The following is a 56,061-nucleotide window of genomic DNA, read 5'->3' as shown; positions in this document are numbered from 1 at the left end:
GGATATTGGCCATTGACATGGTCTGGTGGGAGACTGCCAAGTTGGGTCCTTCCAGCACCTCACGCGGGCCCCGTGGAATCCGTGTGGTTCCGCGGGGTTTCCGCTGGATAAGTTAGCATTCGGTCAGCTGTGGAAGGCCAGTCCCCAGAATGCACAAAGTCGCCTTGTCAAGTCCCGTTTTCGCGAAACGAGGTGCAAGGCTCGTAAGGTAGGCCGGAGACGGCTTCCAGCGCGACGGCTAACCTTATACCACCCAACTACGTTTGTAAAGCGCTACCGCGCCGCCGTCCGGGGGTAGCCTACCACCCTTGTCGCCCGGGCTGGAACTAGCGCGCTCGCTGCCCCCGCAGAGCCCCGAAAAGCCCCAGCGCAACGAGCAGCACGCCGAGCGCGATGACCGCGTAGGTCACCGCCCGAGACTGCGCGGCGGAAAGCACCGTCGAGAGCTGACCGGCCATCTCCTCCGAGCGCCGCTCGTCCATCTTCCCCTCATAGCGCAGCACGTCTTCAACGCGACGCCCACCGTCGTCGGCGTAGTAGGTATCCACGTCCTCGTTGATCCCCACGACGAGGCCCGTGGCCTGGTCGACGGTGAGCTCGCGGCGGGCGGAGTAGAAGAGGAACGACCGGGTTTGGTTCCCCTCCGCGTCCACCTGCGTCTTAGTGTTGCGCGGGTCGGCGTACGCGCGCGCGAGGTTCGTCGGCTCGACGACCTGCTCGAAGCGGTAGACGGTGCGCCCGGCGATCTCGCCCTCCCCCACAAACTCCGCGGGGGCGGCCGCCCTGAGCGTGGGATCGAACACGTCGTAGGTTGTGTTGTGCACGTCGGCCGGGAACTTGAGCCACGGCGCATCCGATTGCACGCGCGTCGGCGGCATCACCATCACGGAGGAAAACTCCATGGGCTGGGTCGGGGCGCCGCTTTTACGGTCCATCGGGTACGTCCACGTTCCCGCGCTGACGAGGTTGTCGAAGTCGTTGGGGGAAGAACCGGCAAGGATAGACTCGCCGACGCGCACGCTGGCGATATCCGGGCCCGAGGGGTCCTGGATTTCCATGTGCAGCTGCCGGGTCACCGGTTTTGTCTCACCGCGGGCCTGACCGGCGGGGTCCTCGATCGTCCACGTCGTGTGCTCGAGGTCCAGCGGAAGTCGGGCGTCGCCAAGCAAAAAGCGCGGAGCGATGAGCCCGCCGACGATGAGGGCAACGCCGAGTCCGGTGACGAGCGAGGCCAAAATGCGGAACTTCGAGAGCATGATCGCCGATTGTACCTAGCGGCACCTAGCGCAAGATGTCGCGGCCGATGCGCAAGGTTGTGGGCAAGAGGTCGGCCCAGACCTCGCTGCGCACGCGGTTGTTCACCACATTCATCACGCGGGTCTGGGTGACGTTGCGCGACTCGGTGTATTTGGTCAACCCGCCGTCGCCGTGGCGGCGGCCCACGCCCGAGGTTTTAAAGCCACCCATCGGCGCGTCCATCGACGACCACGCGGGCGCGTAGCCCTCGTTGATATTGACCGTGCCGGTCTGCAGCTGGGAGGCGATCTTCTTGCCCGTCGACGGCTTCGCCCACACCGAGGAATTCAACCCGTAATCGGTGTCGTTCGCGCGGCGGATGGCCTCGTCGTTCGAGTCGACGATTTCGATGTAGACAACGGGCCCGAAGACCTCGCCGCGGTAGAGGTCGGCGGATTCGGGGACGCCCGTGAGCACCGTTGGCGCGTAGAACGCCTCGCCCAGCTCGCGCAGCCGCCGACCGCCAGCGAGCACGGTCGCGCCCTTTGCGACGGCATCATCAACGAACGCCTCGACCTTATCCGCGTGCTCAACGGAGATGAGGGAGCCCATATCCGCGTCCCACCCGTGCCCGCCGGCGACCTTGAGGCCCTTGACCTTGTCCACGAACGCCGGGATGAACTCATCCGCAACGGCGCGGTGGACGTACATCCTCTCAATCGAGATGCAGAGCTGGCCAGAGTTGCTGAAGCACGCCGGCCAGATCTCGGAGACCGCACGGTCAATATCCGCGTCATCGGCGATGATCAGTGCGTTCTTGCCGCCGAGCTCCATGGAGTAATCAATGAGGCGGGGTGCAACCTGCTCCGCCAGTAAGCGACCGGTCTCCGTCGACCCCGTGAACATGAGGTAGTCACATTCCTCCACGATGGCCTGGCCCACCTCGGAGCCACGGCCCGTGACCACGTTGTAGACACCCTCCGGCAACCCCGCCTCCGCGAGGAGCTCCGCGGCAAGCAGCGCCGAGAGCGGCGTTTGGGAATCCGGCTTTACGACGACCGAGTTACCCGCCAGGATCGCGGGAATGGCATCGGAGACGGCAAGGGAGAGCGGGTAGTTAAAGGGGGCGATCGCCCCGACCACGCCCTTCGGCGCGCGCTCCTCCTTAGTAGAGGTCCACAGCGGCACCACCGAGCGCCGTGACACCGGTTTGAGCAGCTTCTCCGCCCGGTACGCGTAGTGCCGGGCCGTCATCGCCACATCAAGGATTTCCTCGAGCGCGCTGAGCCTGTTCTTGCCGTTTTCGTCTTGGATCGTGTCCATCAACCGCTCACGGTGATCAATCACGAGGTTGTGGAACGTGAGGAAGATCTTGCGGCGCTGCCTGAAGCTCGTCTTCACCCAACGCCGCTGGGCGCGGCGGGCCCGCACGAAGGCCTCGGCCGTCTCCTCCCGCGTGTGGGCGGGCACCGTTGCGATAACCTCTCCCGTCGCGGGGTTGATGATCTCTTGCATGGAGCGCTCGGGCGCAACCGTCTGGGTCATGTGGATGCCACTTCCTGTCGAATTGGGGCAAATGTCACCCCCATTCTATACATGTGACGGCAATTACATCTATGCTAAGCGCATGACCTCCTCACTTTCTCGCAAAAAATCCATCTTCATCAGCGGCGGCGCCTCCGGCATCGGCATGGAAACCGCCAAGCGGATGCTTGATCGCGGCTGGGTCGTCGGCTGCTACGACATCGTCCCCGTCGAATGGCACACCGACCCGAATCTTGGCCTCGACCTCGACGAGGGCCAACTCATCACCGGCCACCTCGACGTGCGCAACTGGGAAGACTGGGTCGCGGCTGTCGAGGACTTCACCTCCCACACGGGCGGCAGGCTCGACGGATTCTTCAACAACGCGGGCGTTATTATCGACGGCCCCTTGAGCGAGCAGGATCCCGAGCGCATCCAGTGGATCCTGGACATCAACTGCGTTGGCGTGACCTACGGCGCGAAGGCCTGCCACCCCTACCTGAAGCGCACGAAGGACTCCGTCATGGTCTCCATGTGCTCCGCCTCTGCCATCTTTGGCCAGCCGGACATCTCCACCTACTCCGCCTCCAAGTTCTATGTCAAGGGTCTCACAGAGGCACTGAGCCTGGAATGGCGGAAGGACAACATCCGCGTCACTGACCTCGCCCCGCTGTGGGCAAAGACCAAGATCGCCGACGTCAACGCCCGCTCTGTGCGCACCCTGGGCGTGCGTCTCGAGCCGGGTGATGTCGCCGACGTGGCCGAAAAGGTCTTCGCCGAACCGTCTTTCATCCAGAAGTTCCGGCTGCACCACGGTGTCAGCGTGCCGGACAAGGTGCTCAAGGCACTCTCCGACTTCGCGCCGGACACCCTTCGCCGCGCCGCGACGAAGGTCCTCGTGGGCTAGTACCCTCGCTGCCACGAGAAGGCGCCGGACTCTGCCGCTACGAGTCGGCAGTGGGATGGTCACTCTGCCGCTGCAGAGTCAAGAGCACTCTGCAAGCACCCACCCGTCACACCAGTCACATGAACTAGCCTGCCCACTCTGCAGCTGCGGAGTCAGCGGCGGGATGGTCACTCTGCCGCTGCGGAGTCGGCAGTGGGATGGTCACTCTGCCGCTGCAGAGTCAAGAGTACTCTGCAAGCACCCACCCGTCACACCAGTCACATGAACTAGCCAACCCACTCCGCGGCTGCAGAGTCGGCAAATCCCCAATATGCCCCCTCCCCTACCGCCACCCCGTCGATACGCAAAAAGCTCCCCGCCGGAGAAACCCGGGTCGGGGAGCTTCCATGCGCCTTTCGAAGGCGGCGTGATTACTTGAGGGTAACCTTCGCGCCGGCCTCTTCGAGCTTGGCCTTGGCAGCCTCGGCGTCGTCCTTGTTGGCGCCCTCGAGGATGGCCTTCGGAGCGCTCTCGACGAGCTCCTTGGCATCCTTCAGGCCCAGGCCGGAGACGATCTCGCGGACAGCCTTGATCACGCCGATCTTCTTGTCGCCGGCGTCCTCGAGGACGACGTCGAACTCGTCCTTCTCCTCCTCAGCGGCGGCCTCGCCACCGGCCGGAGCGCCTGCGGCTGCAACGGCAACCGGGGCAGCGGCGGTGACGTCGAAGACCTCCTCGAATTCCTTGAGGAACTCGGAGAGCTCGATGAGGGTCATTTCCTTGAACTGCTCAATGAGCTCGTCCTTAGACAGCTTAGCCATTGTGGCTTCCTTTCTTTTTGCGGCCCGCTTGCGCGGCCCGGGGTGTTAGGTGTGTAGCAACTGGTGCGTTTTACGCAGCTTCGCTCTGCTTGTCCTGCAGCGCAGCGACAAGTCGAGCGGTCTTGGACGCCGGAGCCTGGAACAGGCCGGCAGCCTTGGCCAAGGAACCCTGGAACGCGCCTGCGATCTTGGCAAGGGTGGTCTCGCGGTTGTCCATCTCAGCGATGGCGTCAACCTGGGCTGCGGTGAGGACGTTGCCGTCCATGTAGCCGCCCTTGATCACGAACGCGTCGTGATCCTTGTTGAACTTCTTCATCACCTTCGCGGCATCGACAGCCTCGCCCTTGATAAAGGCGACGGCGGTCGGGCCGGTCAGAAGCTCATCGAGACCCTCGATGCCATTCTCGCGCGCGGCGATCTTGACAAGGGTGTTCTTGGCGACGTGGTACTCGACATCGAAGCCGAGCTCACCGCGCAGCTCCTGGAGCTGGCCTACGGTAAGGCCGCGGTATTCGGTAAGAACAACGGAGCTTGCCTGTTCGAACTTGTCCTTCAGCACAGCCAGCTCGGCCGTATTCTTCGCATTTGCCATGACACACGCCTCCTTCCAATGATTTACGTCCTTCAATCCGCCCGGGGCACGATCGCTTGAGAACGACAAGTGCCCCGTGCAGAAGCACGGGGCACCATGAATCAGGCCTCGTTTCTCCTGCGTGGGCCGGCCCCTGGAGGGGGGCACCTTCGACTCCGCAGCTGCGGAGCGACCGACGGTCTTCGGTGAAACTTGAGGGCGGGGAGGTGACTCCCCGTTCAAACTTCGGGCCTGATGTTATCCGATTGCCTGCTGCGGAGCCAAATCGTCCTCGCCGCTGCGCACCTGCTTGAGCGCACGCCAGGCTGCGACGAACAGCACGATGCCGCCGATGAGCGCCATCGCCCCAAGGCCGAAAGCGAGCCCTGCCCAGAACCCGCCGGCGGTCACTGCGGACGCCGCGTCGTAGGCCTTCGACTTCTCGGGCGAGTTGCCGTCGATGGAGGAGACGATGCCGCCGCCCCCGCCGAGGGCAAGGGAGTCTTCCGGAGCAGCCTGGTCGACCGTGCCGAGGTCGTCGACAACCTCGCCGCCCTCGACAACCTCGCCACCCTCAACTGCGTCACCGCCGCCGACGCTCGTCTCGGTTCCGCCGGTGGCCACGGCTGCGGGCTGGGAGAGCGCCGGAGCAGACCCGCTGGCGCCGCCAGTGGCGGTCTGGGCGGGCTGCTGTGTAGCGGGTTGCTGTGCCGGGGCCTGCCCACCGGACGGCGCGGCCGGCTGCTCAGCGGGCTGCACGGCACCGCTCTGGTCCTCGACCATGACCACTGCACCCTCAGGGCTGTCTTCCCCTTGATCCGCCTCCGCTCCGTCACGCGCGACAAGCTGCCGGAACAGCGGGCCGGCGTCATTGTCCAAGGCAATAAACGAGTTCTCGAGCTCGCGCAGGCCATCGATGATCGCCTGCTGCACAGAACCCTCGTCAGACGTTGTGGTGACCGTGTCGATGGGCGCGCTCGGACTGACAGGCGGCTGCGGCTGTGTTGGTTCCTTACCGTCGCCGAGGATGCCTCCGAGTGCGAGGACCGCTCCGGCGAGCTTTTCAATCGCCTTAGCCAGTTTGTCCCATACGCCAGCGCCCGGCGTCGCAGGCTCATCGTCGGGGCCGTCGCCCGTCTCATCGCCCGGCGCGGAGGCGCAGTCCTCACCCGCGGCCGGTAGTGAACTATAGCCCTCTTTCTTGTACTGACGCGCCTGCCCGATTGCCTCGTCACCGACGGCAAACGTGGCCCGCAGTTCCTTTGTAAACTCTCCTCCATCACGAGCGGTGCCGGTGTAGAGGAAGGTCGCCGCGTAGAGGCCCGGTTCGCTAAACCCGAACGCCTGGTGATCGTGATCATTAAAACCGTAGGTCAGGTGCGATGCCGGATCAGCGGAGTCAAGTTCTTTGTCCAACCGTCCCACGTTCTCGTGCCAGGTGACAATCCTGCCCGGTCCGGTGACGTCGCTCAGCGAGACCTTTATGTTAGTTCCTTCCGCAAGCGTGTCGGATTTCAGAGCCGTGGTGGAGAAACCAAGCCAGGGAAGGTCAGAGACCTGCGCCTGCGGCAGCATCCACACCTGTTTGAAATCACCAAGGAAAGAGTCCTTGAGGTGCTCAGGAATCTTCTGCTTTGCGGTGTCGGGGACCTCGAAGAGGAACGTTCCGCTCTCACGGACAGCGGGGCGGTGCACATCACTGTCGTCGTGAAGCCGTGCCTGGACCTCGCCGTCATCCTCAGCGAGCGCGAGATCCATGTGACCCGAGGTGATAAATGCATCGGGCTTCGTCGATAGCGCCTGTGCCGCGTAGCAGAGCTGGGCGTTCCCGCCGTCCGGCGCCGGCACGGGTGCCTCAGATTCCGGTGCCGTCGTCTCAGGTGCCGTCGTCTCAGGCGCCGTCGTCTCAGGCGCCTTGCCATCAACGTAGGTCTTTACCTCGTTGAGGTTAGTGGTCGTTCCTTTAGGTAAGCCTACATCCGAGTCCTCACCCACGAGCCAGTACTGGGTGACCGGCTCGGTCTTCTCCGTCGTGCCGTCTTTGTGTTCTGCGCGCCCTTGCCATGTGATCTCGTAGATTCCCGGTTCGGTAAACGTCCAGTTGAAGTGGCCATGGGCGCCCACCTTGTACGGAACGCTGTGCAAATTCTCATCCGCGCTACTAAAATAACGGTCATTCGAGTTCTTCGATGCCCGGTGAAAAAAGATCTGCATCTCGCCTGGCCCCTTGTAATCAACAAGGTCGAAAAACATCAAGTCATCCTTGAAATTCTTCGGGATGGCCTCCTCATTTGGCTCGTGCGCCCTGTCAAACGCACCGAGGCCCGACCACAATGGACGCCACTTATCCATAAAGCTTGTGGCCTGGGGCGCAAGCCATACTGCCTGGCCTGGCTTGCCCAAAAAGGCAGTGTCCTCAGTGATAACTGTCCGTGAGACTTCCCGGCCTTTGCTATCCGCATCACGGGGGAGGCGGAAGCAAAGGGAATCCATTGGCACAACCTGCTGACCATCCACCGCCATGACGGTGAGCTTGTCGCCGTTCATTCGGGTGCCATAGAGCGCGTCGTTGTGGGACTGGTAGACCAACTTGCGGCCCGCGCACACGTGCGGTTGAGACCCGCCCTCGGCCTTCTGGTCCGCAGGTAGGTTGACGCCGAAGCCTGTGTTGCCGGGCTTATGCCCGGATGCGGTGAGCTTCTTCTCGCCCTCGGGCTCGCTGGGTTCAGCCGGAACGGCGGTCTCGCTGGGCTTCGCGCTAGTCGACACCTGCGTCGCCGTCGTCGTGGGCTTTGCCGTCGTGGTTGCCGAGGCAGCCGGCGACTGCGGCGCGGCCTTCACCTCGTTGAGGTTCTTGGTGGTTCCCTTCGGTAGGCCGACGCTCGGGTCGTCGCCGACGAGCCAGTATTGCGTGACCTTGTCGGATGCGGTCTCTGAGCCGTCGTCAAGCGTCGCCCGAGCTTGCCACTGGATGGCGTAGATGCCTGGCTTAGTAAAGGCCCAGCTGAACTGGTTTGTCCTACCCACGTTGTAGGCGAAGCTCAGAGGCTTCTCATCAGTGGTCGAGAGGACCCGTTCGACCGGGGAGACCTTGTTTTTGAAGTAGATGTGCACATCACCGCCTTCCGGGCCCTGGAAGTCGGTCATCTCAAATCTCACCTTGTTGTCTCGGAAGTTGGTGGGCACCGCATCGTCGCCTGTCATCCGCCTCGAGTCAAAAGCACCAATCCCAGTAGACATGGGCCGTGGCGGGATCGTCTTATCGGCGGTGGCAGGTGCCACCCTCACGGTGTCACCGGGCGTGCCCAGGAAGGACAAATCCTCAGGAATGACCATCCGTGTAAGGTCCTGTCCCTTATCATCGGCGTCCGGCGCGAGGCGGAAACAAAGATCATCCTGGTTCGTCACCTCGGTGCCGTCGAGTGCCATCACGGCAAGCTTTCCCGCTGTGTCGTTCGCGGCGTAGAGGGGAACCTCACGCGACTGGTAAGCCAGCTTGCGCCCCGCGCAAGGGTGGGTCACGGTCTTGCCGTCGGCGGTCTTCATCTTCACATCATCAGGCAGGTCCACGCCAAAACCGGGGGTGCCGGCCTTGTGGTCTGCGGCGATCGGCGCCGACGAGTCGGCCGCCAGAGCGACGACGGGCGCCTGCCCCGCCGCGAGGGCCGCGGCGAGGGGTACTGCGAGATATGACTTTCTCACTAAAATCATCTCCTTATACGGGTTCGACCCGGCTGAGGCGGATCTTCTCCGCCACCACGCCTTGACGCGGGGCGAAGAGCCAGCTGAGGGCAAAGATGGCGGTGACGGCCAGCACGATCGTCGCGCCAGTCGGAGAATCGTAGGACCAGGACAACCACACCCCGATGACGCTGGCGAAGGCCCCGATTCCGGCGGCCAGCCACATCATCGTGCCGAGGTTGTCGGTATAGAGGCGCGCGGCCGCCGCGGGCGTGACCAACAGCGCGAGGACCAAGATGTTGCCAATGGTCTGCACCGAGATCACCACCGCGGCAGTCACGCTGAGGTAGAGGGCAAGGTCGAGCGCGTAGACCGGCAGGTTCATCGCGCGCGCGGTCTCACGGTCGAAGGCGACGGCGCTGAGCCACGGGCCCAGCACCACCATGAGCGCGATGATGACTGTCCCGGCGACGGCGCACACCCAGATCGCCCCGGTGTCCACGCCGGTCAAGGAGCCGAAGAGGAACGAGCTTAGCGACGCCGTGTAGCCCTCCACCCGGGAGATCACCACCAGGCCGAGCGCGAAGGCGGCGGCGAAGACGATGCCGATGACGGAGTCCTCCTTGATCCGGCGCCGCTGGGTGAGCGTGGATATGGCCACGGCCACCACGACCCCGGCGACCGCGCCGCCGAGCAAGACAGAGACCTCGAGCGCGAAGGCTAGGGCAATGCCTGGGAAGACGGCGTGGGCGACGGCGTCGCCAATGAACGACATCCCGCGCAGCACCACGTAGCACCCCACCACCGCGCAGACCACGGAGGAGATCAACGCGACGGCCAGGGCCCGCGGTAAGAACGCAAGCTGCGGGTTCGCCACATCGGCGAGGAATTGGAAAAACCCGATCTCAGGCACGTGCTACCTCCCCCACTCCGGCGGCGGTGTGCGTGCGCAGCGAGCGCAACCACGGCGAATCCGGGCCGACCCCGAAGGTGTCCATCCAGCAGCCCGCCTCGGTCAGTGCGCCGGGGGCGCCGTCGGCGACGATCCCTCCCCGGAACAGGACGAGCCGGTCGCAGGAATCCACCGCCTCGACGATGTTGTGGGTTGACATCACAATCGAGATTCCCGTGCCCACGAGCTGTCGGAAGAGCCCCAACAGAGATTCCGTTGAGGGGATGTCGAGGCCGGTGAAGGGTTCGTCGAGAAGCAGCACGCGCGGGCGGCGCACAAGCGCGCGGGCGAGAAGCACCCTTTGGCGCTGCCCGCCCGAGAGCTCGCCGACCGGGCGGGCGCGCAGGTCGAGGAGGTTGACCTCCTCGAGGGCGGCTTCTGCAGCCGCGGCGTCCCCGCGCCCCGGCCGTGCGTACCAGCGCCCCTTACCCAGCGCACCCGAGAGCACCGCGGAGTAGACATCGAGCGGGAAATCCCAGGCCACGTCGTGGCGCTGCGGGACATACCCGATGGCCTCGCGCACGGCGGTACCGGTGAGTTCACCGACCTCGACGGTGCCGCTAGCCACCGGCACGAGCCCCAGCAACGCACGCATCAGCGTGGTCTTCCCCGCTCCGTTCGGGCCGATCAGGCCGACGAACTCGCCGGCAGAGACGGAGAAGTCCACATCGCGGAAGACGACCCGGTTGCCGTAAGTGACCGAGACCGAGCGGGCCTTGAGCAACGGCTTACTCATGACCGCCTCCCAGAACGAGAACGAGAGCGCAGCGCCGCCACGGCGGCGAGCACCGCGACAATGACTACGACAGCCACCGCGGTGATAATCGCGATGAGCTTTGAGTCGACGCCTCCCGCCGAGGGATCCGCAGGGGCGAAATCCCGCTCGAACGCGGCGTTGACGTCGGTGCCCTCGCCCACGGCGAGGCGGACGACCTGCTCCGCCGTGTGCACCTGACCTGCATTGTCCTTGACCACCGCGCGCACGCCGACGAGGTGGACGCCGGGGTCGGTAAAGACCCAGTTGGCGTGGGTGTGGGTGTTCGGCTCCACCCACATCGGCTGCGCACCCTCGAGCTGGGAGTTCCACAGCTGCTGGGGCTGGTGGAAGCCGCCGGGCTGGATAAACAGGGTGAAATCCCCCTCGCCGTCGTGGCCGCCGAACTCCATGCTCACCCCGGCGGAGGCGCGGTCCAGCAGCGCGGGGGCCTGGGTATTCCACCCCAGCCACGGCACCCCGGCGATCTCCGTCTGCGGGATCACCCAGACTTCTTCGCCCGGCCCGGCGCCGGTGAAGTCGAAATCACCGGTCTCCGGCAGCGTCTGGATGGCTTCATCGCCGACGTCAAAGACGACGTCGTCAAGGTGCCGCCACACGGGCGGGACCTGGGAGTCATCGCGGACGAGGAACTCGAGCTTCTCGCCCACAAACATCGCCCCCAAATCGGCGTGGCCCTGGGAGATCACGGTGCGCTCCCCGGCCGGGGCGATGTTCTCATCCGCGCTGACCTGCTGCTGCAGCGCAGGGTCCTTATCGGCAACCTGGGCCACAGCCGCGGGCGCGTGGAGCCCCATCGCGGCAACCACGGCGAATGCCGCAAGAGTGCGTTTCATCTTCTATTCCCTTCCTTTCAGGCATTCGCTAAGCGACGCCCCATTGGCCCTCATAAATTCCACGTACGACCTCGCCTCACCCGAGCCCTCGGGATCGAGCGAGTCGCCCCGGATGGGGCACACGCGCACCCCGAGGGTCTTCGCCGTCTCCGTCAGCTCGTTCGACTTGCCCGCCAGCTCCGGTTCCAAGAACACGGCGGGGACGTCGAGGTTCTCCAGCGTCCTCGTCAGCGCCATGAGGTCTCGCGGGCTCGCCTGCACGCTGGGGTTGGGGGTGACAAACCCCGCGATCTTCATCCCGTAGGCCCTCCCGAGGTACGAATACCCGTGGTGGGTGGTGACCAGGTTGCGGTTTTCCTCCGGGATAGATTGGATCGCTGCGCTCATGAACTCATCGACCTCGTCGAGCTGCGCGAGGTATCCCCTCGCGTTGCCGGCGTAGGCGTCCGCGTTCGCCGGGTCAGCGGCGCTAAGCTCGTCGCGCACAACTTGTACCACTGCCTTCATCGCGGAGACGTCGTGCCACAGGTGGGGATCGAGCTCGCCGTGGACGTGCCTGCCCAGCACCGCCTGCGGCAAGAGGTAGGTCTCCTGCCCAGGCTGGCCGAGGAAGCGGAACTCGCGCTGCGGCGGGATCGGCTGCAGCGTGGTGTTCGGCACCGCGATGACCGCCTCGTCGGTCCCCAGGTCCGGCGGGGCGTCCCCGCGCAGGACGATATCGCTGCTCTCCCCATCGACGACGGTGGCGATGTCGACGTGCCCGTGGTCAATCACCTGCTTGCCGGGCGCGGCCTGCGCAGGGTCGTTTCCCACCACCACGGTCACGGTGCGCTCGACGCTCTCGCGCACCTCCGTGGCATCGACGGAGGGGCGCACATCGGCCCGGAAATCCAGCTCGTAGACCCCGGGTTCCGAAAACGCCCAGCTCACGTGCGTGTGGGCGTCGGTAGGCAGCGTCGTGACGTCCTTGTGGTCCACTCGGTCCCGGGTGTTGAACAACACCTCGGGCGTGCCGAAGGTCCCCAGCACGAACGCCGCCGCCTCACCCGGCCCGCGCGCACCGGTGAGCCGGAAGTCCGCCACCGCCGTGGGCGGGAGGTCGCCCTTGGTGGCCACCTTCAGCCCGAGCCACACCGTATCCAGGCTGGCGTCTTCGACCAGCGGAATCGGGCTAAACCCGTAGCGCTGCGCCTGCTCGGCCAGCTCCACCACGGCCGCGCCGGGGCGCGCCGTGGTCTCCACCGTGCGCGTGAGCGACTGCGGCTCGAGGAGGAGCCCGTTGGTAAACACGACGTCCGCATAGGCGATATCCCGGGTGGCGTGCAGCCTCGGCTCGTAAGTGTGCGGATCCACGCCGGGGGGCATGAGCCCGGTCACCGTCGCGGCGTCCCCGGCGACGTTCTTCACGACGTCGCTAAGAATCGACGTGGAGGCGACGACGCGGAGGCGACCATCCTCGCTCCCGCCCCCGGGCGTCGCGGCGCTCCCGGGGGCACAGGCGGTCAAGAACGCAACCGCCCCCGCTGCAAGGATTGCTGCGTACTTGCTCACCGCCGCGCGCCTACCGCCGTCAGCAGCTTGCTACGCAGGCGAGCGTCGAGGAAGACCAGCCCCGCGCCGAAGACCAGGATGCCCAGTCCGAGCACGGCAAACGGCAGGGTCATCACCGTGGTTCCGGTCTCCGCGAGGCTGCCCTCGCGCACGGCTTCCGCCCCGCCCTCGGCCGCCTCACCGCCGCCGGTAGCGCCGCCGGCCGCCCCCGCGCCGCCGCTGGAGCAGCTGCCCTTGGGGTCGAAGACGGTGCCGAAGTCGAAGTGGCCCTCGTTGGCGTTGCCCGACCCGCCGACGTTAAACGTCAAGGTGGCCTGCCCGGTGAGCTTCTCCCCGCCCTTCGCGGTCGTGGTCTGGCGGACGGTGACCTTATAGGCCCCCGGCTTGCTAAAGACCCACGAGGGGTGCACGTGGGAGTTCGCCGGGATCGTGTGGCTGCCCTGCGCCTTGCCATCGGCGGCGGTGAACCACTGCTCGCCGACGACCTGGCCGAGACCGCCCTGGGTGAACACCGCCATGGCGCCCGGGCCCTCAAAGCCCGCAATGTCCCAGGTGACGTCTCCCTTGGTGTTCTCCAGCAGCGACGGGTGCTGCGTGTTCCCGCCCAGCCAGGGCACGCCGGCCTGCTGGGTCGAACCAATCATCCACACCGGGCCGGCCGGGACGGGGCCGATCGCCTGCGGCAGGTTCGCCTTCGCCGCATCGCCAAGGCCGAAGACCAGCGAGGCGGGATCCTTCCACTGTGCAGGGACCGTGCGATCGTCCTTGACGCGGGGAACGATACCGGCGGTGCAGGTCTGCTCCCCGCCGCCGGCGGTGGAGTTGCTCGCCGGCTTGGCCGCAACGGAGGTCGCCTTGCCGGCCGACTTGCTGCTCGAGCCGCTGCTTAAGTTCTGGGCCTGTGCCTGCTGCCCCTGCTGCCCAGCGGCCTGCTTCTGGCCGCCCTGGGAGCCGCCTGCGGAACCCCCTTTGGAGCAGGGCGCGCTACCGAAGTCGAAGTGGCCCTCGTTGGCGTTGCCCGACCCGCCGACGTTAAACGTCAAGGTGGCCTGCCCGGTGAGCTTCTCCCCGCCCTTCGACGTGGTGGTTTGCCGGATCGTGACCTTATAGGTCCCCGGCTTGCTAAAGACCCACGAGGGGTGCACGTGGGAGTTCGCCGGGATCGTGTGCCTGCCCTGCATGGCCCCGTTGCCGGCGGTGAACCACTGCTCGCCGACGACCTGGCCGAGACCGCCCTGGGTGAACACCGCCATGGCGCCCGGGCCCTCAAAGCCCGCGAGCTCCCAGGTGACCTGGCCGGAGGTCTTGCTCAGCAGGTCCGGGTGTTGGGTGTTCGCGCCCAGCCACGGCACGCCGGCCTGCTGGGTCGAACCAATCATCCACACCGGGCCGGCCGGGACGGGGCCGATCGCCTGCGGCAGGTTCGCCTTCGCCGCATCGCCAAGGCCGAAGACCAGCGAGGCGGGATCCTTCCACTGTGCAGGGACCGTGCGATCGTCCTTGACCAGCGGTTGCAGGCCTTGGGCGCACGCGCCCTGCGCGACGTGCGCGACTGTATCTGCATTGGCTGTCGGCAACGCCGCAGTTCCAACATTAAGAGTTCCTGCGGCAGCGACGGTGGCGAGCAAAAGCGCAGGAGAGAGCCTACCCATGCGTAGAGCCATGGCCTTTGATATCCCTTCTCGTAGAAAACGATAGGAATCTTAGCGGTAATGGATACCGTTTGGCGAACCGGGGCGCCAATTACCCCCAAAAGGGATGACCACATGAGAAAAGCCCCGCTCAGAGCGGGGCTTTTCTTTTCGCGCTTCAGGGCCGTTAGGCCTTGGTGGCGTAGTTCTTCTGCACAGAAGGATCGACCTGGATGCCGGGGCCCTGGGTAGCAGAGACCGAGATCTTCTTCAGGTAGATGCCCTTCGCGGAGGACGGCTTGAGGCGCACGACCTCATCGAGGAGCGCGCCGTAGTTCTCGGCGAGCTGCTCGGCGCTAAAGGACGCCTTGCCGATGAGCGCGTGCAGGTTCGCGGCCTTGTCCACGCGGAAGGCGATCTTGCCGCCCTTGACGTCGGCGATCGCCTTGGCCACGTCCGGGGTCACCGTGCCCGTCTTCGGGTTCGGCATGAGGCCGCGCGGGCCGAGCACGCGGGCGACGCGGCCGACCTTGGCCATCTGGTCCGGGGTGGCGATAGCCACGTCGAAATCGAGCTGGCCGGCGTTGATCTGCTCGATGAGCGCGTCGGTGCCGACGATGTCCGCGCCGGCCTCCTCAGCCTTGGTCGCGTTCTCACCCTCGGCGAAGACGGCGACGCGCACGGTCTTACCCGTGCCGTTCGGCAGGGAGACGGTGCCGCGGACGAGCTGGTCGGCCTTGCGTGGGTCGACCGAGAGGCGGATGGCCACGTCGATCGTCGCGTCGTAGTTGTCGGAGGAGGTCTCCTTCGCCAGCGCGACCGCATCGAGCGGGTGGTAGAGGGTATCGCGATCCACCTTGGCGAGCATCTCGGTGTAGCGCTTGGACTTCTTTGCCATGTTGAGTTCCTTGTTCCTTGAAAGTGGGTAGGGAGTCGTGGTCCACGGGCCTGGCCGGCCCTGCCACACGCCTGCCCCGGGGCGAGCCGGGGGGAGGGCTTACTTCTCGACGGTGATGCCCATCGAGCGCGCGGTGCCGGCGATGATCGCCGCGCCCGCCTCGATGTCACGAGCGTTGAGGTCTTCCTTCTTCTGCTCGGCGATCTCCTTGCACTGCTCCCAGGTCACGGAGCCGACCTTCTGGGTGTGCGGGACGCCGGAGCCCTTCTGCAGGCCAGCGGCCTTGAGCAGGAGCTTCGCCGCCGGCGGGGATTTGAGCACGAAGGTGAAGGAGCGGTCTTCGTAGACCGTGATCTCAACCGGGATGATATTGCCGCGCATCGACTCGGTGGCGGCGTTGTAGGCCTTGGTGAACTCGACGATGTTGACGCCGTGCGCACCGAGGGCCGGGCCGACCGGCGGTGCCGGGTTAGCCATGCCCGCCTCGATCTGCAGCTTGATCAGGCCTGTGACCTTCTTCTTTGCCATCGGATTACCTCGATTCCTTGGTACGGGGCCGCGCCACGATGAATAACGCGCCCTGCCGGATGCCCCACACAAGCTGGAGCCACCGGGGATGAATGAACGAAAACGCCGCGCCGCCGACCTCGGTGAGGACGGAACGCGCGACGTCTGACTCTACGCCACTTTGGCGTCGCCAAGCAAAAAAGCTCCTACATAATCCGCTCGATCTGGTCCGCGGTGAGCTCCACCGGCGTCTCGCGGCCGAAGATGGAGACCAGCGCCTGGATCTTGCCCGTCTCCTCGTCGATTTCGGAGATGGTCGCAGACACCGTCGCCAGCGCGCCGGAGAGGATGGTCACGGCCTCCCCGACCTTGTAGTCGTGCGCCAGCTTCGGGGCGACCTCTTCCTGCGGCATCGCAATGACGGTCTCGCCGTCGGCATTGGCGGCGGACTTCTGCGCCGAATCATCCACGACGGCGGGCTCTTTCGGCATGAGGAACTTCGCCACGTCTCGGTGCCTAACCGGGGTGGCGTTGCCCTCGTTGCCCACGAACGACGTCACGCCAGGGGTCTCGCGCACCACGGACCACGCTGCGTCGTTCATCTCCATGCGCACGAGCACGTAGCCGGGCAGCAGCTTGCGCTTGACCAGCTTGCGCTTGCCATCCTTCAGCTCGATGGCCTGCTCGATGGGTACGACGACGTCGAAGATGGAGTCTTCCACCTCGAGCGTTTGGATGCGCATGTCGAGGTTGGTCTTCACCTTGTTCTCGTAGCCCGAGTAGGACTGGATGATGTACCAGTCGCCGGGGAGCTTCTTGAGCTCCTTGGTGTACTCGCGAAGCCGACGGCGGTACTCCGCGTCGCCGGACTCCTCGGCCCCAAGTGCGTCCGCGGCGCCGGCAGCCGCGTCGGGGCCAGTACTATCAGACTCCTCGTCGGAGTCAGGGTCCGCATCAGACTCGCCCACCTCGCCGGTGGACTCGTTCTCCGTGGCCTCGGGATCCGTCTCCGGGGTCACGGGGGCGCCCTCGCCGATCATTTCCTGCTCGTTGTTCTCGATTGCTCCGGTGGTGTCTTCAGCCATGAGTTTCTCCTAACGTTTCGCGATCGCGCCCCAGCCTACCGACGGACGGACGAGCGGGGGGCAGGGGCGGGAAATAAAGTGTCCCGCCACCCTCGCATGTAGCGAGGCAGCGGGACGTCGTTGCGGTAAGCAAGTATAGCTAGCGCACGAGGATTTTCTCAACCGCCCAGCCAGCGACCCAATCGACGCTCCACACCAGGGCGGTGAGGACGATGAGGAACGCGAAGACGATGAGGGTGTAGTTGAACATCTGGCGGCCGGTGGGCCAGATGACCTTCCGCATCTCGGAGACGACCTCGCCCGGGAAAGCCGCGGGGCCGCCGCCGACCTTATCGCCGGTCCCCTCCGCCTTGTCGGCCTTATCGGCAGCGCGCTTGCCCTCGACCGAGCCCGAAGACACGGGAGAAGCCCCGCGCAGCTGTCGCTTTCCGGTCGGCTGCGCGGGGTTGAGACCTTGCGGGTTCGTCACAAAAACTCCTCCAAGTTGAAGCTTTGGCAGGGGCGACAGGACTCGAACCTGCAACCTACGGTTTTGGAGACCGTTGCGCTACCAATTGCGCCACGCCCCTAGGGCACTGCGGTGAAATACAGTACGCCTACCCTACCACGGGCGCTTACGCGCCCCGAGTCAAGGTGAGTAGCGATGGAGAGAATTGAACTCTCGACACAGCGATTATGAGTCGCTTGCTCTACCACTGAGCTACACCGCCATGCGTTTGCCAGGGCCACACCCTCGCAAACAACAGAGCCCCCTAGCAGAATCGAACTGCTGACCTTCTCCTTACCATGGAGACGCTCTGCCGACTGAGCTAAGGGGGCACAGCCTCGTGTTGTGGGCGTTTCATGCCCGCTCCTCTGAAGCCTTGAAAAGATTAACCTGCCACACACCACATTAACAAATCGACAGGTAAGGGGCTGTTTTTCGAGAGTTTTTAGGCGGCCTCCCGCGCCACCTTTCCCCCGTTTGCCACGCGGCAAGAAGACGAAAAGACCCGCACCCTTCCGCGAAGGAAGGATACGGGTTTTCGCCTGCTACAGCGTGGTGCCAGGTAGAAGATTCGAACTTCTGTAGGCAATGCCGACGGATTTACAGTCCGCTCCCTTTGGCCGCTCGGGCAACCTGGCGTGCACTCCAACGAGTGCGTGAATAACCTTACAACAACGAGTGGGATCTAGAGCAAATCCGCAGGTTGAAGGCGCCCTTCGGCTAGCCCACGCGGTCTACCGAATGGGCAGAGAGGTGGCGCAGGGCGCGGTTCGCGGGGACGTCGGGCAGAGCGTCGAGCTGCTCCTCGACGACCTCGATATACGAGCGCACCACCCTCAGCGCCGCCTCGACCCCGCCCGTCTGCCGGATCAGCTCGATGGCGTAGGCGACGTCCTCGTCCCGCTCGAGGGGGCCGGTGAGCATGTCTCGGAGCTGCTCGCCTGCGGGGGAGTCCTCGCGCATGGCGTAGAGCACGGGGAGCGTCAACACGCCCTCGCGCAGATCCGTGCCCGGAATCTTGCCCGATTGCTCTGGGTCGGAGAAGAGGTCGATGATGTCGTCGACAATCTGGAAGATCATCCCTATCGCCCGCCCGACCGTGACGCAGCGCTCCACAACCTCGGGGCTCGCCCCCGCATGGTAGGAGCCGAGGTAGGCCGCCGAGGAGATGAGCACGGCGGTCTTTTCCTCGATCACCTTGAGGTAGTGCGCGACCGGATCCTCGCCGCGGGCGCCGATGGTCTCCCGCATCTGCCCCGTGACCAGCGTGGAGAAGGTCTCGGAGAAGTGCTTGACCGTCGCGGTGTCAATCTCGCTCATCATCTCCGAGGCGTGGGCGAACAAGATGTCGCCGGCGAGGATGGCGACGGTGTTGTTCCAGCGCGTGTTCGCGGAGGCGACGCCGCGTCGCATCTCTGCCTCGTCCATGACGTCATCGTGGTAGAGGGTGGCGAGGTGGACCATCTCGGTAATGACCGCACCCTTGATCGTGTTCTCACTGTGGGGCTGCGCCCCGAACTCGCTGCACAGCAGGGCCACGAGGGGCCGGAAGCGCTTGCCCCCGGCGGTGGCCAGGTGGGTGACCTTGTCCACCACGAAGTCTTCCCCGACCGACAACCTCGCTATGAGGAGGTCTTCGACTCGCCGCATCCCCTCGCTCACCCGCGCCGACAGCTCCGCATCGCCTAGGTCCATGGAGAAGTCGTGGCGGGGCGCCGGTGGGATCCCGTGGGTCATCGGTGTCATCCTTGGGGTGTGTCGTGTGGGTCTATCGCGGCCTTCATACGCGGTGAAGGTGCCGTATCTACGCTAGTCCACCGCCCGCCTCCACGCTGTATACGGGTCGCGTGTGCGGCGCGCCGGATGTGCGACAATGGTGCACCGTGACTAGCAGCATGGAGTTCGATGTCGCCGTCGTCGGCGCGGGCCCGGCGGGGGCCGCGGCGGCGATCTGGGCGCAGCGCGCGGGCCTTGCCACAATTCTTATCGACGCCAAACCCGCCGGCCGCGACAAGACCTGCGGCGACGGGCTCACCCCGCGCGCGGTGTCCGCCCTGCGCGAGCTCGGGATCGAGGCGCCCGCCTACCGCACCCGCGGACTGAAACTGCACGGCTTCGGCGGCTCGGTCACCGCCCCCTGGCCGGACGGCCCGTTCGGCGCGCAGGGCTCCGCCAGCCCGCGCGCGCTTTTCGACGCCTCCTTGGTCGCCGCCGCGAGAAGCGCCGGCACTCAGGTCCGCCACGACTGCCCCGCCACCGCCGTGGACGTACGCGGCGGCGCGATCGCGCGCATCGACACACCTCAGGGGGAGATCAGGCCGAAGTGGGTCATCGTCGCCGACGGGGTGCGCTCGCCGCTGGGCAAAATGCTCGGCCGAGCCTGGCACCGCGGCGAGGTCTACGGCATCGCCGCGCGATCGTACTGCACCTCTCCGCGTGCCGATGAACCATGGCTGCACTCCCACCTCGAGATGCGCGACGGCGCCGGCGCCGTGCAACCCGGCTACGGGTGGATCTTCCCGCTCGGGGGGAGCGCCGGGGCCGTCAACCTCGGCTGCGGCGCGCTGAGCACCGACGCCCGCCCGGCGAAGGTGAACACGAAGGCCCTGCTCCGCGCCTACGCCGCCGAGCGGCGCGAGGAATGGGGGCTCGGCCCGGTCACCGGCCTGACCAGCGCGCTGCTGCCGATGGGCGGGGCTGTCACGAACGTGGCGGGCCGCAACTGGGCGCTCATCGGCGACGCGGCGGCCTGCGTCAACCCGCTCAACGGTGAGGGCATCGACTACGGGCTGGAGACCGCCCGCCTGGCGGTGGACATGATCGCCGCGGCCCCCGGCGGCTTCGACCTCACGCTTGCCTGGCCCGAGATGCTGCGCCACACCTACGGGGACGCCTTCGCCCTCGCGCGCACGGCGGCCCGGCTGCTGACCTACCCCCGGTTCCTCCCCGCGGTCGGCCCCCTCGCGCTGCGCGGCCCGCTCGGTGCGAAGCTCATGCCGGCCGCCGCCCGGCTCATGGGCAACGTGGTCACGGAGTCAGACCGCGACCTCGTCTCGTGGGCGTGGCGCAAGGCCGGTCGCCTCACCCCGAAGCGCGAAACGCTCTGGGGCGTGTCGTAGGCAGCGGCGAGTGCGGCTAGCCCGGCTTGACCGCGCTGTGCAGCGCCACGATGCCGCCGCTGAGGTCTTGCCACCCGGCGTCTTCCCACCCGTTGCGGTTGATCTCGCGGGCGAGCTCCGCCTGGTGGGGCCAGGCGCGGATCGACTCAGCGAGGTAGTCGTACGCCTCGGGGTTGGAGGAGAACACCTTCGCCAGCGCCGGCAGGGCGAGCGGCAGGTAGTTTTTGTAGAGTGCGCGAAAGCCCGGCAGGTTCGGGGTGGAGAACTCGTTGACCACGAGACGCCCGCCCGGCTTGGTCACCCGCGCCATCTCTCGCAGCCCGGCGCGGAAGTCGTAGACGTTGCGCAGGCCGTAGGAGATGGTCACGGCGTCGAAGGTCTCGTCGGCGAACGGCAGGGCCATGGCGTCCCCGGCGACCTTGGGCACCGCGCGCCTCCTGCCCGCGGCGAGCATGCCTTGGGAGAAATCGCACGCCACCACCCACGCGCCGGACTTGGCCAGCTCCTCGGTGGACACGGCCGTGCCTGCCGCGAGGTCGAGCACGAGCTCGCCGGGTTTCAGCCCCAAGCGCTCCCTGGTGCGCCGACGCCAGTACTTGTCCAAGCCGAAGGAGAGCACGGTGTTGGTGAGGTCGTAGTTCTCGCCGACGTCGTCGAACATCCCCGCCACGTCGAAGGGTTTTTTCTCCAGATCAGCCTTGGCCATAAGGCACAACTCTACGCAGTTCTCGCCCCGCGCTTCCGGCGGGCCCGGCGCACCCACCCCGGCAGCGCGATGGAGCGCCCGAAGATGTGGATCGAGGTGCGGTCGTAGCCTTCGATGGCCTCCGCGTAGTAGCCCATGAGCTGCTCGCAGAGGGCGCGCCAGGTCTTGTTCGCCACGGATTCGCGCGCGTTGGCCCGAAGCTCGGCGTGGCGGGTGTCGTCGATAAGGTAGCGCACCGCGTCCACGAGGTTGCGCTCAAAGGTATCGACATCGAGGAGGAGGCCGTTGTAGCCCTCCTCGATCAGGTCGATCGGCCCGCCGGCGCGGGGGCCGATCGTGGGCACGCCGGAGGCCTGTGCCTCCTGGATCGTCTGGCAGAACGTTTCAAACTCGCCCGTGTGGACGAACAGGTCCAGGCTGGCGTAGGCGCGCGCGAGGTCGTCGCCGTAGAGCGCGCCCGTGAATACGGCGTTGGGCAGCGCTTCTTGCAGGGCCTTGCGCTCGGGCCCGTCGCCCACAACAACGATCTGGACGCCCGGCTCGGTCACCAGCGGCGCGAGGCGGTGCACGCTCTTTTCGGAGGCGAGGCGGCCGACGAACCCGACGATCTTCTTGCGCCCCGTCGGGTCCCACGTCCGGCGCAGCGTATCGGAGCGCTTCAGCGGGTGGTAGAGCGTCGTATCGACGCCTCTCCCCCAGTGCCGCACGTTGTCAACGCCGTGGCTCTCGAGGTCCCGGATCGCCGCCGAGGAGGGCGCCAGGGTGAGCTCGCAGTTATTGTGGATGTTGCGGGTCCAATCCCACGCCACGCTCGCGAGCACCCCGGCGTGGTACTGGGTGGCAAACCCCGCGACGTCGGTTTGGAATAGCCCGACGGCCGGCACCCCGAGCTGGAGCGCGGCGAACATCCCGGCGCCGCCGAGGACGAAGGGGCTGGCGAGGTGGATGACGTCCGGCTCGAAGTCCGCCAGCGCGGCGGTCACGGTCGTGGTGGGCACGCCGATGGGCAGCGAATCGACCAGCGGGATCATCACCGTGGGCACACGGACGATGGTGAAGCCGAGGTAGTCCGGTACCTCCTCCTGGAAGTCTCGGGCCCCCGGCGCGATGACGATGGCCTCGTGGCCCTCTTCCTTGAGGTATTCGAGGACCCTCAGTACCGAGTTGACCACGCCGTTGACGTTGGGCAGGAAAGACTCCGCGACGATTCCGACACGCATGGGACCAGCATCGCACACCCCGGGAGACGGCGAATAAAATGCAGGTTAATTCTTGGTGACGCGCACCACCGCAGCGTAGGCGCCCGCGGCAAGCAGAGTCGCCACGGCGGCCACCGAAAGCGCCGGGATGACCGCCAGGCCCCAGCCGCGCCCCTCGACCTTGACCACGTCGGGGTCCGTCGTCGCGTACGTCACCCACACCCGCTGCCCCTCCCCAAGCCCCGTCGGGTAGAGCAGGCCGTCGCGCGGGGAATGGTACCGGCCCTGCTCGTCCTGGTAGTCGACCGACGTGCGCAGGAGGCCGACCTGGGTGACCGTGGCCATGCCGCGCCCGGGGGCCGCGGCGATCTTCGCGTCGTTGATCGCGGGGCCGGCCACCATGGCAACGGATCCGAGCAGGGCGCAGGCGTAGAGGGCGAGGATGAGCTGGATGAGGCGGCGGCGCCAGTTGATCCCGCTCACCTGGCCAATCTCTCTGCCAACGCGCGGCGGGTCGCCCGGGTGGTGCGGGCCTCGATGATCCGGACGGGCAGTGGGTCGTCCTGGGCGTCCAAGAGGGCGTCGATAAGCTCGCGCAGGCTTAGGGCCTGCGAGTAGTGCGCCCCGTAGCCGCGTGCGATGGATGCGATATCGGCGCCGTGCGGCGTGCCGAAGGCCTCCTCGAACACCCCGCGCACCGCCGGCGCGCCGACCTCGAGCGTTTCGAAGATTCCGCCACCGTCGTCGTTGGCAACAACGATGGTGAGGTTGCTCGGGGCGTCCTGGCCGGGGCCGATGAGCAGACCGCCTGCGTCGTGCAGGAACGTGACATCGCCCACCAGGGCCACCGTCCGCGGGGCGCGGACCTCGTCCGGGTGGAGCCGCTGGGTGGCCAGCGCGACGCCGATCGCCTGCGAGACCGTGCCGTCGATCCCCGCCGCCCCGCGCGCCGCCAGGGTGGTCACGCCGTCGAAGGGAAGGCCCACCAGGCTGGCGTCGCGCACCGGGTTCGACGCACCCAGCACCAGCGTGTCGCCCACCCCGAGCGTGTCCCCGACCGCCGCGGCGACGTGGAGTCCGGTGAACCCGAAGCCATCCTCGGCGAGCGCGCCTCGCACCGTTTCGGCGCCGACCTCGCCCGCGGCGTCGCAAATCTTCACCCACGTATCGCTCGGCTGCCCGGAGACCTTCACCCGGGTACCGCGGCGGCTCGGGGCGCCGGTAAACGTCTCCGTGCGAGAGAGGCCGATGACCTCGATGTCCGGGTCTGCCAGCAGGGCCATGACATCGCGGTGCAAGGTGGGGTGACCGACCACGATGATCTGCTCCGGCTTGGTGTTTGCGGCGAAGTCCCCGCCGTCGTGGCTCACCGCCACCGACCGCTGGGCGAAAAACCGCGCCGCCAGCGGGTGCACCTGGTGGAAGGGGGTCGGCGCGGTGGGCTCCGCGATCGTCGGCACGTGCTCGAGGCCCGGCACCTCCCAGGCCTCGTCGCCGGCGACGACGAGGGTATCGCGCCCGAGGTCGACCTCCACGACGCCGTGGTCGATGCTGGGGCTCGGCTGCAACCGCCCCGGACCCACGCGGCGCGGCGCACCCACCCGTGCCGGCAGCTCGTCCGGCACCAGCGGGGTGTCGAGGGCGACGTTGATGTGGACCTGGTCGGCCTCGAACGAGATCTCGGCGCCGGGGGCATCGACCTGCTGGGTGGCGGCGTAGCGCCCGAAGATTCCCTGCTGCCAGATCGTCTGGGACGCCCCCGTGCCCACGAGCCGCGCGGGGCGGTCGGCGCTGACCACCGCGAGCGGGGTGTGGGACATATAGGCCTCGATGAGGGCGGGGTAGGCGTTGGCCACCGCGGTGCCCGACGTCATCACCACTGCGACGTGGCGGCGCTGCACGCGAGCCATGCCCAGCGCGGTAAAGGCCGCGCTGCGTTCGTCGATACGCACGTGCACCCGGATATCCTCGCGGGCAAAGAGCGCATACGCCAGGGGCGATGTGCGCGAGCCCGGGCTAAGCACGACATCGGTGACGTGCGCAGCGAGCCGGTCAACCACGTGCGTGGCTACGTCCATGCTGTCCATCTGCGCCACCTTACTGGCCGCCGCGCAGGCTCTCCAGCAGGCCGTCGAGCTCATCGCGCACATCAGGCGGAATCACCTCGGAGACCTCGCTCGGCAGCTCGCTTGGTAACTCGCTCGGCAGCTCGGAGGGCAGCTCCCGCGGGAGCGCCGGCGCGCGGCTCGCCGTCGTCGTGGCCGTCGTGGTGCTGACCTCCGTCGAGGTCACGGTGACCGTCTGCGGCGGTTTGTTGGCTTCCTCGGCCGCCCCACGCCAGAGAAACATCATGAGCACCGCAGCCGCGGTCGCCAGCGCGGCGACGAGGCCCAGCGCAATGGCCGCCGTACTCGAGCGATCCTCGCGGACCGGGCCCGCAGCGGGCTCGGGTTGCGCATAGCTGTAGTCGTATTCGGGCGCAGGCTCACGCTCGGGCTCAGGATCTGGGAAGTACTGCTGTGGCCGACGCGGCGGCTCGGGCTGGCGCCCGAATTGGCGCGTCTCGTTGTTGGGGTCTGTCGGGTCCTGTGGGTGCATGCGCAATAGCGTAGCCTGCCGCGCCCGCTATAGCGCCAGGCCGAACACCGGGACGGCAAGGAAATACGTCGCCAGCGTGATGAGCACGAGCGCGATGAGGTTGAGCCAGATCCCGCCCTTGATCATCTCGCCCATTGTGACGTAGCCGGAGGAGTAGGCGATCGCGTTCGGCGGCGTTGCCACGGGGAGCATGAAGGCGCAGGTCGCCGCAAGCGCCACGGGGATGGCCAGCAGCAAGACGTTGGCCTCACCTTGGGCAGTGAGACCGATACCGACAGCCACGCCGCCCATGATGGGCAGGAAGGTTGCCGCCGTCGCCGTATTCGAAGTCAGCTCGGTGAGGCCGAGCACGAGGGCGGAGACGGCGAGGATGAGCAGGAAGATCGGCAGCACCGCGAGGTTCTTCGCGGCCTCGCCGATCCACAGAGAGAGCCCCGTGGAGGTGAACATGGCGGAGAGGGAGAGCCCACCGCCGAAGAGGATGAGCACGTCCCACGGCACCTCGCTGGCCGTCTCCCACGTGATGATGCGCTCGCCAGATGCGTTGACGGGCACGATGAACATGGCCAGTCCCGCGATGATGCCGACGACAGCGTCGTCGTAGGGAAACTCGAGGCCGAAGTAGTCTCGCACCAGGGGAACCACAATCCACGCGAGCGCGGCGAGCGCAAAGATCACGCCGACGGCGATCTGGGCAAAAGTCCACTTCCCCAGCTTGGCAATCTCGTCGCGGATGAGCTCGCGCCCGCCCGGGATGTCGTCGACCTCGGGCCTAAACACGGTGATGAGGACCAGCCAGGCGATAACGGTAAACGCGATCGCCACCGGCATGCCCACGAGCATCCACTGCCCGAACCCGATGTCGATGCCGTGGGCCTCCTTCATGTAACCGGCCAGCAGCGCATTCGGCGGCGTGCCGATGAGCGTGCCCAAAGAGCCGATCGAGGCCGAGTACGCGATGGCGAGCATCAAGGCTGTGGCGAAGCGCTTCTGATTGGACATCCCGCCGACAGATTGAGCTGTGAGCACGAGCACGGAGACTCCGATGGGGAGCATGACCACGGCGGTCGCTGTGTTGGAGACCCACATGGACATAAACCCCGTGGCGATCATGAACCCTAAAATGATGCGCTTCGGGCTCGTGCCTACGAAAGCGACGACAGCGAGCGCCAATCGACGGTGCAGGTCCCAGCGCTGCAGGCCAAGCGCCATGAGGAAGCCACCCAAGAACAAAAAGATTGTCGACGACGCATACGGCGAGGCCACCGCAGAAAACGACGCGACCCCGGCGAGCGGGAAGACCGCGATGGGGATCAAGGCCGTGGCCGCTAGCGGGATCGCCTCCGTCATCCACCACACAGCCATGAGCACCGTGGTGGCGGCAACGACCCGCATCGCCCCCGCCGAGTACACCGCGCCCTCTTTCGCGCCCGTGGATTGGGCGACTGTGTCGGCGGCCCCCGCCGGAAAGAGCGCGAAGACCGCCCCTGCAAGGACGACACCCGCGATGAGGCCTATTGCTTGGCGACGCCACTGCCCCGCCTCGGCCACCTCAGAACCTGCCAAAGAGCTATCCATAGGCTGGATTTTACCCCTCTAGGTAGGGGAAACACTCCCCCACCCGGCGCACCCACCAGTCGCGGCGCTCACGCCGGGCGCGCAGGGAGTGCAGGCGCTCGGGGTCGGGGGTTGCGGGGGCGACCTCCACGGCACCGCCCACGATGGGGCGCGGCGCACAGACGTCCTCGGAGAAGAGGCGCTGGGTGGCCAGCCCGGCGGCCCTCGACCCGGTGAGCTTAGCGGCAACGAGCCCCGCGCTGATCCCCACTGCCGTATCCAGCGCGCTGGCCACGGTGACGTCGAGCCCGAGCTCGTGGCTGATGCGCACGAGGCGGCGCACCCCACCGAGCGGGGCGACCTTTACCACGGCGACATCCGCCGCGCCGAGGGCGGCCACGCGGTACGGGTCGGCGGCGCGGCGGATGGATTCGTCGGCGGCGATCGGGGTGTCTACCCGCGCGCGCACCGCGGCGAGCTCCTCGGCCGTGGCGCAGGGCTGCTCGATGTATTCGAGCTCGCCCAGCGCGCGCGCAGCCTCCACGGCCTGATCGACGCTCCAGCCGCGGTTAGCATCCACGCGCAGACGGGCATCCGGGCGCAGGGCGCGTACGGCGGCGACGCGGGAGAGGTCGTCGTCAAGCGACTGCCCCTTCTGCGCAACCTTGATCTTGAACGTGCGCACCCCCGGGAAGCGCTCGAGCACCGCCTCCACCTCGCCCGCTTCCACGGCCGGGACGGTGCCGTTGACCTCGACGGACCCGGTGGCCTCAGGCAGGCCCTCGAAGGCGGCCTCGATCCCGGCGGCGAGCCAGTGGGCGGACTCGGCCGGGCCGTATTCGAGAAACGGCGAGAATTCGCCCCACCCGGCGGGGCCCTCGATGAGCAGCGCCTCGCGCTGCGTCACCCCGCGAAACGGGACCGCCATGGGCAGGCTGACTACATGGGAACGTTCCACAACGTCGTCGAGGGTGGGCTTCATACTCGCCCAGGCTAGACCGGGCGCCGGCCGAGCACGAGCGAGACCGGGCCGCGCTGCAGCGAGCACGCCCCGTTGGAAGAGCACGAGCCGCACCCGGTCGTCGGGCAGGAGGCACCGAGGCGCTCGCGGGTGAGCTGCCCCATCGCCTCGAGGCGCTCGATGACGGCATCGACAGTCGTGCGCTCAAGCCCCGTGCGCCGCGCGATGTCCTCGCGCCCGAGCGCCCCGCCGCGGATCGCCTCCATCACCTGCGACATCGGCCCCACCTACAGCACCACCTTGAGCACGTTAAACACCGCGACCGCCAGCAGCCACGCCGTTGCCAGCTGCGCGCACAGCCCCGCCAGCGTCCAGCGCAGCCCGATCTCGCGGCGCTGCGCGGCCAGCGTGGCAACGCACGGCGTATACGCCAAGAGGAAGACCATGAACGCCCACACCGCGGCAATAGGGTGGCCCCCGGAGGCCGCGGCGAAGTCTTCGCGCACCCGCGCAGCGAGCGCCGAGGAGCCCTGGTCCGCGGCCGCCAGGCCGGAGGGATCCTCCAGCGAGTAGGTCTGCGCCCAGCTGGAGATCACGGCTTCCTTGGCCACGAACCCGGTGATGAGCGGGCCGGTGAGGGACCACGAGCCGAACCCCGCAGGCTCAAAGACGGGTGCGATCGCCCCGGCGACCGAGCCGTAGACAGAATCCTCGGGGGCAACCTCGCCGAAGGCCGCGCCGGGCTGCGCGGGGGTCGACTGCAGGGCCCACACGACAACGACAGTGGCGACGATGATCTTCCCAGCTGTCTCAAGGAAGCCACGCAGCCGCGCCCACATCACCGTCAGCGCCAGCCGCGGGGTCGGCCACTGGTACGTCGGCAGGTCGATGACCAGGGGATCGGATCCCATCCGGCGCCACAGGGTGGTGCGCATGGCAAGGCCGGCGGCGACGACCAAGAGGATGGAGATGACGTACATGGCAAACACGACGGTTCCGGAGTGCCGGGGGAAAAACGTCGCCGCGAGCATGACGTAGACGGTCAGGCGCGCGGAGCAGGAGGTAAACGGCACGAGCAGCGCCGTCATGAGCCGCTGGCGCGGGTCCGCGAGCACGCGGGTCGCCGAGATCGCCGGGACGTTGCAGCCAAAGCCCACGATCAGCGGGATAAACGCCTTGCCGGGCAGGCCGATGGTGCGCATGAGTCGATCGGCGACGACCGCCGCGCGCGCCATGTAGCCGGAGTCCTCGAGCACGGCCAGACACAAAAACATCAAGGCCATCAGCGGAACAAAGGTGAGCACCATCCCGACCCCGCCGATGAGCCCGTCGACGACGAGGCCGCGCAGCCAGTCCACGTCGGGCAGCACAGACTCCGCGGCGGCGGAGACCGGTCCAGAGAAGAAGGCATCCAAGCCGTCCTGTAGGGGCGCCGCGACGGTGGTGGTGACCTGGAAGACGCACCACATGGCGAAGAGGAAGACGAGGGGGCCGGCGACCGGGTGCAGGGCGAGGCGGTCGACCCGCTCCGTGAGCGTGACACGGGGTTCGTTGCGCACGGTCGCCGCGGAGACTGCGGCATCGACCCAGGCGAAGCGGGCGTCGGCACGCGCGAGCTCGTCACCGCATTCCGGGGGGAGGGCGCGGGCGGTGCGCGGAGGTTGCTCAAGGCTGGCGGTGACCGCCTCGGCCAGGCCCGCCAGTTCGCGGCGGCGCGGGTCGACCGCTACCACGGGCAGGCCGAGGGAGCGCGAGAGCGTATCGACGTCATATTCGACCCCGCCCGCGGCCGCCACGTCGCTCTTCGTCAACACGACGATGAGCCGGTAGGGGTGCTCCGCCACCTGCGCGGCGAGGTAGAGGCCGCGCGCGATGTTGGCGGCGTCGACGGCGACGAGCACCACATCGGGGCGCTCGTCCGGGTCCCGCCCGATGAGCAGCTCGCGGGTGAGCTCCTCGTCGGGGCTGACCGGGTCGAGGGAATAGCTGCCCGGGAGGTCGCAGACGGTAAGGGCGCGGCCGCCCGGGATGCGCCACGAGCCGCGGGCCACCTCCACGGACGTGCCCGGCCAGTTACCCATCTTCACGTTTGCGCCGGTCAGCGCGTTAAAGAGCGTGGATTTCCCCGCGTTCGGGGCGCCGACGAGCGCGACGACCGGCGCGCCCGCGGCAACAGCATCGAGCGGGGATCCGGCACCGTGGCAGGAAGGTGCCGCGGTGAGTACCTTGCGCGCCACCGCTTATGCCGCGCTGACGGTGATCGAGCGCAGCGCCTGCGCGCCGAGCGCGTAGCGGTGGGCACCCACGCTGACGATGCGCCCGCCGCCTGAGGTCTTCTGCACCACCGTCACGCTGGCCCCGGGGCGCATCCCGAGCTCGCGCAGGCGCCGCGAGCCGCGGGGGTCGAAGGTGTCACCGCCGATGATGGCGCGGGCGCCGACGGGGACGTCGACAAGCAAGGCCTGCCGGTGCGCGGCCGGAACAGGGGTGTGGGCAAATCGCATGGCGCTTACTCTAAGCCTTCGCCACATAGGTAAGCAATACCTAACACACACTTTCGCAACAGAAGCATTGCGAAAATCATCACACCCGGCTGGTCGACCCCTCGTAGGATAATGCCCATGCACTACTCCACCGAGCAGCCCTTCGACCCCTCCCAGTGGGACGTCGTCGAAGGCTTCGACTTCACCGACATCACCTACCACCGCCACAACGGCGGCGGGCGCGAAAACGGCATCGCGCGCATCGCGTTTGACCGCCCCGAGGTGCGCAACGCCTTTCGCCCACACACGGTCGACGAGCTCTACCGGGCGCTCGACCACGCGCGGCGCGACCCCACGGTGGGCACGGTGTTACTCACCGGCAACGGGCCCTCGCCGAAAGACGGCGGCTGGGCGTTTTGCTCCGGCGGGGACCAGCGCATCCGCGGCCGCTCGGGATACCAGTACGCGACCGACGCGGGCGAGGTCGACGCCGCCCGCGCCAAGGCGGAGGGCGGGCGCCTGCACATCCTCGAGGTGCAAAGGCTCATCCGCACCATGCCGAAGGTGGTCATCGCCGTGGTGGGCGGCTGGGCGGCCGGCGGCGGGCACTCGCTCCACGTCGTGTGCGACCTGACCATCGCATCACGCCAGGAGGCCCGCTTCAAGCAGACGGATGCCGACGTCGGGTCCTTCGACGCCGGCTACGGCTCGGCTTACCTGGCAAAGATGGTCGGGCAGAAGTTCGCCCGCGAGATCTTCTTCCTCGGCCGCACCTACACCGCCGAAGAGATGCAGCGCATGGGCGCGGTCAACATCGTCGCCGACCACGGCCGGCTCGAGGAGGAGGCGATAACCGCCGCCCGCGAGATCAACACCAAGTCCCCCACCGCGCAGCGCATGCTGAAGTTCGCGTTCAACCTCACTGACGACGGCCTCATGGGCCAGCAGGTCTTCGCCGGCGAGGCGACCCGCCTGGCCTACATGACCGACGAGGCCGTGGAGGGCCGCGACTCCTTCCTGCAGAAGCGGGCGCCGAACTGGGAAGAGTTCCCGTACTACTACTAGCTTTGATATCTATGACACGGCGAATCCTATTCCCCCTCACCCTGGCGGCCGCGGCGGCCCTGTCCGCGTGCGCCAGCGACAAACCGACCCCGCGCCCGGCCAGCCCGCTGACGGTCGTCTCCTCGGCCAGCGCCGCTTCCAGCGCGACCAAAAGCACGCCAGCGAGCGCGGCCGAAAGCGCGCCCGCGAGCACCACCGCGCACGCCGCCGCGCCGCAGGAGCCCGTCCGCGCCGCCTACTCCGCCGCGCTGGACCACCCGGGGGACTTCCCGCCGAGCCCGGCCGCGCAGTTCGATCCGACCGGGACGTACTCCTATGCGCTCGTGGAGGCGACGGGGGACTCCTCGCCCGAGCTGCTGCTCCGGATCGACAGCAGGGGCTTTTCCCCGGTCATCGTGTTGACGATCGAGGGCGGCCGAGCGGTCGCGTCCACCGACAACATCATCGACGGGCAGGCCACCGCCGGCGGCTCCTTCTCCAAGATCTTTGCCTCCCGGGAGGGACGCGGGATCTACCAGGTCGACGGGCACTCCATACAAACCGCCGCCCAGAGCCAGCGCTTCGTGCTGCAGGGGCGCTCGCTGGCCACCGACGGGCCCGCCGTCGGCTTTACCAAGGACGTCAACCCGCCGGCGGACCAGGTCCCGTTGACCTGGTTCGGCATCAACGACCGCTCCGGGCTGGATACCGTCCAGGGCCGCGGCTAGGCCGGCCACGATCGAGCCCGACTACCATCGACCCCCGTGCACAACCTGGAGATCCTCGCCGTCGACCCGCGCGACCCGCTCGCGATTCTGCCCGACCTCGAAGAGGCCCTCTCCGGGCGGCGCAGCCTACTCCCCGTCCCTCTCGACGACCCGGCGCGCGCGAACCTGCTGCGCAACACGATGGGCGTCGGTGAGCCCATCGACGAGGACATCGCCGCGGTCGTGTCCACCTCCGGCTCGACCGGGCGGCCGAAGGGCGCCGAGCTGACAGCGGCCAACCTCGTCGCCAGCGCGGACGCCACGCACCAACGCCTCGGCGGGCAGGGCCAGTGGCTGCTTGCCATGCCGGCGTGCTACATCGCGGGCCTGCAGGTGCTGGTACGCGCCCTCGTCGCCGGGGTAGAGCCGGCTGCGCTCGACCTGTCTCGGGGGTTTGTGATCGCCGATTTCGCCGCGCGCGCCCGCGAGATCGCGGATACGGGGGACCGGTGCTACACCGCACTGACTCCTCTGCAGCTGGCGAAGGCGACCTCGAGCCTGGAGGGCATCGAGGCGCTGAGGCTTTTCGACTCCGTCCTCGTCGGCGGCGCGGCGACCAACCCCGCCCTGCTCGAATCCGCACGCAAGCTGCGCATCAACGTCGTGACCACCTACGGGTCCTCCGAAACCTCCGGCGGCTGCGTCTACGACGGCCGGCCCATCCCCGGCGCGCGCGTCCGCATCTCCGGCGGGCGGATTGTCCTCGGCGGCCCGATGGTCGCGCGCGGCTACCGCAATGCGCCCGGCCACGAGGCGTTTTCCGAACCCGGCTGGTTTGCCACCTCCGACGCGGGCTCGCTCGACGGCGCCCACTTGACCGTCTCCGGCCGGCTCGACAACGTCATCGACTCCGGCGGCTTCAAGCTCCACCCCGAAGTTCTCGAGGACGCCATGCTGCGCGTCCCCGGCGTGACCGCCGCGTGCGTCGTGGGGGTCCCCGACGAGCGTTTCGGCCAGCGCATCTGCGCCGCCTACGTGGGCTCCGCCGATGTGGCGACGCTCATGGACGGGCTCGCGGACCTGCCGCGCTGGCAGGTGCCGAAGGACATCACGCTCCTGCCCGCTCTGCCGACGCTGGGCCCGGGCAAGGTCGACCGCGCGGCCGTGGCCGCGCTCTTCTAGCCCCGCGCTAACCCGACCGGCGCACGGCGATATCGTCCGCTTTGGTCGCCCCGATGGGGAACTCCCCGCCGCCCGCGCGAACCTGGATAAGCCCGGCGGTGGCCGCGCTTAAGACCTCGAGCGTGTCCCCGGGGCTGACCCCGTGGCGCTGGAGGTAGCGCAGAAGTTCCGGGTCGGCGTCGTTGACCTGCTCGAAGACGACTTTGTCGCCCGGCGCGACGTCCCCGAGGCGCATCTTTGACAGCGGCTCCGCGGTGCCGTCGGCAGTGGGGATGGGGTCGCCGTGGGGGTCTCGGGAGGGGTGGCCCAAAAAGGCGTCGACACGCGAGAGGAAGCGATCGCTCACGGCGTGCTCGAGCATGTCTGCCTCTTCGTGCACCTCGTCCCAGGAGTAGCCGAGGGTTCTCACCAGGAGGGTCTCGATGAGACGGTGGCGCCGCACGACGCCGACGGCGAGCGTGCGGCCGGGGTCTGCGAGCCGGACGCCGGCGTATTTTTCGTGCTCGACAAGGCCCTGCGCCGCGAGCCTCTTGACCGCCTCGGAGGCCGTGGGGAGCTTTTGCCCCGTGGCCTTGGCGAGCTCGCCAAGTGGGATCGGCGCGCCGAGGCCGTGGCGCTCCTCGTAGTTCCACATCACCTTGAGGTAGTCCTGCGTGCGCTCCGGCAGTTGGCGAAGGTGCATGAAGTCATCCTAGCTGGCGCCTTGCCGGGCGGGGGACGCGCGGCTACGCTCCCAAGTGTTCATTTCAATGAACTTTTGCTTCCATCTAACTGAAAGAAGGTGCGATGTCTCGCCTTGTCCCCCTCCTCCTCGCGCTCGTGCTCGGCCTCGCCGGGTGCGCGCCCGCTACTGACGACGCCCAGCACGGGGCCTTAAAGATCTTCGCCACGACCGGCTACCTCGCCGACGCCGCCCGCAACATCGCCCCCGACGCCGAGATCACCACCATGGTCGGCCCCGGCGGGGACCCGCACACCTACCAGCCAACGACCAAAGACCTCGAGACGATGCGCGATAGCGACCTCGTCGTGTGGAACGGCCTGCACCTCGAGGCCCACATGATCGACCAGCTCGAATCGCTCGGCGACAAGCAGCTCGAGGTGGGCACCAAGGTCGATTCCGGCGAGCTGCTGCCGTGGCCCGACCAGCCGGGCGCGGGAGAGAAGCTCTACGATCCCCACATCTGGAACAGCCCCGCGCTGTGGTCCCAGGTCGTCGACGCCATCGGCGCGAAGCTCGGCGAGATCGACCCAGAGCGCGCGCCCGAGTACGCCGCAGCCGCGGAGTCGTACAAGGGAGAGATCGCCGCGTCGGCGCAGCGCGCGCAGGAGGCCCTCGCCACGGTCCACCCGCGGATCCTCATCACCGGCCACGACGCGTTTAACTATTTTGGCAAGACCTTCGGCTTCGAGGTGTTCGCCACCGACTTCGTGACCACGGAGGCCGCGAAATCCCCGGCCCAGATCTCCGCGCTGGCGGATACGATCGCGCACGAGAAGGTGCCGGTGATCTTCCACGACAACCAGGCCAACCCGCAGGCCATCGACGCGCTGAAGGAGGCCGTGCGGTCCCGGGGCTGGGAGGTGGAGGTCTCCGATGCCGAGCTCTTCGCCGACACCCTGGGCCCCACCCCGCCGACGGATACCTACCTGGGTGCCTTTGAGCACAACGCCAACGTCGTCGCGGAGGCGCTCGCCTGATGCTCACAATCGACCACCTCACGGCCGGCTACGGCCGCCGCGTCGTGCTTGACGACATCAGCGTGGAGTTCCGCCCGGGTCGCATCGCCGGCCTCGTCGGCGCGAACGGGTCCGGCAAATCAACGCTGCTCAAGGCCGCCGTCGGCCTCATCGAGGCCCCCGGCGCGCGCATCGAGGCCAGCGGGCGGATCGGGTACATGCCGCAGCACGCGGAGATCGACTGGGACTTCCCCGCCACGCTTTTCGACGTCGCTCTCATGGGCCGCACCGGCCACCTCGCCTGGTGGCAGTGGCCGGGGCGCGAGGATAGGGCGGCCGCTGCGGCCGCACTGATGCGCGTTGGCCTCCAGGACAAAGCGAACGACCCGATTAGCGCCTTATCCGGCGGGCAGCGCCAGCGCACGCTGCTGGCCCGCGCGCTCGCCTCCGAGCCGGAGATTCTCATTCTGGACGAGCCTTTCGCGGGCGTCGATAAGCTGAGCCAAGACACGATCGTCGGCGTCCTGCGCGAGCTGCGCGAGAGCCTGACCACCATCGTGCTCGTGCACCACAACCTCGCCGAGGTCGCGGAGTTCTGCGACGACGTCGTGCTGCTCGGCCCCGACGGCATCATCGCGGCGGGTGAGACGGCATGCACGCTTGATGATGCCGCCGTGGCCACGCTGTTCTCCCTCCCCGGAGCGGCATCATGACCCCCGCGGACATTCTCGGCGACTACACCTACGCGCACACACTCACCGGCACCGTCACCATCGGCGCGTGCGCCGGGGCGCTGGGCCCCCTCGTCTACCTGCGCCGCCGAGCGCTTCTTGCCGACGCCATCTCGCACGCCAGCCTGCCTGGCCTCGTCGCCGCGTTCACCGCCGCTGCCCTGCTCGGGCTCAACGGCCGCAGCATCCCGCTGCTGCTCTGCGGGGCGATGGCGGCCGGATTCCTCGCCGTGCGCGCGATCGACCTGCTCCCCCGCATCGCCCCGATCCCCGCCGACGCCGCGATCGCGGCGGTGCTCACCACCTTCTTCTCCGCCGGGCAGCTCGGCATGCAGTACGTCTCGCGCACCCCGCTGCCGGGCAAGGCCGGGATCGAGGGGTTCCTCCTCGGCAACGCCGCCTCGCTCACCCGCGCCGACATCGTATCGACGCTCCTGGTCTGCGCCGCGGTGCTCGTCGCGCTCGCCGCCGTGCACCACCGCCAAGTCTCCTCTGTCTTTGACGCCCAGTTCGCACAGGTCTTAGGCCTGCGCCCGACCATCTACGGCAGCCTCGCGCTATTTGCGCTGACCGTGGTGACGGTGGTGGGCATCAAGGTCGTCGGCGTCGTGCTCATGATCGCGGTCGTGATCAGCCCGGCCGCCGCCGCGCGCCAATGGGTCACGAGGGTCCCGGCCTTCATCGCCGCCGCCGCGGCCATCGGTGCGCTCAGCTCCGCGGCGGGCTCCTATCTTTCCATCGCCCACTCGATCCCGACGGGCCCGGCCATCGTCATGGTGCAGTTCGGCATCGTCGCGGTGTGCTTCGCCTGCTCGCCGCGCAGGAAGGCGGTGGCCGCATGACGCTCGCTGCATCCGCCTGCATCCTCGCCGTGGCCACCGCGCTGGCCTGCGCAATCCCCGGTACGTTTGTGGTGCTCAACAAGGAATCAATGGTCATCGACGGCATCGGGCACGCCGTGCTGCCCGGCATCGCGGTGGGATACATGTTCACCGGGGACCTCGGCTCCCCCGTGCTCACGGTCACGGCGGCGCTCGGGGCTCTCGCGGTAGCGCTGGGGACCCAATGTCTGCGCCGCAGCGGCCTCGTCTCCTCCGACGCCGCGCTTGGCCTGGTCTTCCCGGCGATGTTCTCCTTCGGCGTGATCCTCATCAGCGCGCGCTTAAGCCACGTCCACCTCGACGTCCACGCGGTGTTGGTGGGGGACGTCAACCTCGTCGCGCTCACCTCGCCCGGCTACGCCGGGACCCTGTTCGCCATCGCCGCGGTGAACCTCGCGTTCGTGCTCGTCTTTCTCCCGCGCCTGACGGCGTGCGCGTTCGACGCGCCTTTCGCCCGGGTCAGCGGGGTTGGCGTCGGCGCGCTCCACACCGCGTTTATGGCTCTCGTGGCGCTGACCGCCAGCGCAGCGTTCCACACAGCGGGAGCGATGCTCGTCATCGCGCTGATGGTGCTCCCCGTCGTCTGCGCGCGGCTCACGTGTCGACGCCTCACCCACCTCATCCCACTTACCTGCGCGATCGCCCTCGCGAACGCGCTGGTGGGATTCTGGTGCGCCTACCACCTCAACCTCGCGACCTCGCCGTCCATCGCCCTGGCGAACGCGCTGCTTCTGTGCGCGCTTCTTATCCCGCGCTTCCGGGCTCGGGCTCGGCTAGCAGCTTAGCGACGTCCGCTGGCCCATACGTCGCCGCAATCTGCAGGTCATTTCCGCCGCCGCGGAGGTTTTCCCGCACCAGTGCCCTGCGCTGAGACCCCGGCACGATGGAGAACTCCCGCGGGTGGGGAAAGACCTGGCGCACCCGGTGCCCGGAGCGCAGTGCGCAGGCGTTGAGCCACACGTCGTCGGCACGAGGCGCGTGGTGGAGAAACTCCGTTCCCAGCGAGGCAACGTAATCGACCATCGCCGGCGGGTACGCCACGCCGGAGACCCCCGTGGAGAAGTGCAGGTGCGACGGAGCGGTGGTGCGGACTTGCCTCCAGCGCCGGTAGCGCTCGATCTCACCGCCCGTGGTGACGATGCGATGCGCGCGGTAAGCCACCACCGAACCCGGGTCGGCCTGCGCGGCGTTGAGTAGCTTCTCGACAAACCACCGCGGGTACATCATGTCGTCGTCAATCGTAATCACACGCGTGTCAGTCCCAGCACACTCCGCGAACGTGCCAAAATACTTCGTGTGTGGACCAAAAGCACCGTCCGAACAACGTACCTGAAGTCCCCGATCAACCAGACCCTTCAACGCTCTCGGCCACTCCGACTCGAAATCGCCCCGATCGAGCCAAAGATGCACTGGGAGCAGCTGCGTGCCCAGCAAGAGCGACGAAATTGCAGCCACCGCAGACGAGATTCGCTCGCCGTGAGTAGTCAAGGATACGACCACGTCGCCCTCCTGCGGAAACGACAGAGGCGAAGCGTGAGCCGCGAACTTTAGCCGTGGAGCACGCGCAAAAGCCCCTACCGAAATCAGCGCTTGGCGCGCGGCGTAGTCCAACCACATGATGTTCGACTTTAGCGGGTGAGTGTGCCTCCGTCCCCTCCGGCGGGCATGATGGAGGGCATGACGCGACCCGTACAACCCAGCGCCACGATCCGCCAATGGTGGCAGGCGGCGCGCCCGCACACCTGGCCGAACGCATTTTCGCCGGTCATTGCGGGTACCGGGGCCGCGGCGTTTGCTGGACAGGCGCACCTCGGCCGCGCGCTCATCGCCCTGGTTGTGTCCTGGGCCCTAATCGTTGGCGTGAACTACGCCAACGATTACTCCGACGGCGTGCGCGGCACAGATGACGACCGCACGGGCCCCACCAGGCTGACCGCTTCGGGGCTGGCCTCGCCCGCGCAGGTCAAGCGCGCGGCGTTTGCTTCCTTTGCCGTCGCCGCGGTCGCCGGGGTCGCACTCTCGCTCCTCTCCGCGTGGTGGCTGATCCCCATCGGTGCAGCATGTATTGCAGCGGCGTGGTTCTACACCGGCGGAGAAAACCCCTACGGCTACCGAGGTTTCGGCGAGCTGGCGGTGTTCGTGTTCTTCGGGCTCGTCGCGGTGCTGGGCACCGAGTTCACCCAATCCGGCGTAGTGAGCTGGGTGGGGTTGGCCTCCGCGGTGGGCGTCGGCGGCATCTCGGCCGCGGTGAACCTGGCGAACAACATTCGGGACATCCCCACTGATGCGGTGGCCGGCAAACACACGCTCGCGGTGCGCCTTGGCGATCGCGTTTCACGCTACCTTTTTGTCGCGCTGACCCTCACCCCCTTCGCCGTCAGTTTCGTCCTCGCCGTCGCCTGCCTCCCGGCCCTGGCGGCGCTACTCGCCTTACCGCTCGCGGTGGCAGCCGTCCTGCGGGTCGTGCGCGGGGCGCACGGCAAGCAACTCATCCCCGTGCTCGGCCTCAACGGGACGGCAATGCTCGCATGGGCCATCATCACCGCGCTCGCCCTGGCGTGGAGTGGACAGGCCTTCTCCTAGTCGTCAAAGCTGTCAGCTCTCTCGCTCACGCCTGGCGGCACGAGCGGGCCGGTGAAATCGACGTCGCGTTCCGGCAGCCCCCGCGCGCGGGAGATGAACCGTCGCCCTCCGAGGAAACGGAACTCGATATCGCGTCCGTTGGTACTGATGTGCGCCAGGCCGTTTGTGACCTTCGAATGACAGGCAGAGCACAGCGGGATGAGGTTTTCGAGCTCCGTTTTTCCTCCTTCGCACCACTCCTTGATGTGGTGTACCTCAATAAATCGGGCATGATTGCACCCCGGCATCGCGCACTCGTAGCCCCAGACCGCAAGCAGGGCGCGCAACTGGCCGTCGTTAACAAAGCGAGTGCTCTTGCCGACGTGCACAGTCACGCCATTGTCGTCAATAAGGTGTAGGCGCACGAACGCGTCCCCCACATAGTTCTGCAGCACCGACGAGGGCGCTGCAACGTTTCCGGGCAGCCATGCGCGCCCGTTTGTCGTCATCATGATGTTGACGTGAGCGCCCGGGGTGCGCAGATCGCTCACCGGCCTCGTCCTCACCACGTTGATCATGGAGAGCAGCGCTCCATACATATCCTCCCTCGTCGGAGGGCCGAACCTCGAGAGAGGCTTGCGCTTTTGATCCGGCTCCGGTTCCAGTTCCTGCTCCTGCGACGGGCACGCCTCAGGGAGCTTCCTTTTCTCCTCCAGGAGGTCATCAATTCTCTCGCCGTCGGCGAGGTCTTCCTCGGTCACATCGTCAAAGCCGTAGTCGGCGAGCTGCGCAACCTTGAGCGCGGCAAGGTACGCCGCACCATCCGCCGCGTTGAGGCGGGCGGTGATGACGACGTCGCCGTTATCCTCCACCCGCACGCTGTGGTGATACTCACGCGTCTCCGCCCCATCGCTCGGTTCGAGACCAGCCAATGCCCTCTTGAGCTCGGGGAAACAGAGACGCCTTGCAAGGTCCACGAGCTGTCTTTCGTTTTCTACGGTTAAACGTTTGAGCAGGTAACGGACCGTCGAATAGCACACCTCTCCTCGCCGGAACGCGGCCGTGAGCATGGGAAACTGCTCAAGCTGGCGGGCGACGCCAACGTACTCGAACGCAGTGGATGGAGCGATATGGATCTCCCGCGCCAACCAGCCGGCGGTACATGTCTCGCCAAAGTTTTCGAATAACCCTCGCGCGTCAAACTCCGCGATCGCGATAAGCAACTCGGCCTTAGAGCGGGTGGACCACTCCTGGTGGCGACGTATCGCGTGGATCACGACAGCGTCTTCATCGCTACTAGCGACGGATTGTGCACCCCATACATCCAACATTGCTACCCCCGTACAAGTGTTCGACCTTTCGCCTCTCATGGTAGCGGATTACCGTGACCCGGTCAAGGGTTTTTCGAACGTTTTTTCTATAGAGAAGATTCGCGTGCGGGCGTGGTGCGTCACTCTGCAGCGGCAGAGTCAGACCACTCTCTCCCACTCTGCAGCGGCAGAGTCAGGCAGACTCAATCCATAGAGATCCACATCACAGCTTTACAATAAATGAGAAATACTGCACCGGCGCGGCGATGCGCAACTACGCACCGTCGCCAAGCCTCAGAGGAACCACAATGGATACGGTACAGGTCGGAAAAGGTCTACCCGCGCTCGCAGTGGACGTCGGGGGAACCAACATCAAGGCCGGCTTCGTTCACGAAAACGGGGAGATCGAAAAGGTCGTCATCCTGCCGACTCCCCCGGGCAAGAACAAGGCCCCCGGGGTCATCGATACCATCGTCGAGCTCTCCGACAACCTGGCGGAGTCCGGGCGAAGCGCCCGAGTCGGTTCGGTACTCATTCCCGGCGTGGTCAATGACCGAAAAGGAATTGGCGTCCACTCCGAGAACCTCGGGTGGGACAACGTACCGTTCGCGGACATCCTCACCGAGCGGCTCGGCTACCCCGTCTCCGTGACGCACGATGTCCGCGGGTCCGGCATCGCCGAGTACCAGCTCGGCTACGCGCACAGGTTCGATAACGTCGTGGTGCTCACCATAGGAACTGGCATCGCGGGCGCGATCTTTATCAATAGGCAGCTTATCGACGGCGACGGGTTCGCCGGCGAAATCGGCCACATCCCGGTGTTCGGTTCCAACGGTCCGCTCTGCGTCTGCGGCCAGGCGGGATGCCTGGAGACGGTGGCATCCGCCGCTGCTGTCGCCCGCGAGTACCAACGCCTCTCCGGTATCAAGGTCATGGGTGGCAAGGAGGTTATTGACCTCGCGCTCTCCGGCGATACCCTCGCGGCGCGGATCTGGGACCGCGCCACGCTGGGCCTGGCCAAGTGCATCTCCCAGCTGTGCAGCATCATCGCCCCGGAGGCAATCTTGTTCGCAGGTGGGTTCTCCGGCGCCGGGGATACCCTGCTCAACCCGGTGAGCGAAAAGCTCGATAGCATCCTGACCTTCCAAAGGCGCCCGGAGATTGGCTGCTCGAAGCTCGGGGCAAAGGCCGGTTTGGTGGGCGCAGCACTGCAGACGAGAACTCTCGCGGAAAGGCTCGGCCTCTAGGCCCGGCACCCCCTTTGCCACCGCGCATGGGTACGCGGGGCACTCATTACACGAATCCACGTGGGAGGAAAAACATGTCATTTGCGAGCGAGCTCCGGAAGGTTCCCCCGGCGGGCAAAACTGTGGCTTTTACCGCCGCCACGCTCGGCATCACCTACGGCTACGACATCTCCAACATCGCCGGAGCCCTGCTGTTTTTGCCCGCCGACCTCGGGTTGAACACCAACCAGGCGGCGGCTATGGCCACTAGCGTGGTCGTGGGACAGATCCTTGGGGCGATGCTTGGCGGGGTCGTCGCCGACAAATTCGGCCGGCGCAACTCGATGCTCCTCATCGCGGCCGGCTACGCTATTTTTGCCGTGCTCTCGATGCTCGCCCCGGGCACCGCAACGCTGCTGTTGTGTAGGACCCTACTCGGCTTCACCATTGGCCTGTCGGTCTCCATCGTGCCGGTCTTCATCGCCGAGGCCGCGCCCTCGCGGGTCCGCGGCGGCCTCCTCGCCGCCTACCAGGTCGCTACGGTGATCGGCGTCGTGTCCGGCTACATCATCTGCTGGCTGCTCTCCTTCTCCGAAAGCTGGCGCCTCATGCTCGGTGTCGCGGCGGTCCCGGCCCTGGTTGTGCTCGCGATGCTCTTCCGGCTGACCGAAACCCCGACCTACTTAATGATGCAGGGCCGCGAGCGGGAGGCCGCCGAGGTGCTCCACACGCTCGAGGGCGACCCGCGCCGTGTCGACGAGGAATTGGCGTCCATCCGCGAGGCCTTAAGCGAGCAGTCCGAGCGGGGAAGCCTGAGGGAGATGTTTAGCGGATACCTCGCCCGCGCCACGATGTTCGCGATCGTGCTCGGGTTCTTCGTCCAAATCACGGGCATCAACGCCACGATCTACTACGCACCCCAGATCTTCGAGCAGATGGGCTACGTAGGCAACACCCAGCAGCTCCTCCTGCCGGCCTTGGTGCAGTTCTTCTCGCTCATCGCCGTTGTCGTCTCCATGAATATTATCGACGACTTCGGCCGCCGCAAGGTCTTGCTCTCCGGCATCGGTGTGATGATCTTCGCCAACGTCTTGCTGGTCATCACCTACGGCCTCGGCGGGGGCTTCTCCGGCTTCTACCAGTACCTCGGCTTGTTCGCGATCGTCATCTTCACCATGGGCTTTACCTTCGGCTTCGGCGCCTTGGTCTGGGTCTACGCCGGCGAGATCTTCCCCGCGAAGTACCGCGCGCTGGGCTCGTCGATCATGCTCACCGCCGACCTCGTCGCCAACGCGATTGTGGCGCAGGCCTTCCCGCCGCTGCTCGGCGCCGTGGGCGGCACCGGTGTCTTTATGATCTTCGGCGCGCTCTGCCTGTTCGCCTTCCTCTTCGTGCTGCGCTTCGCCCCGGAGACCAAGGGGCGCAACCTGGAAGACATCCACCGTTTTTGGGCCAATGGCGCGAAGTGGGACGCGCAGATACGATAGAGAGTGATCACTCAAGCCGTTATCGCTCACTTTCAATCACTGAAGTTCGACCGGAAGGACCCCCGCCATGACCGCAACCCCCGCTCTCCCCGGAGCCTCCATGGACCGCGAGCTCCACTCGCAGCCTGACGTCTGGCGCGCGGCGCTCGACCTGGCTGAGCGCGGCGTGTTCGCCGACGTGACATTCCCCGGGCGCGGCGCCAGCGTCGCGGTCATCGGGTGCGGAACTTCCTGGTTCGTCGCGCAGGCCTACGCTGCGTTGCGCGAGGACAACGGCTACGGCCCCACGGATGCCTACACCCCCACGGAGATGCGCCTCGGCCGAACCTACGACGCCTACGTCCTCATCTCGCGCTCGGGGACGACGACCGAGGTCGCCGAGCTCATTGACTCCCTCCCGGACGGCGCTCACACCATCGCCGTCGTCGGCGTGGCGGACAGCCCGATCGCGCACAAGGCAACCCAGGTCATCGACCTCGGCTTCGCCGATGAAGAATCCGTGGTGCAAACCCGGTTTGCCACCACCGCGCTGATGGCCCTGCGCACGACCGTGGAAGACCTCGACTACCTGCGCGGCCTCCCCGCCTCAGCGCAGGCTGCTCTCGAGGAAGAGCCGGAGGACGGGCTTGTCAACGCCGAGCAGTACACGTTTTTGGGCAGCCGCTTCGCGCTCGGGCTCGCCCAGGAGGCCGCGCTGAAAATGCGCGAGTCCTCCCAGGCGTGGACGGAGTCCTACAACTCGATGGAGTACCGCCACGGCCCCATCGCCATCGCCGCGCCGGGCCGGATCGTCTGGGCCCTCTCTGAGGTCCCCGAGGGGCTGGCCGACCAGGTCGCCGCCACCGGGGCGAGCCTGATCACTCACGGCGAGGATCCCCTCGTCGAGCTCGTCCGCCTGCACAAGGTGGCCCTGGAGACCTCCCGCGCCCGCGGGCTCGACGCCGACGCGCCGCGCAGCCTCACGCGCTCCGTCATCCTGGATAAGTAAGCCATGCCCCGCGTCATCACACTCACTCCGGCGCCCGCCCTCGACGTCACCATCACGGCCGATTCGCTGCGTCCCGGCCACTCCCACAGGGTCGCCCCGGCGCACCGCCGCCTCGGCGGCAAGGGGATCAACGTCGCCAACATCCTCGCACAGCAGGGCTTCGACGCGCAGGCCATGGGGCTCATCAACGAACGCGACGTGCGCGAGGCGGGCGGGCTCGACCCGCGGCTCGCGCTGCGCTTTACCGATACCGACACCCCGCTCCGCTCGACGTGGTCGATCTTCTCGGTCGAAGACGGCGATACCGCGATGTTTAACGAGCCGGCCCCGCCGTTCACGCCCGAGGACTACGATCGCCTCGCAGCAGACGTGCGCCGCTGCGCCACGGAGGCCGAGCTGCTCGTGGTCAGCGGGTCGGTGCCCGCCAACCTCGATCCCGGCTTCCTGCCCGCACTGTTGGGCGATGTGGCGGCCGGGGGCGTCGACGCAATCGTCGATACGCAGGGCCGCTCGCTTATCGACGCCTGCGCACAACGCCCCCTGTGGGTCAAGCCCAACCACCACGAGCTCGCCGCCGCGCTCGGGCACGACGACGTGTGCGCAGGCGCACAGCAGCTCCTCGCAGCCGGGGCCCGCGGCGTCGCCGTCTCCATGGGCGCGGACGGCTTGTTGCTCGTCACGGAGCAGCGCGGCCTGCACGCCCGGCTCGACGCCCCCGTTGCCGGAAACCCGACCGGGGCCGGCGACGCCGTCGTCGCCGCACTGGCGGCCGCTCACCTCACGGGCGAAGACCTCGACGCCGCCGCCGTCCGCTGCATCGCCTGGTCCGCGGCGGCGGTGCTCTCTCCCGTCGCCGGCACGCTGCCCGCGCAGTGGGAGGAGCTTTCTCACCGAGTCGACATCCGCGAGGTACACACGACGAAAGGAACCGCACAATGACCACAGCCTCGACCCTCGAGATCGTCTCCGCCGCAGCGCAGCGCGGCACTGGCGTGGGGGCGTTTAACGTCATCCACATAGAAACCGCCGAGGCGCTGGCCCGGGCGGCCGAGACCGCCGGCCTGCCGGTGATCCTGCAGATCAGCCACAACTGCGTGCGCTACCACGGCTCGCTCGAACCCATCGCGCTGGCCACCCTCGCCATCGCCCAGTCCGCCTCGGCCCCCGTGGCCGTCCACCTCGACCACTGCGAGGACCTCGAGCTGGCCAAGCGGGCAGTCGATCTGGGGTTTAACTCCGTGATGTACGACGGTTCCACGCTCGACTTCGACGCCAACGTCGCCACCACCCGGGAGGTCGTCGCATACGCACACGACCGCGGCTGCGCGGTCGAGGCGGAACTCGGAGAGATTGGCGGCAAGCTCGGCGCCCACGCCCCCGGGGTGCGCACGAACCCCGCGGAAGCGCGGCGCTTCGTCGAGGAAACCGGCGTGGACCTCCTCGCCGTCGCCGTGGGCTCGGAGCACGCCATGCAGGAGCGCACCGCGCGCCTGGATAAGGATCTCATCGCCGAGCTGCGCAGCGCCGTTCCGGTGCCCCTGGTGCTCCACGGCTCCTCCGGCGTGCCCGACGACGAGATCGTCCGCGGGGTGCGCGCGGGGATGACCAAGATCAACGTCTCCACCCACCTCAACGGCCACTTCACCCGCGCCATCCGGCGATTCCTCGATGACAACCCCACCGTGACCGACTCGCGCACGTACGTCAAGGCCGGGTCCCAGGCGCTGAGCGAGGAGGCCGCGCGCCTGCTGAAGGTGTTCGCGGCGTGAACCGGGCCGAGCGGCTCAGCCGAATCCTCGACCTCGTCGGGGAGAGCCACTCCGTCACCGTCGACGAGGTGACCTCGGCCCTGGGGGTCTCCCCGGCGACCGCGCGGCGCGACTTCGACGCGCTCACCCAGCAAGGCAAAGTCCGGCGGGTGCACGGTGGCATCACCGCCAACGTGGTCTCCTTCGACATGCCGCTGCGTCAAAAACGCTCCCACAACCACGCCCAGAAGGAAGAAGTGGCGCGCTACTGCCTCTCCCTGCTCCGCCCCGGCGACGCGATCGGGCTCACCGGGGGATCAACCGTAGGGCTCATCGCCGAGCAGCTCCTGCCCTGGGCAAGCGAGCTGGCGCGCGACGCAGGCCCAGCGGCGAAGCCGGTGCTCACGGTGGTGACCAACGCCGTGGACGTGGCCTTTTTCCTCTCCTCCGCCCCGGCGATCCGCGTCGTCGTCACGGGTGGGGTGCTCAACCACTCCTCCATCGAGCTCACCGGACCGCTCGGCCACGACACGCTGGGCAAGATCTCGCTTGATTACGCCTTCTTAGGGGTCAACGGGTTCGACGAGCAGGGCCCAGGCACCGTCGACGAAAACGAGGGGGCAACCAACCGGCTCATGGCCTCGCGCGCGAGGCAACCGATGGCGGTGATGGACTCCAGCAAGCTCGGCCGCCGTTCCTTCTACAGCCTGGGCGGCGCGGAAACGGTCGGCTCGGTGGTTGTGGATGCGTCGATTAGAGACGCCCAAATCGCCGAGCTCACCGCCCGCGGCTACACCGTCCACGTCGCTCACGGGCGCGTATACAGGCCGGACTAGCATGGCAGAGGGAACGAGGAGGCAGACCATGACCACCACCCTGTTGACGCACGCCACGCTGTATCGCGGCGGCATCGGCGAGATCGAGGACGACGCGGACGTCCTGCTTGGCGACGGCCGCATCGCCCGCATCGGCCACGGCATCACCCCCGAGCCGGCGTGGGAGGTCACCGACCTCGCCGGCGCCCCGCTCGTGCCGGGCTACGTCGACATCCACTGCCACGGCGCGCAGTGCGCCGCCTTCGACGACGGGGCCGGTGCCGTCGATAAGATCCTGCGGGCCCACCAGGCGCACGGCACCGCCTACCAGTGCCTCTCCCTGGTCACCAACGGCGTCGAGGACATGGAGCGGCTCATCGGCGAGCTCGCGCCCGTGGCCAAGAGCAACCGGCACGTGCTGGGGATCCACCCGGAGGGCCCGTTTTTGCACCCCAGCCACAAAGGCGCCCACCCCATAGATCTGCTGCGCGATCCCGACCTCGGCTCCCTCTCCCGCCTCGTCGAGGCCGCCGACGGCACAATCGCGCAGGTCACCCTCGCCGTCGAGCGCGACGGCGGCCTCGCCGCGGTGGACTACCTGCGCGAGCGCGGCATCGTCGCCTCCCTCGGGCACACCTCCGCCACCTTCGAGCAAGCACAGGCCGCCTTCGACGCCGGGGTCAGCATCCTCACCCACACCTTCAACGCCATGAACAGCATCCACCACCGCGCGCCCGGGCCCGTCATCGCGGCGCTACGGGACCCCCGGGTGTGGCTCGAGGTGATCAACGACGGCATCCACGTCCACCCCTCGGTCGTCGCCACGCTCTTTGCGCAGGCCCCCGAGCGGATGGTGCTTATTACCGACGCCATGTCGGCGACCTGCGCCCCCGACGGCCCCTACAAGCTCGGCACCCTCGACGTGGTGGTCGCCGACGGCGTGGCCCGCCTGAAGGAGGGTAGCTCGCTCGCCGGGTCGACGCTGACGATGGACCGCGCTCTCGCCCACGCCGTCACGGCGTGCCAGGTGCCGCTCGACGGCGCCGTGGCAGCGGCTACCCGGCACCCGGCGCAGGCGGTCGGCGCCGCAGACATCGCCGGGGCCATCGCGCCCGGCCGCGACGCCGACGTGATCGTGCTCGACCCCGCCACCTACCTACCCGCGCAGGTCTACGTGGGCGGGCGGCGCGTGGCATAGCATGCTCGACGTCCTCACCGGCTTCGCCATCATGTCTTTTTAACTGCCATTGTTCGGCGTCTGCTTATAGCACCCAGTCCTACACCGAGAGCAGCGCCGATGAGAAGCAAAGTAGAGAACGGGATGGCGGAAGCATTCATCAATATGAGTGCTTGGACCACACCAGTCAAGGGGGGAATCATAAACCACCACCAAGTAAAACCGCGTTGAGCCGTATCTCGCCACGACAGCAGAAGAGTCAGCACTGGATTAAGAACAACCAGCGGGACGGCCCACCCCAGTGGCCCAAAAACGGGCGAAACCAACAGAAGTACTGTGGATACGAGTACATACGTGATTAACAATCGCCAGCGTGGTTCCATTGAATCGCCTCCAAGCAGAAACATTACTTGACGGAAATAATACGGAAAGAGAAATGCAGCATGCTCGACGTCCTCACCGGCTTCGCCGTCATCTTCGCCGTCGTCGGCGTCGGCTACGTCCTCGCGCACCGCGGCGTGATCGGCGAGGGGGAGCAGCGGCTGCAGTTCAACCGCGTCGCGTTCTGGGCCACGACACCCTCGCTCATCTTCTCGCTCGTCGCCACCTCCGAGACCAGCACGTTGTTCTCCCCCGTCAACGCGGTGGTCTTCGCTGCCTCGCTCACCACGATGGCGCTGTTCTGGGCGATCTCGGCGGCCGCCTTTCGCCAGGACGTGCCCACCACGATGGCCGGGGCGGCGGCATCGAGCTACTTCAACTCCGTCAACATGGGCCTGCCGATCGCCACCTACGTCATCGGGGACGCCACCTACGTCGTGCCCGCGCTGGTCATGCAGATGGCGGTGATCTCCCCGTTCATCATCGCCGGGCTCAACGCCGGGGGAGCCGGCAAGCACCACGTGCGCGAGGCGATCCTGCGCGGGCTGAGCGCCCCGATGGTGCTCGCGGCAATCGCGGGGACCATCGTCGCGGTGTCCGGCTGGACAATCCCCGAGCCCGTCATGGCGCCAATCAAGTACCTCGGGGCGGCCTCGCTCCCGCTCATCCTCATGAGCTTCGGTGCCTCCATCAAAGGCACGCGCGTGCTGCGCGAAGGGCCGGATCGCGTGCCAACGCTCACCGCCACCGCCCTGAAGCTCACCGCCATGCCCGCATTCGCCTTCGGCATCGGCTCGCTCGCCGGGCTCGAGGGCAACCAGCTCTACGCCGCGGTCATCCTCGCGGCGCTTCCCACCGCGCAAAACGTCTACAACTACACGGCCAACTACCGCGTCGGCGAGATCGTCGCGCGCGATACCGTCTTCCTCACGACGTTCCTCGCGCTGCCCGCGATGCTCGTCATCGCCGCCGTGCTCTAGCGCCTCTCCAGCTCCTCACGAATCCAGCGCTTGCGCTCGTCGCGCTGCGCCCGCCAGGTCGCCAGCGCCTCGACGGCCGCCACCCGCTGGCGGGAGAAGATGACCATCGACAGCGGGAACGCGACGATGAGCGCCAGGAGCGCCGACATGATCAGCGGCACCGGGGCACCGATGGCCGCAGCGAGGGCCTGAATCGCCACCGTGAGCGCGACAAAAAGCAGCAGGCGCAGCCCGCCGTAGACGGCCACGGCCTTGTTCGCGCGGCGGCGCACTGCCGGATCGAGAGAGTTACTCACAGACCGCTACCCTACCGAAGGCCCCGACACAGTATGTTTATGGGCATGGGAAGACTCTTGCTCGTGGCCTTGGTCATCCTGGCCATCTGGATGCTGTGGCGGGCCTTCGGGCCGGCCAGCCGGAAACCGGCAGCCCCTCCGCCCGCCATCAAGGGCCCGGATGATGACGAAGAGTTCCTCTGGAACATCGAAAAACAGCGCTTCAAGGAGCGCCGGGCACGAGAAGAAGCAGAACAACGCAGGCGCGAGGAAGAGCAGCGGCGCAGGCGCCTAGGGGGCGGCGAGGACTAAGCCAGCTCGGCCAGCTCAGCCAGCTCAGCCTCGGCGGCGAGCACCTCGGGCAGCGTCGCGGCCCACTGGAGCGAGTGGCGCACCCCATCGGCCACCGAGTATTCCGGGCGCCAGCCGAGCACCCGGGCGGCCTTGTCAATGCGCGCGGCGCTGCCGACCACGTCTCCCTCACGCCGCGGGGCGGCCACGACGTCGAGCGGGGCTCCGGTCGCCTCCCCCACGGCGGCAGCGAGCTCGAGCACCGTCGTGCCCGTGCCGGTGCCCAGGTTAATCACCTCGTAGGCGCCGAGCTCCGCCTGGAGCGCCAGCACGTGGGCGCGCGCGAGGTCCCACACGTGGACGTAGTCGCGCAGGCCGGAGCCGTCGCGGGTCGGCCAATCCACCCCGGTGACGGTGAACGGGACACCGGTGGTGTGCGCGGTGATCATCTTGCCCAACGCGTGTGACGGCGCCGGGTTCTGCAGGCCCGTGCGCAGCTGGGGATCCGCGCCGATCGGGTTGAAGTAGCGCAGCGCGATCGCGCGGATGCGCCCCGTGGCGGCCGTATCCGCCAGCACGCGCTCGAGCATCCACTTCGACGCCGCGTACGGGCTCGTCGGGTGCACCGCGCTGCCCTCGTCGACCATGAAGTCCGGGCCCGGCTCGTACATCGCGGCGGTGGAGCTGAGCAGGAAGGTCTTCACCCCGCGGGCGGAGAGGGCGTCGATAAGCGAGACAGCTCTTCCCACGTTGTTGTCGTAGTACTTCAGCGGCGCCTCGACGCTTTCGGGAACGACGATCTTGGCCGCGCAGTGGATCACCGCGTCGATGTCTGGATGGTCGTCAACAATCCGATCGAGCAACGCGCGATCGGCGATGTCGCCCTCGTAGTGGGCGAAGCGGCGCGCGAAGACGCGCAGGCCCGTGGAGTAGTCATCGAGGATAACCGGGGTGATGCCGTGGTCGACGCAGCAGGACGCGACCGTCGACCCGATGAAACCGGCCCCGCCGGTGATGAGCACCTTCATTTAGTTCAACCCCGCGTAAGAGTGTAGCCCGGCAATGACAGTGTTGACGTAGGTCATGTTGAAAATCGTCATGGCCAACGCGAAGACGTTGATCCACGCCGCAGGAACGTTCTTCCACCCGGCCGTGGCGCGGGCGTGCAGGTAGGCGGCGTAGAGGATCCACGTGATCAAAGACACCGTCTCCTTCGCGTCCCAGCCCCAGGGCCGGCTCCAGGCCGCCTCGGCCCAGATCGCGCCGAAGACGATGCCGATGCCGAACAGCGGCAGCGTGATAATCGCCGTCTTGTACGTGATCTGATCGAGCGTCTGCGCGCTCGGCAACGGGCGGGCCAGCGCGCCGAAGAAGCCGGATTCCTCCCCCTTCGGCTGCCACATGCGCAGCAGGTAGAGCAGCGCGAAGATGCCCGAGACGATGCCGATGGAGGCGCCGATGGAGACCGAGGAGACGTGCACCGGCAACCAGTAGGACTGCAGCGCGGGTATCACGGGGGCGGCCTGCATGTAGAACAGGGTGGAGTTTAAAAACATCGCCACAATCATCGGCGAGAGCACCCACACCCACAGCGTGTGCCAATTCTTGCGCTGGATCACCACCGCGGCGGCGACCATGATCACCGCCGACATGAACAAGATGTATTCGTAGAGGTTACCCAGCGGGAAGCGGCGCGCGGCCAGGCCGCGGGTGGCAAAGGAGGTGAGGTGCAGCACGATGCCGAACCACACCAGGGCCTGCGTCATGTTCGCCCACTTACGCGCCCCGGCGACCCGGCGCTCGTATTCTTGCTGGTCGAAGGTGTCTGCCTCGACGATGTCCGGCCCGCCGGCCCCGACGGCGACCTTCTCTCGGGCCTGGGCGCGCTGACGGCGCATGTCCACAACCCCGAACATGCGGCCGTAGTAGATGCACGCCATGACCAAGGCGACGAGGTAGATGACGAAGGCAGTGCGGAACGTCAGGTCCGAGAGATCTGCCAGGGTGGAGTCGACGAGCATAGGCTAAACCTACCCCACTGCGGCGAGACTAACCAAGGTCATCGGCCACGTCATCTTCCTCAGAGGCGTCGTCAGTGCCGTTATCGTCGCGCCGCGACGTCCCGCCGAACACGCGCCCCGCGAGCTCGTCGAACTCCGCGCCCCACCCTGCGCGGTCCGTGCGCGCCAGACCGGCCATTTCCACGCGCGTCGATTCCCCCTCCGGTACGAGGCGCACCCAGATGCGGCGCCGCTTGATCGCCACCGAGCCGATGAGGGAGGCGAGCATGAGCGCCGTCGCCGCCAGCGCCCACCCCTGGGTGGGATCGTGCGCGATTTGGTAGTTGGCGTACTCGGCGGCGCCGTCGAAACGCACGCGCACCCCTCCCTCAAGGGTGACCTCCTCGCCCTGCGCGAGGTTGACCCGGTCGGTCTTGCGCAGCCTGCCGTCGGCGATGAGCGCCTGGTCGAGCACGAAGATGTTCTGCGGCCGTCCCGTGTCTAACCCCGCGTCGCCGCGGTAGATGTCCACCGCCAACGCCGGGTCCGTCATCGCCGGGAAGGAAGAGCGCAGCTGGTCCCCGTTCGGCCCGGTCCAGCTCGCGGTGGGGGCAAAGGCGCCCTCGATGGCGATCTGGTTCTCCCGGCGCTGCGCAAGATCCGGATACATCCCCGCCGGCGGGTCGAAGCGCAGCACTCCGGAGGAGAGGAAGTTTTGCACGTCCGTCGGCCGGAACTGGATCATCTGCGTGCGCGACTCCCCGTTCGGCCAGGTCACGGTGACCTGAGGCGCGAACCCGTGGCCCTGAAGGTAGACGCGGTCACCGCGGATGCGCAGCGGGTGGTTCACGGCAAGGGTGTAGTCCTGCCACCCGGAGCGCTCGGCGCCCAGGTCCGCGGTATAGGAAATGTCCGAGGAGAAGCCGTTCGCCTGGCCGGTGTTGAGGTAGGAGGCCTTGAAGTTGTGCGACTCGAAGCAAAACGGGGTGAGCCCGGTGCCGTCGAAAAGCGGGCCCGCGCGGAAGGTGTCGTAGTTCGCCGGAGAAGTGTTGCAGAACTCCCGCGAGCGCTCCACCGGCACCGCCGAGGGTGCCTCCGAATTCGTCACCACGATGACCTGACCCTCGTAGTAGACCATGCGGCCGGCCGTAAAGGTGACGATCATCGCGACGATCCCGATGTGGAAGAACAGGTTCGCCAGCTCGCGGGCGTAGCCCCGCTCCGCCGAGATCGAGCGCGCCCCGGCGCGATCCTGCTCGGGGGTGTAGGTGGCGGTGTGCCAGCGCCGCAAGACCCGCGCGAGGTCGGCTTCAACCTCGGCGAGCGGCTTGTCGACGACCCCGTCCGCGTGCAGCGGCATGCGGTGCAGATACTTCGGCGCGCGCACCGGGGTGGCGCGGAATGCCCGCCAGTGCTCCGCCGTGCGCGGGAGGATGCAGCCGACGAGGGAGACCATGAGCAGCGCCACGATGGCGATGAACCAGGTCGAGCCGAAGACGTTGAACAGCTGCAGCCGGTCGTAGATGGGGCTCATGACCGGGTTGGCCTTGTAGAAGTCGTCGACAAGCGAGGCGCTCACCGAGCGCTGCGGCAAGAGCGCGCCCGGGATCGCAGCGAGGGCGAGGAGGAAGAGCAAGATCAGAGCCGTGCGCATGCTGGTCAGCCAGTGCCAGGCGCGCCTGAGCCATGTCGCTACGGTACGCATCACACCACGCTCGCCCCGTAGCCCACCACGAGCTGGCGCGACCAGCCCACGAAGTAGCCCCACGCCCCGGTCACCAGCATAAGGCCGACGACGATCATGGCCACCCCGCCGGCGATCTGGATGGCGCGCGAGTGGCGGCGGAGGAAGTCCACCCCGGCGACCGCCTGCGCGGAGCCGAGGGCAAGCAGGACGAACGGCAGGCCAAGGCCCACGCAGTAGGCGGTGACGAGGAAGATCCCGCGCGCCGCGGTCATCCCCTCGGTGCCCACAGAGACGGAGATGATCGCCGCGAGCGTGGGCCCCAGGCACGGGGTCCACCCCAGCGCGAAGACCCCGCCGAGCAGCGGGGCGCCGATGAGCGTGGTCCACCGTCGCGGCGCCGGGCGGGTGTCGCGCTGCAGCAGGGGCACCGCGCCCATAAACACCAGCCCCATGAGGATCGTGACCACCCCGCCGAGGCGCATGAGCACCTCGGCGTTGAGGGTAATGAGCCTGATCGCGCCGAACACCGAGACCGTGGCCAGGAGGAATACGACGGTAAACCCAAGGACGAACAGGCCGGCCGCGCCCGCCACCGAGGCCCGGCGCGTGGCCACCCGGGGGCCGCGCTCGCCGAACTCCATCTCCCCGCCGACGACGCCGGTGAGGTAGGACAGGTAGCCCGGCACGAGCGGGATGACGCACGGGGAGGCAAAGGAGACCAGGCCGGCCACCGCGGCTGCCACCGCGCCGAGCAGGAGGGGGCCGGTGAGCACGAGGTCAGAGAAGAACTCGCCCACGACCTCACTCCCCCACGAGCTTGTCGGTCACGGCGGTGACGTCGCTTGCTGTGACCTCGCGCAGGAACACCGCCGCCGGGCGGTGCTGCTTATCCAGCACCACGGTTGTCGGGATCACCGAGCTGGGCACCCCACCGAGCGCCGCCGCGGACTTAAACGGCGGATCGTAGATCGAGGGGTAGGTCACCGCGTTGTCGGTGACGAAGTCGCGGGCGATCTGCGGGTTGTAATCGCGCACGTTGATGCCCAGCACGGTGCCGCTTTCCCCCAGGTGGTCCTGGATCTCCTGCAGGTCGTCGACCTCCGCGCGGCACGGCGCGCACCACTGGCCCCACGCGTTGAGCACGACAACCTTGCCCTCGTAGTCCGCCAGCGAGATCTGCGTGCCGGGCTCCATGAGCGATTCCCCGCTCAGCTCGCCGAGCGGGGCGCGCTCCGGCTCGTCGTAGAAGATCTCCACCTGCCCGCCGGGGGAATGGAATGAAAAGGTCTCCCCACCACTGGGCGCGGCACACCCGGTGGTCATCAGTGCCGCCGCCACGAGCGGGGCTACTCGTTTGCGCATCTAGACGTCCTTCGCTGGTTCTCTGTAGGAGAAGTCAACAACATCAGGTCCCTCGAACACAAGCGAGGTCACGCTCGCCAGGTCGCACTTGCGGCGCACGTGCGGCATGCGCTTGCCCTGGGCGTGGCGCTGCACCATCACTATCGGCAGCTGGTGGCTGACCACCACCGCCTCGTGGCCTTGTGCCTGCGTGCGCGCGTGCCCCACGGCGCGCCACATCCTCTCGAAAATCTCTTCGTAGGACTCCGACCAGCTGGGCTCGAGCGGGTTGGTCATGTGCCGCCAGCGCGGCGGGTACCACAGCTGCGAGCGCAGTCCCTTGGTGCGCAGCCCCTCGAAGACGTTCGCGGACTCGATGAGATCGCCGAGCGTGTCCACCTCGCACCCGGTAACCTCTGCGATCGGCGCGGCGGTCTCCTGGGCGCGCTCTAGCGGGCTGGAGGCGAGGTAGGCGACGTCTCGGCCCGCGAAGTACTGCGCGGTCACCGCGGCCATCGAGCGGCCCCGCGCGCTTAAGTGGAAGCCTGGGAGGCGACCGTAGAGCAGCTTCATCGGGTTATAGACCTCGCCGTGGCGCACGAGGTGGACCACCGAGCGTGTCATTTGCTCGCCCCTGCGGCGGCCTTTGCTGCGACCGCGAGCGCGGCCTCGATGCGCCCGAAATCTTCGGCGCTCAGAGCGGTGGAAACAAACCAGGTCTCGAACGCGCTCGGCGGGGCGTAGACACCGTTGTCGAGCAGTGCGTGGAAAAACGCCGGGTAGCGGTACGTCTCGGCGGCCTGCATGTCGGCGAAGTTGCGCCCCTCCCCCTCGGCGAAGCGCACGGAGAGCATCGTCGAGGCGCGCTGCACGTGGTGGACCACGCCCTCGCGCGTCAGCGCGGCGTGGATGAGCTCTTCGAGGGTGTCGGCGTTGCGCAGCAGCACCGGGTAGATCTCCTCGCTGGCGAGGCTGAGCGACGCCACCCCGGCCGCCATCGCCACCGGGTTACCGCTTAACGTCCCCGCCTGGTAGACCGGCCCGTTCGGCGCGAGGTACTCCATGATCTCGCGGCGCCCGCCGAACGCGGCGGCCGGCAGCCCTCCGGAGACGACCTTGCCAAAGGTGGTGAGATCGCCCGCCACCCCGTCGACGCCGTACCAGCCCGCGTGCGAGGTGCGGAAGCCCGTCATCACCTCGTCGAGGATGAGCAGCGCGCCGTGCTCATGCGCGATGTCTTTGAGCTGCTGGTTGAAGCCCTCGCCGGGGACCACGGTGCCCATGTTTCCGGCCGCGGCCTCGGTGATGACCGCGGCGATCTCGCCAGGGTTGTGCGCGAAGGCCTCGCGCACGGCGTCGAGGTCGTTGTAGGGCACGACGATGGTCTCCGCCGCCTGGGCGCCGGTCACGCCGGGGGAATCGGGCAGCGCAAACGTGGCGACGCCCGACCCTGCCGACGCCAGCAGCGCGTCGACGTGGCCGTGGTAGCAGCCCGCGAACTTCA

56 protein-coding genes and 4 tRNA genes (2 of these 60 running past the window's edge) are annotated in these 56,061 nt (G+C 67.3%); 19 read left to right on the top strand and 41 right to left on the bottom strand.

The genetic code is table 11. From position 1 onward, the window contains the following. From rpoB to C3E79_RS01630, 3 genes are all read right to left on the bottom strand, one after another. Window positions 1-58: the 5' portion of a DNA-directed RNA polymerase subunit beta gene (gene rpoB, locus C3E79_RS01640; RefSeq protein ID WP_108403342.1), read on the bottom strand. The gene continues 3,440 nt to the left of window position 1, outside the view; only the first 58 of its 3,498 coding nucleotides appear in the window; the start codon lies at window positions 56-58; the stop codon falls past the left edge of the window. Window positions 59-326: 268 nt separating this feature from the next. Continuing rightward, complete coding sequence (gene pgfA, locus C3E79_RS01635; protein ID WP_108403341.1) at window positions 327-1,256, bottom strand: cell envelope lipid trafficking protein PgfA; 930 nt, start codon at window positions 1,254-1,256, stop codon at window positions 327-329. A gap of 25 nt (window positions 1,257-1,281) precedes the next feature. Beyond that, complete coding sequence (locus tag C3E79_RS01630; protein WP_108403340.1) at window positions 1,282-2,781, bottom strand: succinic semialdehyde dehydrogenase; 1,500 nt, start codon at window positions 2,779-2,781, stop codon at window positions 1,282-1,284. Between the two features lie 82 nt (window positions 2,782-2,863). On the opposite strand from C3E79_RS01630, the gene C3E79_RS01625 reads away from it, so the two are divergent. Then, entirely contained in the window at window positions 2,864-3,667 is an 804-nt protein-coding gene (locus C3E79_RS01625) for an SDR family oxidoreductase (protein WP_108403339.1), read from the top strand. Window positions 3,668-4,077: 410 nt separating this feature from the next. Here C3E79_RS01625 and rplL read toward each other — a convergent pair whose 3' ends face one another. The 17 genes from rplL to C3E79_RS01540 all read right to left on the bottom strand — a co-directional run bounded on the left by rplL (window position 4,078) and on the right by C3E79_RS01540 (window position 19,178). Continuing rightward, a complete protein-coding gene (gene rplL / locus C3E79_RS01620; RefSeq protein ID WP_108403338.1) occupies window positions 4,078-4,467 on the bottom strand; it encodes a 50S ribosomal protein L7/L12 in 390 nt (129 codons plus the stop codon). Between the two features lie 70 nt (window positions 4,468-4,537). Next, window positions 4,538-5,059: a 50S ribosomal protein L10 gene (gene rplJ, locus C3E79_RS01615; protein WP_108403337.1), complete on the bottom strand. Its 522-nt coding sequence runs from the start codon at window positions 5,057-5,059 to the stop codon at window positions 4,538-4,540. 237 nt (window positions 5,060-5,296) lie between these two features. Next, complete coding sequence (locus tag C3E79_RS01610; RefSeq protein ID WP_159078258.1) at window positions 5,297-8,740, bottom strand: choice-of-anchor M domain-containing protein; 3,444 nt, start codon at window positions 8,738-8,740, stop codon at window positions 5,297-5,299. Window positions 8,741-8,753: 13 nt separating this feature from the next. Then, window positions 8,754-9,632 carry an anchored repeat-type ABC transporter permease subunit gene (locus tag C3E79_RS01605; RefSeq protein ID WP_108403335.1) on the bottom strand — a complete coding sequence of 293 codons (879 nt, stop codon included), beginning with the start codon at window positions 9,630-9,632 and terminating at the stop codon, window positions 8,754-8,756. Continuing rightward, window positions 9,625-10,407, bottom strand: coding sequence for an anchored repeat-type ABC transporter ATP-binding subunit (locus C3E79_RS01600; RefSeq protein WP_108403334.1), 783 nt, complete (start codon window positions 10,405-10,407; stop codon window positions 9,625-9,627). Before C3E79_RS01600 ends, C3E79_RS01605 begins: the two co-directional genes overlap by 8 nt. Continuing rightward, complete coding sequence (locus C3E79_RS01595; RefSeq protein ID WP_108403333.1) at window positions 10,404-11,282, bottom strand: choice-of-anchor M domain-containing protein; 879 nt, start codon at window positions 11,280-11,282, stop codon at window positions 10,404-10,406. The genes C3E79_RS01600 and C3E79_RS01595 overlap by 4 nt, the downstream gene beginning before the upstream one ends. A 3-nt stretch (window positions 11,283-11,285) precedes the next feature. Continuing rightward, the gene (locus C3E79_RS01590; RefSeq protein ID WP_108403332.1) at window positions 11,286-12,833 is read right to left on the bottom strand and encodes an anchored repeat ABC transporter, substrate-binding protein; all 1,548 of its coding nucleotides are present in this window, start codon (window positions 12,831-12,833) and stop codon (window positions 11,286-11,288) included. Next, entirely contained in the window at window positions 12,830-14,497 is a 1,668-nt protein-coding gene (locus tag C3E79_RS01585; RefSeq protein WP_187346088.1) for a TIGR03773 family transporter-associated surface protein, read from the bottom strand. Before C3E79_RS01585 ends, C3E79_RS01590 begins: the two co-directional genes overlap by 4 nt. A 154-nt stretch (window positions 14,498-14,651) precedes the next feature. Further along, the gene (gene rplA, locus C3E79_RS01580) at window positions 14,652-15,362 is read right to left on the bottom strand and encodes a 50S ribosomal protein L1 (RefSeq protein WP_108403331.1); all 711 of its coding nucleotides are present in this window, start codon (window positions 15,360-15,362) and stop codon (window positions 14,652-14,654) included. A 99-nt stretch (window positions 15,363-15,461) separates the two neighbouring features. Further along, window positions 15,462-15,890, bottom strand: coding sequence for a 50S ribosomal protein L11 (rplK, locus tag C3E79_RS01575; RefSeq protein ID WP_108403330.1), 429 nt, complete (start codon window positions 15,888-15,890; stop codon window positions 15,462-15,464). A 185-nt stretch (window positions 15,891-16,075) separates the two neighbouring features. Next, window positions 16,076-16,954: a transcription termination/antitermination protein NusG gene (gene nusG / locus C3E79_RS01570; RefSeq protein ID WP_108403329.1), complete on the bottom strand. Its 879-nt coding sequence runs from the start codon at window positions 16,952-16,954 to the stop codon at window positions 16,076-16,078. Window positions 16,955-17,093: 139 nt separating this feature from the next. After that, window positions 17,094-17,423 (bottom strand): preprotein translocase subunit SecE, encoded by a 330-nt coding sequence (gene secE / locus C3E79_RS01565; protein WP_108403328.1) that lies wholly within the window; start codon window positions 17,421-17,423, stop codon window positions 17,094-17,096. A gap of 24 nt (window positions 17,424-17,447) precedes the next feature. Further along, window positions 17,448-17,523: transfer RNA gene (locus tag C3E79_RS01560), tRNA-Trp, on the bottom strand. A 69-nt stretch (window positions 17,524-17,592) separates the two neighbouring features. After that, window positions 17,593-17,664, bottom strand: a tRNA-Met gene (locus tag C3E79_RS01555). A gap of 36 nt (window positions 17,665-17,700) precedes the next feature. Then, window positions 17,701-17,773 (bottom strand) — tRNA-Thr (locus tag C3E79_RS01550). A 221-nt stretch (window positions 17,774-17,994) separates the two neighbouring features. Beyond that, window positions 17,995-18,079, bottom strand: a tRNA-Tyr gene (locus C3E79_RS01545). Window positions 18,080-18,161: 82 nt separating this feature from the next. Then, complete coding sequence (locus C3E79_RS01540; protein WP_108403327.1) at window positions 18,162-19,178, bottom strand: polyprenyl synthetase family protein; 1,017 nt, start codon at window positions 19,176-19,178, stop codon at window positions 18,162-18,164. A gap of 158 nt (window positions 19,179-19,336) precedes the next feature. Between C3E79_RS01540 and C3E79_RS01535 the strand changes: the two genes are divergently transcribed. Then, a complete protein-coding gene (locus tag C3E79_RS01535; protein ID WP_108403326.1) occupies window positions 19,337-20,560 on the top strand; it encodes a geranylgeranyl reductase family protein in 1,224 nt (407 codons plus the stop codon). Window positions 20,561-20,576: 16 nt separating this feature from the next. On the opposite strand, the gene C3E79_RS01530 is transcribed toward C3E79_RS01535, so the two are convergent. From C3E79_RS01530 to C3E79_RS01485, 10 genes are read right to left on the bottom strand one after another with little or no spacing between them, the layout of a single operon-like run. Beyond that, window positions 20,577-21,266, bottom strand: coding sequence for a demethylmenaquinone methyltransferase (locus C3E79_RS01530; protein ID WP_108403325.1), 690 nt, complete (start codon window positions 21,264-21,266; stop codon window positions 20,577-20,579). An 11-nt stretch (window positions 21,267-21,277) separates the two neighbouring features. Continuing rightward, window positions 21,278-22,486 (bottom strand): glycosyltransferase family 4 protein, encoded by a 1,209-nt coding sequence (locus C3E79_RS01525; RefSeq protein WP_108403324.1) that lies wholly within the window; start codon window positions 22,484-22,486, stop codon window positions 21,278-21,280. A gap of 45 nt (window positions 22,487-22,531) precedes the next feature. Beyond that, window positions 22,532-22,939, bottom strand: a complete 408-nt coding sequence (locus tag C3E79_RS01520; protein WP_412778847.1) for a DUF3592 domain-containing protein — start codon at window positions 22,937-22,939, stop codon at window positions 22,532-22,534. Window positions 22,940-22,944: 5 nt separating this feature from the next. Beyond that, window positions 22,945-24,552, bottom strand: a complete 1,608-nt coding sequence (menD, locus tag C3E79_RS01515) for a 2-succinyl-5-enolpyruvyl-6-hydroxy-3-cyclohexene-1-carboxylic-acid synthase (protein ID WP_108403322.1) — start codon at window positions 24,550-24,552, stop codon at window positions 22,945-22,947. A 10-nt stretch (window positions 24,553-24,562) separates the two neighbouring features. After that, on the bottom strand, window positions 24,563-25,063 hold the full coding sequence (locus C3E79_RS01510) for a hypothetical protein (protein WP_108403321.1): 501 nt from the start codon (window positions 25,061-25,063) through the stop codon (window positions 24,563-24,565). A gap of 27 nt (window positions 25,064-25,090) precedes the next feature. Further along, complete coding sequence (locus C3E79_RS01505; RefSeq protein ID WP_108403320.1) at window positions 25,091-26,641, bottom strand: SLC13 family permease; 1,551 nt, start codon at window positions 26,639-26,641, stop codon at window positions 25,091-25,093. A gap of 10 nt (window positions 26,642-26,651) precedes the next feature. Continuing rightward, entirely contained in the window at window positions 26,652-27,602 is a 951-nt protein-coding gene (locus C3E79_RS01500) for an o-succinylbenzoate synthase (RefSeq protein ID WP_108403319.1), read from the bottom strand. 11 nt (window positions 27,603-27,613) lie between these two features. Continuing rightward, window positions 27,614-27,859: a FeoC-like transcriptional regulator gene (locus tag C3E79_RS01495; protein WP_235840552.1), complete on the bottom strand. Its 246-nt coding sequence runs from the start codon at window positions 27,857-27,859 to the stop codon at window positions 27,614-27,616. A gap of 9 nt (window positions 27,860-27,868) precedes the next feature. After that, complete coding sequence (feoB, locus tag C3E79_RS01490; protein ID WP_108403317.1) at window positions 27,869-29,818, bottom strand: ferrous iron transport protein B; 1,950 nt, start codon at window positions 29,816-29,818, stop codon at window positions 27,869-27,871. A 3-nt stretch (window positions 29,819-29,821) separates the two neighbouring features. Beyond that, window positions 29,822-30,085, bottom strand: coding sequence for a FeoA family protein (locus C3E79_RS01485; protein WP_108403316.1), 264 nt, complete (start codon window positions 30,083-30,085; stop codon window positions 29,822-29,824). A gap of 117 nt (window positions 30,086-30,202) precedes the next feature. On the opposite strand from C3E79_RS01485, the gene C3E79_RS01480 reads away from it, so the two are divergent. From C3E79_RS01480 to menE, 3 genes are read left to right on the top strand one after another with little or no spacing between them, the layout of a single operon-like run. After that, window positions 30,203-31,129, top strand: a complete 927-nt coding sequence (locus C3E79_RS01480; RefSeq protein WP_108403315.1) for a 1,4-dihydroxy-2-naphthoyl-CoA synthase — start codon at window positions 30,203-30,205, stop codon at window positions 31,127-31,129. Between the two features lie 11 nt (window positions 31,130-31,140). Then, window positions 31,141-31,836: a hypothetical protein gene (locus C3E79_RS01475; RefSeq protein ID WP_108403314.1), complete on the top strand. Its 696-nt coding sequence runs from the start codon at window positions 31,141-31,143 to the stop codon at window positions 31,834-31,836. A 36-nt stretch (window positions 31,837-31,872) separates the two neighbouring features. Continuing rightward, window positions 31,873-32,997: an o-succinylbenzoate--CoA ligase gene (menE, locus tag C3E79_RS01470; protein WP_108403313.1), complete on the top strand. Its 1,125-nt coding sequence runs from the start codon at window positions 31,873-31,875 to the stop codon at window positions 32,995-32,997. 7 nt (window positions 32,998-33,004) lie between these two features. On the opposite strand, the gene C3E79_RS01465 is transcribed toward menE, so the two are convergent. Then, entirely contained in the window at window positions 33,005-33,679 is a 675-nt protein-coding gene (locus C3E79_RS01465; RefSeq protein ID WP_108403312.1) for a metal-dependent transcriptional regulator, read from the bottom strand. A gap of 104 nt (window positions 33,680-33,783) precedes the next feature. On the opposite strand from C3E79_RS01465, the gene C3E79_RS01460 reads away from it, so the two are divergent. The 4 genes from C3E79_RS01460 to C3E79_RS01445 are packed head-to-tail and all read left to right on the top strand — an operon-like array spanning window position 33,784 to window position 37,074. Further along, window positions 33,784-34,698, top strand: coding sequence for a metal ABC transporter substrate-binding protein (locus C3E79_RS01460; RefSeq protein ID WP_108403311.1), 915 nt, complete (start codon window positions 33,784-33,786; stop codon window positions 34,696-34,698). Continuing rightward, entirely contained in the window at window positions 34,698-35,390 is a 693-nt protein-coding gene (locus tag C3E79_RS01455; RefSeq protein ID WP_108403310.1) for a metal ABC transporter ATP-binding protein, read from the top strand. Before C3E79_RS01460 ends, C3E79_RS01455 begins: the two co-directional genes overlap by 1 nt. Beyond that, window positions 35,387-36,250: a metal ABC transporter permease gene (locus tag C3E79_RS01450; RefSeq protein WP_108403309.1), complete on the top strand. Its 864-nt coding sequence runs from the start codon at window positions 35,387-35,389 to the stop codon at window positions 36,248-36,250. The genes C3E79_RS01455 and C3E79_RS01450 overlap by 4 nt, the downstream gene beginning before the upstream one ends. Beyond that, the gene (locus C3E79_RS01445) at window positions 36,247-37,074 is read left to right on the top strand and encodes a metal ABC transporter permease (RefSeq protein WP_108404997.1); all 828 of its coding nucleotides are present in this window, start codon (window positions 36,247-36,249) and stop codon (window positions 37,072-37,074) included. The genes C3E79_RS01450 and C3E79_RS01445 overlap by 4 nt, the downstream gene beginning before the upstream one ends. On the opposite strand, the gene C3E79_RS11540 is transcribed toward C3E79_RS01445, so the two are convergent. Beyond that, entirely contained in the window at window positions 37,034-37,537 is a 504-nt protein-coding gene (locus tag C3E79_RS11540) for a hypothetical protein (RefSeq protein WP_235840553.1), read from the bottom strand. The two genes, C3E79_RS01445 and C3E79_RS11540, sit on opposite strands and share 41 nt — an antisense overlap. A gap of 429 nt (window positions 37,538-37,966) precedes the next feature. Here C3E79_RS11540 and C3E79_RS01435 point away from each other — a divergent pair, with 429 nt between their 5' ends. After that, on the top strand, window positions 37,967-38,872 hold the full coding sequence (locus tag C3E79_RS01435) for a 1,4-dihydroxy-2-naphthoate polyprenyltransferase (protein ID WP_108403307.1): 906 nt from the start codon (window positions 37,967-37,969) through the stop codon (window positions 38,870-38,872). Here the strand turns inward: C3E79_RS01435 and C3E79_RS01430 are convergent. After that, a complete protein-coding gene (locus tag C3E79_RS01430) occupies window positions 38,869-40,128 on the bottom strand; it encodes an HNH endonuclease signature motif containing protein (RefSeq protein ID WP_158268467.1) in 1,260 nt (419 codons plus the stop codon). The genes C3E79_RS01435 and C3E79_RS01430 overlap by 4 nt on opposite strands. A 341-nt stretch (window positions 40,129-40,469) precedes the next feature. Between C3E79_RS01430 and C3E79_RS01425 the strand changes: the two genes are divergently transcribed. From C3E79_RS01425 to C3E79_RS01390, 8 genes are all read left to right on the top strand, one after another. Next, entirely contained in the window at window positions 40,470-41,408 is a 939-nt protein-coding gene (locus C3E79_RS01425) for an ROK family protein (RefSeq protein ID WP_158268468.1), read from the top strand. A gap of 74 nt (window positions 41,409-41,482) precedes the next feature. Beyond that, window positions 41,483-42,874: a sugar porter family MFS transporter gene (locus C3E79_RS01420; RefSeq protein WP_108403304.1), complete on the top strand. Its 1,392-nt coding sequence runs from the start codon at window positions 41,483-41,485 to the stop codon at window positions 42,872-42,874. A gap of 67 nt (window positions 42,875-42,941) precedes the next feature. Further along, window positions 42,942-43,862 carry an SIS domain-containing protein gene (locus C3E79_RS01415; protein WP_108403303.1) on the top strand — a complete coding sequence of 307 codons (921 nt, stop codon included), beginning with the start codon at window positions 42,942-42,944 and terminating at the stop codon, window positions 43,860-43,862. A 3-nt stretch (window positions 43,863-43,865) separates the two neighbouring features. After that, entirely contained in the window at window positions 43,866-44,801 is a 936-nt protein-coding gene (locus C3E79_RS01410) for a 1-phosphofructokinase family hexose kinase (protein WP_108403302.1), read from the top strand. Further along, the gene (locus C3E79_RS01405) at window positions 44,798-45,631 is read left to right on the top strand and encodes a class II fructose-bisphosphate aldolase (RefSeq protein WP_108403301.1); all 834 of its coding nucleotides are present in this window, start codon (window positions 44,798-44,800) and stop codon (window positions 45,629-45,631) included. The genes C3E79_RS01410 and C3E79_RS01405 overlap by 4 nt, the downstream gene beginning before the upstream one ends. Further along, window positions 45,628-46,446 (top strand): DeoR/GlpR family DNA-binding transcription regulator, encoded by an 819-nt coding sequence (locus tag C3E79_RS01400; RefSeq protein WP_108403300.1) that lies wholly within the window; start codon window positions 45,628-45,630, stop codon window positions 46,444-46,446. The genes C3E79_RS01405 and C3E79_RS01400 overlap by 4 nt, the downstream gene beginning before the upstream one ends. A 28-nt stretch (window positions 46,447-46,474) precedes the next feature. Continuing rightward, a complete protein-coding gene (nagA, locus tag C3E79_RS01395) occupies window positions 46,475-47,623 on the top strand; it encodes an N-acetylglucosamine-6-phosphate deacetylase (RefSeq protein ID WP_108403299.1) in 1,149 nt (382 codons plus the stop codon). 422 nt (window positions 47,624-48,045) lie between these two features. Further along, on the top strand, window positions 48,046-48,963 hold the full coding sequence (locus tag C3E79_RS01390; protein WP_108403298.1) for an AEC family transporter: 918 nt from the start codon (window positions 48,046-48,048) through the stop codon (window positions 48,961-48,963). Here the strand turns inward: C3E79_RS01390 and C3E79_RS01385 are convergent. Next, window positions 48,960-49,259, bottom strand: a complete 300-nt coding sequence (locus C3E79_RS01385) for a DUF4229 domain-containing protein (protein ID WP_108403297.1) — start codon at window positions 49,257-49,259, stop codon at window positions 48,960-48,962. The genes C3E79_RS01390 and C3E79_RS01385 overlap by 4 nt on opposite strands. 45 nt (window positions 49,260-49,304) lie before the next feature. On the opposite strand from C3E79_RS01385, the gene C3E79_RS01380 reads away from it, so the two are divergent. Next, on the top strand, window positions 49,305-49,550 hold the full coding sequence (locus C3E79_RS01380) for a hypothetical protein (protein ID WP_108404996.1): 246 nt from the start codon (window positions 49,305-49,307) through the stop codon (window positions 49,548-49,550). On the opposite strand, the gene galE is transcribed toward C3E79_RS01380, so the two are convergent. The 7 genes in view from galE to hemL are tightly spaced (at most 28 nt apart) and all read right to left on the bottom strand, a layout consistent with a single transcriptional unit that may run on beyond the window. Then, window positions 49,547-50,557, bottom strand: a complete 1,011-nt coding sequence (galE, locus tag C3E79_RS01375) for a UDP-glucose 4-epimerase GalE (RefSeq protein WP_108403296.1) — start codon at window positions 50,555-50,557, stop codon at window positions 49,547-49,549. The genes C3E79_RS01380 and galE overlap by 4 nt on opposite strands. Next, on the bottom strand, window positions 50,558-51,550 hold the full coding sequence (gene ccsB, locus C3E79_RS01370; RefSeq protein WP_108403295.1) for a c-type cytochrome biogenesis protein CcsB: 993 nt from the start codon (window positions 51,548-51,550) through the stop codon (window positions 50,558-50,560). 28 nt (window positions 51,551-51,578) lie between these two features. Then, on the bottom strand, window positions 51,579-53,234 hold the full coding sequence (locus tag C3E79_RS01365; RefSeq protein ID WP_108403294.1) for a cytochrome c biogenesis protein ResB: 1,656 nt from the start codon (window positions 53,232-53,234) through the stop codon (window positions 51,579-51,581). Beyond that, a complete protein-coding gene (locus C3E79_RS01360) occupies window positions 53,234-54,013 on the bottom strand; it encodes a cytochrome c biogenesis CcdA family protein (protein WP_108403293.1) in 780 nt (259 codons plus the stop codon). The genes C3E79_RS01365 and C3E79_RS01360 overlap by 1 nt, the downstream gene beginning before the upstream one ends. A gap of 4 nt (window positions 54,014-54,017) precedes the next feature. Further along, entirely contained in the window at window positions 54,018-54,578 is a 561-nt protein-coding gene (locus C3E79_RS01355) for a TlpA disulfide reductase family protein (RefSeq protein ID WP_108403292.1), read from the bottom strand. Next, window positions 54,579-55,181 carry a histidine phosphatase family protein gene (locus tag C3E79_RS01350; RefSeq protein ID WP_108403291.1) on the bottom strand — a complete coding sequence of 201 codons (603 nt, stop codon included), beginning with the start codon at window positions 55,179-55,181 and terminating at the stop codon, window positions 54,579-54,581. Continuing rightward, on the bottom strand, window positions 55,178-56,061 hold the 3' portion of the coding sequence (gene hemL, locus C3E79_RS01345) for a glutamate-1-semialdehyde 2,1-aminomutase (RefSeq protein ID WP_108403290.1). Its footprint extends 433 nt past the window's final position; the window shows 884 of its 1,317 coding nt (coding positions 434-1,317); the start codon falls outside the window, past its right edge; its stop codon occupies window positions 55,178-55,180. The genes C3E79_RS01350 and hemL overlap by 4 nt, the downstream gene beginning before the upstream one ends.

Source organism: Corynebacterium liangguodongii, assembly GCF_003070865.1.
In the GTDB taxonomy this organism is placed as follows: domain Bacteria; phylum Actinomycetota; class Actinomycetes; order Mycobacteriales; family Mycobacteriaceae; genus Corynebacterium; species Corynebacterium liangguodongii.
The sequence above is the reverse complement of the archived record's forward strand: the minus strand, read 5'-3'. Positions and strand labels throughout refer to the sequence as shown.

Coding starts and splice junctions, on each gene's coding strand:
- pgfA (WP_108403341.1), bottom strand. CDS start 1,256: ATGCTCTCGAAGTTCCGCATTTTGGCCTCGCTCGTCACCGGACTCGGC.
- C3E79_RS01630 (WP_108403340.1), bottom strand. CDS start 2,781: ATGACCCAGACGGTTGCGCCCGAGCGCTCCATGCAAGAGATCATCAAC.
- C3E79_RS01625 (WP_108403339.1), top strand. CDS start 2,864: ATGACCTCCTCACTTTCTCGCAAAAAATCCATCTTCATCAGCGGCGGC.
- rplL (WP_108403338.1), bottom strand. CDS start 4,467: ATGGCTAAGCTGTCTAAGGACGAGCTCATTGAGCAGTTCAAGGAAATG.
- rplJ (WP_108403337.1), bottom strand. CDS start 5,059: ATGGCAAATGCGAAGAATACGGCCGAGCTGGCTGTGCTGAAGGACAAG.
- C3E79_RS01600 (WP_108403334.1), bottom strand. CDS start 10,407: ATGAGTAAGCCGTTGCTCAAGGCCCGCTCGGTCTCGGTCACTTACGGC.
- C3E79_RS01595 (WP_108403333.1), bottom strand. CDS start 11,282: ATGAAACGCACTCTTGCGGCATTCGCCGTGGTTGCCGCGATGGGGCTC.
- C3E79_RS01585 (WP_187346088.1), bottom strand. CDS start 14,497: ATGGCTCTACGCATGGGTAGGCTCTCTCCTGCGCTTTTGCTCGCCACC.
- rplA (WP_108403331.1), bottom strand. CDS start 15,362: ATGGCAAAGAAGTCCAAGCGCTACACCGAGATGCTCGCCAAGGTGGAT.
- rplK (WP_108403330.1), bottom strand. CDS start 15,890: ATGGCAAAGAAGAAGGTCACAGGCCTGATCAAGCTGCAGATCGAGGCG.
- nusG (WP_108403329.1), bottom strand. CDS start 16,954: ATGGCTGAAGACACCACCGGAGCAATCGAGAACAACGAGCAGGAAATG.
- C3E79_RS01540 (WP_108403327.1), bottom strand. CDS start 19,178: ATGACCCACGGGATCCCACCGGCGCCCCGCCACGACTTCTCCATGGAC.
- C3E79_RS01535 (WP_108403326.1), top strand. CDS start 19,337: ATGGAGTTCGATGTCGCCGTCGTCGGCGCGGGCCCGGCGGGGGCCGCG.
- C3E79_RS01530 (WP_108403325.1), bottom strand. CDS start 21,266: ATGGCCAAGGCTGATCTGGAGAAAAAACCCTTCGACGTGGCGGGGATG.
- C3E79_RS01525 (WP_108403324.1), bottom strand. CDS start 22,486: ATGCGTGTCGGAATCGTCGCGGAGTCTTTCCTGCCCAACGTCAACGGC.
- menD (WP_108403322.1), bottom strand. CDS start 24,552: ATGGACAGCATGGACGTAGCCACGCACGTGGTTGACCGGCTCGCTGCG.
- C3E79_RS01510 (WP_108403321.1), bottom strand. CDS start 25,063: ATGCACCCACAGGACCCGACAGACCCCAACAACGAGACGCGCCAATTC.
- C3E79_RS01505 (WP_108403320.1), bottom strand. CDS start 26,641: ATGGATAGCTCTTTGGCAGGTTCTGAGGTGGCCGAGGCGGGGCAGTGG.
- C3E79_RS01500 (WP_108403319.1), bottom strand. CDS start 27,602: ATGAAGCCCACCCTCGACGACGTTGTGGAACGTTCCCATGTAGTCAGC.
- C3E79_RS01495 (WP_235840552.1), bottom strand. CDS start 27,859: ATGTCGCAGGTGATGGAGGCGATCCGCGGCGGGGCGCTCGGGCGCGAG.
- C3E79_RS01485 (WP_108403316.1), bottom strand. CDS start 30,085: ATGCGATTTGCCCACACCCCTGTTCCGGCCGCGCACCGGCAGGCCTTG.
- C3E79_RS01480 (WP_108403315.1), top strand. CDS start 30,203: ATGCACTACTCCACCGAGCAGCCCTTCGACCCCTCCCAGTGGGACGTC.
- C3E79_RS01475 (WP_108403314.1), top strand. CDS start 31,141: ATGACACGGCGAATCCTATTCCCCCTCACCCTGGCGGCCGCGGCGGCC.
- C3E79_RS01465 (WP_108403312.1), bottom strand. CDS start 33,679: ATGCACCTTCGCCAACTGCCGGAGCGCACGCAGGACTACCTCAAGGTG.
- C3E79_RS01460 (WP_108403311.1), top strand. CDS start 33,784: ATGTCTCGCCTTGTCCCCCTCCTCCTCGCGCTCGTGCTCGGCCTCGCC.
- C3E79_RS01455 (WP_108403310.1), top strand. CDS start 34,698: ATGCTCACAATCGACCACCTCACGGCCGGCTACGGCCGCCGCGTCGTG.
- C3E79_RS01450 (WP_108403309.1), top strand. CDS start 35,387: ATGACCCCCGCGGACATTCTCGGCGACTACACCTACGCGCACACACTC.
- C3E79_RS01445 (WP_108404997.1), top strand. CDS start 36,247: ATGACGCTCGCTGCATCCGCCTGCATCCTCGCCGTGGCCACCGCGCTG.
- C3E79_RS01435 (WP_108403307.1), top strand. CDS start 37,967: ATGACGCGACCCGTACAACCCAGCGCCACGATCCGCCAATGGTGGCAG.
- C3E79_RS01425 (WP_158268468.1), top strand. CDS start 40,470: ATGGATACGGTACAGGTCGGAAAAGGTCTACCCGCGCTCGCAGTGGAC.
- C3E79_RS01420 (WP_108403304.1), top strand. CDS start 41,483: ATGTCATTTGCGAGCGAGCTCCGGAAGGTTCCCCCGGCGGGCAAAACT.
- C3E79_RS01415 (WP_108403303.1), top strand. CDS start 42,942: ATGACCGCAACCCCCGCTCTCCCCGGAGCCTCCATGGACCGCGAGCTC.
- C3E79_RS01410 (WP_108403302.1), top strand. CDS start 43,866: ATGCCCCGCGTCATCACACTCACTCCGGCGCCCGCCCTCGACGTCACC.
- C3E79_RS01405 (WP_108403301.1), top strand. CDS start 44,798: ATGACCACAGCCTCGACCCTCGAGATCGTCTCCGCCGCAGCGCAGCGC.
- nagA (WP_108403299.1), top strand. CDS start 46,475: ATGACCACCACCCTGTTGACGCACGCCACGCTGTATCGCGGCGGCATC.
- C3E79_RS01390 (WP_108403298.1), top strand. CDS start 48,046: ATGCTCGACGTCCTCACCGGCTTCGCCGTCATCTTCGCCGTCGTCGGC.
- C3E79_RS01380 (WP_108404996.1), top strand. CDS start 49,305: ATGGGAAGACTCTTGCTCGTGGCCTTGGTCATCCTGGCCATCTGGATG.
- galE (WP_108403296.1), bottom strand. CDS start 50,557: ATGAAGGTGCTCATCACCGGCGGGGCCGGTTTCATCGGGTCGACGGTC.
- ccsB (WP_108403295.1), bottom strand. CDS start 51,550: ATGCTCGTCGACTCCACCCTGGCAGATCTCTCGGACCTGACGTTCCGC.
- C3E79_RS01365 (WP_108403294.1), bottom strand. CDS start 53,234: ATGCGTACCGTAGCGACATGGCTCAGGCGCGCCTGGCACTGGCTGACC.
- C3E79_RS01355 (WP_108403292.1), bottom strand. CDS start 54,578: ATGCGCAAACGAGTAGCCCCGCTCGTGGCGGCGGCACTGATGACCACC.
- C3E79_RS01350 (WP_108403291.1), bottom strand. CDS start 55,181: ATGACACGCTCGGTGGTCCACCTCGTGCGCCACGGCGAGGTCTATAAC.